General features: G+C 38.9%; 49 protein-coding genes, 5 tRNA genes and 1 pseudogene (2 of these 55 only partly in view). 35 read left to right on the forward strand and 20 right to left on the reverse strand.

Going from position 1 to position 57,671, the window contains the following annotated elements:
* The 4 genes from CXF85_RS18795 to CXF85_RS18810 form a co-directional block, all read right to left on the reverse strand.
* Positions 1 to 465 carry the 5' portion of a DNA topoisomerase III gene (locus CXF85_RS18795; protein WP_101230172.1) on the reverse strand. 1,485 nt of this gene lie to the left of the window's left edge, so 465 of the gene's 1,950 nt are visible here — the first part of the coding sequence; its start codon is at positions 463 to 465; its stop codon lies beyond the left edge, outside the window.
* Between the two features lie 203 nt (positions 466 to 668).
* Entirely contained in the window at positions 669 to 3,617 is a 2,949-nt protein-coding gene (locus CXF85_RS18800; RefSeq protein WP_101230173.1) for a TonB-dependent receptor, read from the reverse strand.
* A 558-nt stretch (positions 3,618 to 4,175) separates the two neighbouring features.
* Positions 4,176 to 5,051 carry a DMT family transporter gene (locus CXF85_RS18805; RefSeq protein ID WP_101230174.1) on the reverse strand — a complete coding sequence of 292 codons (876 nt, stop codon included), beginning with the start codon at positions 5,049 to 5,051 and terminating at the stop codon, positions 4,176 to 4,178.
* A 132-nt stretch (positions 5,052 to 5,183) separates the two neighbouring features.
* Positions 5,184 to 7,079: a beta-ketoacyl synthase gene (locus CXF85_RS18810; protein ID WP_101230175.1), complete on the reverse strand. Its 1,896-nt coding sequence runs from the start codon at positions 7,077 to 7,079 to the stop codon at positions 5,184 to 5,186.
* 150 nt (positions 7,080 to 7,229) lie between these two features.
* On the opposite strand from CXF85_RS18810, the gene CXF85_RS18815 reads away from it, so the two are divergent.
* On the forward strand, positions 7,230 to 8,264 hold the full coding sequence (locus CXF85_RS18815) for a GlxA family transcriptional regulator (RefSeq protein WP_101230176.1): 1,035 nt from the start codon (positions 7,230 to 7,232) through the stop codon (positions 8,262 to 8,264).
* A 43-nt stretch (positions 8,265 to 8,307) separates the two neighbouring features.
* Here the strand turns inward: CXF85_RS18815 and CXF85_RS18820 are convergent, their stop codons facing one another.
* On the reverse strand, positions 8,308 to 9,192 hold the full coding sequence (locus CXF85_RS18820; RefSeq protein WP_101230177.1) for a sensor domain-containing diguanylate cyclase: 885 nt from the start codon (positions 9,190 to 9,192) through the stop codon (positions 8,308 to 8,310).
* Between the two features lie 184 nt (positions 9,193 to 9,376).
* Between CXF85_RS18820 and CXF85_RS18825 the strand changes: the two genes are divergently transcribed.
* The 11 genes and pseudogenes from CXF85_RS18825 to CXF85_RS18875 all read left to right on the forward strand — a co-directional run.
* A complete protein-coding gene (locus CXF85_RS18825; RefSeq protein ID WP_101230294.1) occupies positions 9,377 to 10,021 on the forward strand; it encodes a dUTP diphosphatase in 645 nt (214 codons plus the stop codon).
* Between the two features lie 238 nt (positions 10,022 to 10,259).
* The gene (locus CXF85_RS18830) at positions 10,260 to 10,943 is read left to right on the forward strand and encodes a DUF2726 domain-containing protein (RefSeq protein ID WP_101230178.1); all 684 of its coding nucleotides are present in this window, start codon (positions 10,260 to 10,262) and stop codon (positions 10,941 to 10,943) included.
* Positions 10,944 to 11,219: 276 nt separating this feature from the next.
* Positions 11,220 to 11,295, forward strand: a tRNA-Thr gene (locus CXF85_RS18835).
* 59 nt (positions 11,296 to 11,354) lie between these two features.
* Positions 11,355 to 11,439, forward strand: a tRNA-Tyr gene (locus CXF85_RS18840).
* A 64-nt stretch (positions 11,440 to 11,503) separates the two neighbouring features.
* Positions 11,504 to 11,577, forward strand: a tRNA-Gly gene (locus tag CXF85_RS18845).
* A 16-nt stretch (positions 11,578 to 11,593) separates the two neighbouring features.
* Positions 11,594 to 11,669: transfer RNA gene (locus tag CXF85_RS18850), tRNA-Thr, on the forward strand.
* Between the two features lie 80 nt (positions 11,670 to 11,749).
* Positions 11,750 to 12,934, forward strand: a complete 1,185-nt coding sequence (gene tuf / locus CXF85_RS18855) for an elongation factor Tu (RefSeq protein WP_101230179.1) — start codon at positions 11,750 to 11,752, stop codon at positions 12,932 to 12,934.
* A gap of 410 nt (positions 12,935 to 13,344) precedes the next feature.
* A tRNA-Trp gene (locus tag CXF85_RS18860) sits at positions 13,345 to 13,421 on the forward strand.
* A 93-nt stretch (positions 13,422 to 13,514) separates the two neighbouring features.
* Positions 13,515 to 13,895 carry a preprotein translocase subunit SecE gene (secE, locus tag CXF85_RS18865; RefSeq protein ID WP_101230180.1) on the forward strand — a complete coding sequence of 127 codons (381 nt, stop codon included), beginning with the start codon at positions 13,515 to 13,517 and terminating at the stop codon, positions 13,893 to 13,895.
* A gap of 17 nt (positions 13,896 to 13,912) precedes the next feature.
* Positions 13,913 to 14,500, forward strand: a complete 588-nt coding sequence (gene nusG, locus CXF85_RS18870; RefSeq protein ID WP_101230295.1) for a transcription termination/antitermination protein NusG — start codon at positions 13,913 to 13,915, stop codon at positions 14,498 to 14,500.
* Positions 14,501 to 14,624: 124 nt separating this feature from the next.
* A pseudogene (locus CXF85_RS18875) lies at positions 14,625 to 14,807 on the forward strand (helix-turn-helix domain-containing protein); the annotation flags it as partial.
* Between the two features lie 580 nt (positions 14,808 to 15,387).
* Here the strand turns inward: CXF85_RS18875 and CXF85_RS18880 are convergent.
* Positions 15,388 to 16,206, reverse strand: a complete 819-nt coding sequence (locus CXF85_RS18880) for an ion transporter (RefSeq protein WP_101230182.1) — start codon at positions 16,204 to 16,206, stop codon at positions 15,388 to 15,390.
* A gap of 140 nt (positions 16,207 to 16,346) precedes the next feature.
* On the opposite strand from CXF85_RS18880, the gene CXF85_RS18885 reads away from it, so the two are divergent.
* The 12 genes from CXF85_RS18885 to epmA all read left to right on the forward strand — a co-directional run bounded on the left by CXF85_RS18885 (position 16,347) and on the right by epmA (position 34,889).
* A complete protein-coding gene (locus CXF85_RS18885; protein WP_101230183.1) occupies positions 16,347 to 17,309 on the forward strand; it encodes an ABC transporter substrate-binding protein in 963 nt (320 codons plus the stop codon).
* Positions 17,310 to 17,661: 352 nt separating this feature from the next.
* Positions 17,662 to 18,090, forward strand: coding sequence for a 50S ribosomal protein L11 (gene rplK, locus CXF85_RS18890; RefSeq protein ID WP_033092461.1), 429 nt, complete (start codon positions 17,662 to 17,664; stop codon positions 18,088 to 18,090).
* Between the two features lie 3 nt (positions 18,091 to 18,093).
* The gene (gene rplA, locus CXF85_RS18895; protein WP_101230184.1) at positions 18,094 to 18,792 is read left to right on the forward strand and encodes a 50S ribosomal protein L1; all 699 of its coding nucleotides are present in this window, start codon (positions 18,094 to 18,096) and stop codon (positions 18,790 to 18,792) included.
* Between the two features lie 367 nt (positions 18,793 to 19,159).
* The gene (rplJ, locus tag CXF85_RS18900) at positions 19,160 to 19,654 is read left to right on the forward strand and encodes a 50S ribosomal protein L10 (RefSeq protein ID WP_101230296.1); all 495 of its coding nucleotides are present in this window, start codon (positions 19,160 to 19,162) and stop codon (positions 19,652 to 19,654) included.
* A 117-nt stretch (positions 19,655 to 19,771) separates the two neighbouring features.
* On the forward strand, positions 19,772 to 20,134 hold the full coding sequence (gene rplL, locus CXF85_RS18905; RefSeq protein ID WP_101230185.1) for a 50S ribosomal protein L7/L12: 363 nt from the start codon (positions 19,772 to 19,774) through the stop codon (positions 20,132 to 20,134).
* A 253-nt stretch (positions 20,135 to 20,387) separates the two neighbouring features.
* On the forward strand, positions 20,388 to 24,416 hold the full coding sequence (gene rpoB / locus CXF85_RS18910) for a DNA-directed RNA polymerase subunit beta (RefSeq protein ID WP_101230186.1): 4,029 nt from the start codon (positions 20,388 to 20,390) through the stop codon (positions 24,414 to 24,416).
* Between the two features lie 108 nt (positions 24,417 to 24,524).
* Positions 24,525 to 28,742, forward strand: coding sequence for a DNA-directed RNA polymerase subunit beta' (gene rpoC, locus CXF85_RS18915; protein ID WP_101230187.1), 4,218 nt, complete (start codon positions 24,525 to 24,527; stop codon positions 28,740 to 28,742).
* A 334-nt stretch (positions 28,743 to 29,076) separates the two neighbouring features.
* Positions 29,077 to 29,451 (forward strand): 30S ribosomal protein S12, encoded by a 375-nt coding sequence (gene rpsL, locus CXF85_RS18920; RefSeq protein WP_011045492.1) that lies wholly within the window; start codon positions 29,077 to 29,079, stop codon positions 29,449 to 29,451.
* 117 nt (positions 29,452 to 29,568) lie between these two features.
* Entirely contained in the window at positions 29,569 to 30,039 is a 471-nt protein-coding gene (rpsG, locus tag CXF85_RS18925; protein WP_101230188.1) for a 30S ribosomal protein S7, read from the forward strand.
* A gap of 252 nt (positions 30,040 to 30,291) precedes the next feature.
* On the forward strand, positions 30,292 to 32,391 hold the full coding sequence (gene fusA, locus CXF85_RS18930; protein ID WP_101230189.1) for an elongation factor G: 2,100 nt from the start codon (positions 30,292 to 30,294) through the stop codon (positions 32,389 to 32,391).
* 99 nt (positions 32,392 to 32,490) lie between these two features.
* Positions 32,491 to 33,675 (forward strand): elongation factor Tu, encoded by a 1,185-nt coding sequence (gene tuf / locus CXF85_RS18935; RefSeq protein WP_101230190.1) that lies wholly within the window; start codon positions 32,491 to 32,493, stop codon positions 33,673 to 33,675.
* A gap of 236 nt (positions 33,676 to 33,911) precedes the next feature.
* Positions 33,912 to 34,889, forward strand: a complete 978-nt coding sequence (epmA, locus tag CXF85_RS18940) for an elongation factor P--(R)-beta-lysine ligase (RefSeq protein ID WP_101230191.1) — start codon at positions 33,912 to 33,914, stop codon at positions 34,887 to 34,889.
* 98 nt (positions 34,890 to 34,987) lie between these two features.
* Here the strand turns inward: epmA and CXF85_RS18945 are convergent, their stop codons facing one another.
* The 4 genes from CXF85_RS18945 to CXF85_RS18960 all read right to left on the reverse strand — a co-directional run bounded on the left by CXF85_RS18945 (position 34,988) and on the right by CXF85_RS18960 (position 41,079).
* Positions 34,988 to 35,911, reverse strand: a complete 924-nt coding sequence (locus CXF85_RS18945) for a hypothetical protein (RefSeq protein ID WP_101230192.1) — start codon at positions 35,909 to 35,911, stop codon at positions 34,988 to 34,990.
* A gap of 812 nt (positions 35,912 to 36,723) precedes the next feature.
* Complete coding sequence (locus CXF85_RS18950; RefSeq protein WP_101230193.1) at positions 36,724 to 37,485, reverse strand: phosphoadenylyl-sulfate reductase; 762 nt, start codon at positions 37,483 to 37,485, stop codon at positions 36,724 to 36,726.
* On the reverse strand, positions 37,478 to 39,232 hold the full coding sequence (gene cysI / locus CXF85_RS18955; protein ID WP_101230194.1) for an assimilatory sulfite reductase (NADPH) hemoprotein subunit: 1,755 nt from the start codon (positions 39,230 to 39,232) through the stop codon (positions 37,478 to 37,480). The genes CXF85_RS18950 and cysI overlap by 8 nt, the downstream gene beginning before the upstream one ends.
* Positions 39,232 to 41,079 (reverse strand): assimilatory sulfite reductase (NADPH) flavoprotein subunit, encoded by a 1,848-nt coding sequence (locus tag CXF85_RS18960; protein WP_101230297.1) that lies wholly within the window; start codon positions 41,077 to 41,079, stop codon positions 39,232 to 39,234. The genes cysI and CXF85_RS18960 overlap by 1 nt, the downstream gene beginning before the upstream one ends.
* 150 nt (positions 41,080 to 41,229) lie before the next feature.
* Between CXF85_RS18960 and CXF85_RS18965 the strand changes: the two genes are divergently transcribed.
* Positions 41,230 to 41,883 (forward strand): lytic transglycosylase domain-containing protein, encoded by a 654-nt coding sequence (locus CXF85_RS18965; protein ID WP_101230195.1) that lies wholly within the window; start codon positions 41,230 to 41,232, stop codon positions 41,881 to 41,883.
* 92 nt (positions 41,884 to 41,975) lie between these two features.
* Here the strand turns inward: CXF85_RS18965 and CXF85_RS18970 are convergent, their stop codons facing one another.
* The 4 genes from CXF85_RS18970 to CXF85_RS18990 all read right to left on the reverse strand — a co-directional run bounded on the left by CXF85_RS18970 (position 41,976) and on the right by CXF85_RS18990 (position 45,352).
* Positions 41,976 to 42,542, reverse strand: a complete 567-nt coding sequence (locus CXF85_RS18970; protein ID WP_101230196.1) for a PEP-CTERM sorting domain-containing protein — start codon at positions 42,540 to 42,542, stop codon at positions 41,976 to 41,978.
* 269 nt (positions 42,543 to 42,811) lie between these two features.
* Positions 42,812 to 43,561: a TIGR04219 family outer membrane beta-barrel protein gene (locus tag CXF85_RS18975; RefSeq protein WP_101230197.1), complete on the reverse strand. Its 750-nt coding sequence runs from the start codon at positions 43,559 to 43,561 to the stop codon at positions 42,812 to 42,814.
* 4 nt (positions 43,562 to 43,565) lie between these two features.
* Positions 43,566 to 44,561 (reverse strand): DUF2333 family protein, encoded by a 996-nt coding sequence (locus CXF85_RS18980; RefSeq protein WP_101230198.1) that lies wholly within the window; start codon positions 44,559 to 44,561, stop codon positions 43,566 to 43,568.
* Positions 44,562 to 44,911: 350 nt separating this feature from the next.
* On the reverse strand, positions 44,912 to 45,352 hold the full coding sequence (locus tag CXF85_RS18990) for a copper chaperone PCu(A)C (protein WP_101230200.1): 441 nt from the start codon (positions 45,350 to 45,352) through the stop codon (positions 44,912 to 44,914).
* Positions 45,353 to 45,435: 83 nt separating this feature from the next.
* Between CXF85_RS18990 and CXF85_RS18995 the strand changes: the two genes are divergently transcribed.
* A complete protein-coding gene (locus CXF85_RS18995) occupies positions 45,436 to 46,173 on the forward strand; it encodes an enoyl-CoA hydratase-related protein (RefSeq protein ID WP_101230201.1) in 738 nt (245 codons plus the stop codon).
* A 64-nt stretch (positions 46,174 to 46,237) separates the two neighbouring features.
* Here the strand turns inward: CXF85_RS18995 and CXF85_RS19000 are convergent, their stop codons facing one another.
* The 4 genes from CXF85_RS19000 to CXF85_RS19015 all read right to left on the reverse strand — a co-directional run bounded on the left by CXF85_RS19000 (position 46,238) and on the right by CXF85_RS19015 (position 47,968).
* Positions 46,238 to 46,579 carry a hypothetical protein gene (locus CXF85_RS19000; RefSeq protein ID WP_101230202.1) on the reverse strand — a complete coding sequence of 114 codons (342 nt, stop codon included), beginning with the start codon at positions 46,577 to 46,579 and terminating at the stop codon, positions 46,238 to 46,240.
* Between the two features lie 28 nt (positions 46,580 to 46,607).
* Positions 46,608 to 46,838 carry a PspC domain-containing protein gene (locus CXF85_RS19005; RefSeq protein WP_101230203.1) on the reverse strand — a complete coding sequence of 77 codons (231 nt, stop codon included), beginning with the start codon at positions 46,836 to 46,838 and terminating at the stop codon, positions 46,608 to 46,610.
* Positions 46,839 to 46,934: 96 nt separating this feature from the next.
* Positions 46,935 to 47,597: a phage shock protein PspA gene (pspA, locus tag CXF85_RS19010; RefSeq protein ID WP_101230204.1), complete on the reverse strand. Its 663-nt coding sequence runs from the start codon at positions 47,595 to 47,597 to the stop codon at positions 46,935 to 46,937.
* A gap of 14 nt (positions 47,598 to 47,611) precedes the next feature.
* Entirely contained in the window at positions 47,612 to 47,968 is a 357-nt protein-coding gene (locus CXF85_RS19015; protein WP_101230205.1) for a hypothetical protein, read from the reverse strand.
* Between the two features lie 312 nt (positions 47,969 to 48,280).
* On the opposite strand from CXF85_RS19015, the gene acuR reads away from it, so the two are divergent.
* The 9 genes from acuR (at position 48,281) to CXF85_RS19060 (ending at position 56,210) form a co-directional block, all read left to right on the forward strand.
* On the forward strand, positions 48,281 to 48,904 hold the full coding sequence (gene acuR, locus CXF85_RS19020; RefSeq protein ID WP_101230206.1) for an acrylate utilization transcriptional regulator AcuR: 624 nt from the start codon (positions 48,281 to 48,283) through the stop codon (positions 48,902 to 48,904).
* 47 nt (positions 48,905 to 48,951) lie between these two features.
* Positions 48,952 to 49,935, forward strand: a complete 984-nt coding sequence (acuI, locus tag CXF85_RS19025) for an acrylyl-CoA reductase (NADPH) (RefSeq protein ID WP_101230207.1) — start codon at positions 48,952 to 48,954, stop codon at positions 49,933 to 49,935.
* 102 nt (positions 49,936 to 50,037) lie between these two features.
* On the forward strand, positions 50,038 to 50,694 hold the full coding sequence (locus tag CXF85_RS19030) for a nitroreductase family protein (RefSeq protein WP_101230208.1): 657 nt from the start codon (positions 50,038 to 50,040) through the stop codon (positions 50,692 to 50,694).
* A 124-nt stretch (positions 50,695 to 50,818) separates the two neighbouring features.
* Positions 50,819 to 51,925 carry a UDP-N-acetylmuramate dehydrogenase gene (gene murB / locus CXF85_RS19035; RefSeq protein WP_232771263.1) on the forward strand — a complete coding sequence of 369 codons (1,107 nt, stop codon included), beginning with the start codon at positions 50,819 to 50,821 and terminating at the stop codon, positions 51,923 to 51,925.
* Entirely contained in the window at positions 51,918 to 52,919 is a 1,002-nt protein-coding gene (gene birA, locus CXF85_RS19040; protein ID WP_101230209.1) for a bifunctional biotin--[acetyl-CoA-carboxylase] ligase/biotin operon repressor BirA, read from the forward strand. Before murB ends, birA begins: the two co-directional genes overlap by 8 nt.
* Positions 52,916 to 53,665 carry a pantothenate kinase gene (locus tag CXF85_RS19045; protein ID WP_101230210.1) on the forward strand — a complete coding sequence of 250 codons (750 nt, stop codon included), beginning with the start codon at positions 52,916 to 52,918 and terminating at the stop codon, positions 53,663 to 53,665. The genes birA and CXF85_RS19045 overlap by 4 nt, the downstream gene beginning before the upstream one ends.
* 77 nt (positions 53,666 to 53,742) lie before the next feature.
* Positions 53,743 to 54,489, forward strand: coding sequence for a 5'-methylthioadenosine/adenosylhomocysteine nucleosidase (locus tag CXF85_RS19050; RefSeq protein ID WP_101230211.1), 747 nt, complete (start codon positions 53,743 to 53,745; stop codon positions 54,487 to 54,489).
* A gap of 33 nt (positions 54,490 to 54,522) precedes the next feature.
* Positions 54,523 to 55,488 carry a cobalamin biosynthesis protein CobD/CbiB gene (locus CXF85_RS19055; RefSeq protein WP_101230212.1) on the forward strand — a complete coding sequence of 322 codons (966 nt, stop codon included), beginning with the start codon at positions 54,523 to 54,525 and terminating at the stop codon, positions 55,486 to 55,488.
* Positions 55,489 to 55,547: 59 nt separating this feature from the next.
* Positions 55,548 to 56,210, forward strand: coding sequence for a trimeric intracellular cation channel family protein (locus CXF85_RS19060; protein WP_101230213.1), 663 nt, complete (start codon positions 55,548 to 55,550; stop codon positions 56,208 to 56,210).
* Positions 56,211 to 56,250: 40 nt separating this feature from the next.
* Here CXF85_RS19060 and CXF85_RS19065 read toward each other — a convergent pair whose 3' ends face one another.
* Together CXF85_RS19065 and CXF85_RS19070 are read right to left on the reverse strand one after the other, a co-directional pair.
* Positions 56,251 to 56,847 (reverse strand): outer membrane beta-barrel protein, encoded by a 597-nt coding sequence (locus tag CXF85_RS19065; RefSeq protein ID WP_157829137.1) that lies wholly within the window; start codon positions 56,845 to 56,847, stop codon positions 56,251 to 56,253.
* A 207-nt stretch (positions 56,848 to 57,054) separates the two neighbouring features.
* On the reverse strand, positions 57,055 to 57,671 hold the 3' portion of the coding sequence (locus CXF85_RS19070; RefSeq protein WP_232771264.1) for a lysophospholipid acyltransferase family protein. It continues 10 nt past the right edge of the window; 617 of the gene's 627 nt are visible here — the last part of the coding sequence; its start codon lies beyond the right edge, outside the window — the gene reads right to left on this strand; the stop codon is at positions 57,055 to 57,057.

Raw genomic sequence — 57,671 nt, forward strand, 5'->3', positions numbered from 1 at the left:
AAAGTCACTATTGGGTTTTAGTGAGTTAAGTGCTCGTTTAACGGCAGGTAAGTTTAAATCACTAATCAGCAATCGTTGAATATTAGCTTTTTTGGTTTTCGATAATTTAAAGTAATCAATCACTTCATCAACAAGTAACTGTCCTTCTCGGTCAGGATCGCCGGCGTGAATAATTTCATCAGCCTGTTTTACTAGTTTTCTCAATACTGTCAATTGTGCGCGGGTACGAGGGATTGGTTTTAATTGCCATTGCTCAGGGACTATTGGCAGACTTTCCATGCGCCATTTTTTTAATTCAGCGTCATAATCTTCAGGGTCTGCTTGCGCTAGAATATGGCCGATACACCAACTGACCACATCACCATTAGCAAGTTCTATATGGGTTTTATGGTTTTTTTGTGGCTTAGGTAATGCAGCTGCAATAGCGCGACCTAAACTGGGTTTTTCGGCAATATAGAGTTTCAATAGTATTTAAACAGCATGCTAAGTTTTGATGTCTTTGATTATAGAATGCGCACTGTCTTTATGTACAGCTTTGTTTTGATTTGAGGTAAAGTTTGATATAAAAAAACCAGTTTAACTATTACTCAATTATTGAGTGCAGTTAAACTGGTTTTGAATCGTTTACTTTCGTTAACTAACTATAAATTCTGTATAATTAGTTAATTTTAGAAACGGTAACTTGCTTCAAAGCTCATGTAACGAGCGCCTACACGACCTGTAGTATTACCCCAGTCCGCTCCGGCAACTTCTTCAACAGAAAGTTGGTCATCAGAGTTAAGTACATTATAAGCTGTTGCTTTTAGCAATAAATCACCGCCACCAACTTCAACGTTATAAGATAGACTTAAATCAAGCTCTTTAGTCCAGTCTGTAGTACCTGCTGTACCACGAGGTACAGGAGTTCCGTCTTCATCATAGAAAGATGCATCACCATACCATTGAGAACCACACCAACTAGCCCATACATTACCAGCAGCACAGCTATCTACACCATCAGGATGCATGCTAAACTTACTCATTGGAGCACCAGAAACGATGCGTGCATTAAAACCAAGTGTTAGTGCTTCAGTAATTTCGTAGTAACCATTAAACTTAAAGGCATGACGACGATCATTTGGTAAGTTACCATTTGAATGATCCATTAAATCAGCATAATCATAAGAGGTAGTCCAACCTGGATCGGCCTGACCATTATCGGTTCTAACTAAACCTTCAGTGTTACCCCAACCATGTGACCATGTATAAGATGCATTATAGTGGAAACTATCACCGGCAATGCCGCCTAATGTTGTTTCTAAAGCGCCATATTGGCGTTCAGCCTCTGGTAATTGAAGTTCACTTTTAGGGATACTTAATGTTTCTTTTACACCGTCGCCATCCATATCAAACTGCATTTCAAAGTCTTGACCTGGGTTAGCTAATACATAACCTGGAGTAACGTCAGAGACAATGCCATTTTTTTCAAAATAGGCAGCAATAGGTTGACCATAATCAGTATCTTCGATAGAGCGACCTAGGTCACGGTAGATAGCACGCATGCCAAGTACCATATCACCGTCCATTAACTCTTGCTCAAAACCAAAAGTAATTTCATCTGTGTACATAGATTCTAAGTTAGATGCTACGATTAGGTCCGGTTCTTGATATGCAGGAACAGTATATGAACCTATATTGTCACCTGTAGATGGTGAACCGTCAGCAAGTAAAACAACTTCGCCATTGGCATCCACTTGACCAACATTGTAGTATTCATGATGATCGTTACGGCTACCACCTTGAGTGATGTTCATATTAGCTGATACTGGTTGGAAGTAACGACCGTAAGTAGCAAACAACTTGGTTCCACCATCGCCAAATAAGTCATAGTTTACTTGGGCGCGAGGGGCGATTTGTCCTTTTACATCAACGTATTTTCTACCATCAGAAATAGTGTTAGATACATTAGAATAACGTACACCAACATTTAACACTAACTGGTCGGTTACAGTCCAAACATCTTGGATATAAAATGCAGTTGATGTTACGTCAGAATCTGTATAATCAGTACGAATACGTTGATCAACATATGGTGTGCCTTCAGGTAAACCATCATGGCCAGCTCCTGTTGCTTTCCTAGCCTCCCACCAGCCTTCACGACCAGGAACACCGTTTGGCCATTCCGTAAAATCGACATCAATATTGGTATAATCAACACCCATTTTTATGTCATGATCTTCAAGTGTCCAGTTAAAATCTAAACGAACTTGATCACGAACAAACTCACTTTCGGTGACATTATTTGCTGTCTCTGATGAAAGTTTATGCCATGTATCAGTTAATTTTGACCATACTAATGGATCGGTGTTAACAACAACATTGTTTGTTTCATCGGTAGTACGACCAGCAACCAATTCAATCGACATATCATCGTTTAATAGACCAGTATATTTTAAACCGTAAACATCACCACCGGTACTAGATGCATATGCACCTTTCGACTTGCCAACGGTTTGAGTCATAGGATCATTTTCGAAACTTTCACCACTACCTTTTTCGTCAAAACCTATAGCAGTGAATTCAACAGAGTGATTATCATTGATGTACCAATCTAACTTACCAAAATAGCGATCAGAGGTTGTTTCACCGTTATCTAAAGTTGTGGTTTTAGCCGCTTTATAATCCTTTTTTTGTGGCTCATACAAAGCGTAGAAGAATAAACTGTCTTCAATTAATGCACCACTTGCCCAGATATTAAAACGAGTAAACGTTGATTCATCTTGGGCGGTATTGACGTCCATACTACCGTCGTTTTTGTAAAGGTTGTTATGATGTGAGCGAGTTGCTTCTGGGTCTACACGTGCATAACCACCAAATTCAAATTCATTTGAACCTGATTTAGATATCGCGTTTACAATACCACCTAATGCACCACCAAATTCTGGATCAATACCGCCAGTTTTTATTTCTGTTTGCGCAATAGCTTCCCACGGCATCGAGATTGAACCAATACCTGTTTTGATAGAAGTAATATTAATACCGTTTAGGTAGTAACCATTTTCTGCAGAAGAAGAACCACCAATACTAGCGCCGCCAAATTCAGAGTTGCTGGTAGTACCCGGTGCTAATAAAGCCATGGCTTCAAAGCCAGACTCAACCGGCATTTTGTCTAATTCGCCAGCGGTAATGATAAGTCCGCCCGTTGATGATTCTAAATTAACACGACTGATTCTTGAACCAACTACTGAAATGCGCTCTACATCTGCATCAGTATTTGAACTTGAAAGCATCATGCCGTTAAAGGTAATAGCACCACCAACAGTTACCGTTAAGTCGTGCTTTTCAATAGTGTTATAACCATCTTTTACGATAGTCATCTCGTATTCACCAATAGGAAGTTTTCTTAAAGAATACTCACCCTTTTCATTGGTCTTAATGGTACGAGTAATGCCTTTACCTTTATGGACGAGAGTAATCACCGCCCCTTGGGTTACTTGATTATCAGTGTTAGTTACAACACCTTTTACTGAGCCGTTAAAAGCATCAGCTGCCATTACGCTAGGGGCAGATAGCATTAATGCGGTACCAACAGCAATTGCAGCTAGTGATCTACGTGCCTTGAAATTTGATTTAATCATTTTGTTATACCTGTATTGTTTTTTGTTTTATTTTTATAATATTTTTTATAATTTTTTGGTTTTATTTATTCCCTTACCTGACTAGCTCCCTTGTACTTTTCACTTGTCAGTAGTGGTGTTTCTCAAGCTAACAACACAGTAGTACAATTACATTTATATACGTTATATTGTATATTATCTACAATTAATTACTTTAATAGTAATATAAATAACATAAGAGTGAGTCAAGAAAGTTACTTTCTATTAGTAGAAAGACAGCAGTAGCATATGCTGGCGTAGGGAGAGTGAAAAATATTTAAAGCATACAGAACTCTTAGAATATAATACTCTTAGCTTATAACTTTTTTGGATATAGTACGGGTTGAGTTATGTTTTCGAAATTAAATACAGCGACATTAGCGTGGAATATACTTGCTATGTTTTTCTGATTGTTTTTTGAACGTACAAAAATATAATGATTACTCGGTGATTTTTAGTAATCGTAGGAAAAGCAGTGCAATAATGAGGGTGAATTAACTGTGTTGCTATTTATCAGTGCCACTTTCTTTCTGTAATAGGCTACAGTTTGATAGGTTTTTGTTTGTTTTTCTTGAAAGTTAGCACCAATACTGTGCCTAATAATATAGCAGCTGAAGCGAATACGACACGCAGGGTAATAGTTTCATTAAGCAGTAGAGCACCCGATAAAGTGACTAATAAGGGGACGCTTAATTGTACAATCGCGGCTTGAGTCGCTTTTAGTTCAGGTAAGACACTATACCAAATAATGTAACCAATGCCTGAGGTGAAAATACCTGACAACAGTGCATAGATAACACCGTCGCTTGCTAAATTGATGATGTTGTTTGTTGATAGATAAATTATTACCCATAGCAGTATTGCCATGGGTGCCGCTTTTATGAAGTTTCCAGCTGTGCTTGCGGCTGGGCTACTAGCACCTCTTCCTTGTAAGGTATAAATACTCCAAGCAACCCCCGATATACACATTAACAATGCTCCCATAATAGAAGGCGAACTTATGCCAGGTAGCATTAATATTACTAGTCCAATAAGCGCAAGAACGAAGCCCGTTATTTGTATCACATTAAGTCGTTCACCTTCACGATAACCTGCAATGGTCATAGTGATTTGTACCGAGCCGAAGAGTAATAAAGCGCCCGTTCCAGCCGCAATCAATCCGTAACCGTAAGTAAAACTAACGGCATATATAAACAAGGAAAAAGCGGCTAACCATGTTCCAGCCTTGTATGCCCTGTTATTTTTCTTACAGCTTAAATATAACCACAAAAATAATGCCCCAGATACGACTCTCAACATAATAAAGCTCGCTTCATCAATAGATGTTTCTTGTAAAGCAAAGCGAGTTATCAGTGAATTAGCGGCAAAGGCTAGTAGTGATAGAAACGTAATTAGGATTATGCGTAGTCGAGTCATCTATTGCCTTATCTTTGTTTGAGGAAGTTATAGCGTGAGGAGAAGTGATTTGATTGTGCATTTAAAATTAATGAAGGGGTAAATAAGATGAGAGCTCACCGAATTGGCAAGCTCACAACTTACTCGATGTGGTTAGACCATATCATCGAAAGGGTTTTTACTCGGTAGCGCAATACTATTTTTGAATTCAGCGAAAGTTAAGCTATCACTGGTTAACTCAATATCAGCCTCATTAATAAGACCTTCACCAAACTTGTAAATCAAATCAAATTGACCCTTGTTAGCGTTATCACGATAAACCTGCTGCGCTTGCTCTACTGAAACTAATTTTTGCTGATACGTTTCCATTGCTTCAGTGCCATAACGTTTTGCCATCATAGTTAACGTGACTTTTGGAGAAAACACGGTAGCTGTTGCGTTATTGCCACCAAAGCCTTTTGAATTGATAAAAGCAATATCCATATCAGGACAATGCCAATGTTCAGTAGCAATGTTTAGGTGTTCGTTATGAACATCTGTCGCAACTTCATCAATGGTGGTAATACCTGGCATAATATTATCGCTGAAAATGCCTAATGCCATCGCCATTTGATCGCCACTTGCGGGACCTAATGTATGACCCACATAAGCTTTAGGTGCAGCTACAGGCCAGTTTTTGATATCAAAACACTCAGCTACTTTGTGATAAATTAATGACTCAGTAACGCGATTTTGAGGGGTACTTGAACCATGCGCCAAAATAAAACTACGTTCTTGCAGTGCTTCTTTACCTAATACTTGTTCAGCTAAAGCGACAGATTTAGCCATGGTAATATAGTTACCTGGGCCTGGCGCGGTAATTGATTTTTTATAACCATCAGCATTAATAAATACATCGGCAACAGAGCCAAGTATTTTTGCGCCCATTTCTAAGGCAAGTGCATCATCCATCAAGACGATAAACTGTGCGCCTTCGCCCATGGTAAACCCACAATTCTCACCAAAAGGACGACTGGTTCGGCGATGATCAGCAGTATCAGTACCATCAAGTCTCTTTAAGCCTTCTTCATTGGCTAGTGCACTCATGTTGCCAAAGCCTTCAATCATTTCTGGTGTGATTGCTGCTTCACTACTGCCAACAATAGCGACACGAGTACGGCCAGCTTCTATGTCATGTACCGCTGCGCGTAGGTTATACAAAAATGTTGCACAAGCACCCGAGCTAGTAAACGTTGTACCGACATTGCCGGTAACATAAGCATTGATAAAATCGGTCGACATAGTATTTAAGCCCAGTGCTAATTGCTTAGTACTAACACGAGAACCAGCTAAGCGGCTCTTAATTAAGCCACCAAAACCTTCGTCATGCATCTGTCCCGCAATGGAAGCTGAATAGGTACCGACTTCATCAGGACTAATTTTAGCTAAAATTGCATCCCACGCTAATCCGGTTGAGTGAATAGCATCGGTTGCAGCAAATATTGTTGCTTGTAAGCCGCGAGGATGGTTTCGACTACTGTAGAGATCGGCAGGATCAAATCCTGTTGGAAACTGTCCCGCTGCTTTAATAGGGTTGTCACGATACGAGTCATGAGTAATGGTTAATTGCTCTGGGATTTCAACAGAAACTCTTTTGTCGCCTAAGTCGGTAACAATCCATGAATTGGGTACTGGCTGAGGTAATTCCTTAGCACGTAATTCAAAGGTAATATGTTTATCGGTAGGGCTGATATTCATTTTTTGATGCCAGTGAGTCGCATCAGGATCAAAATGATTCTTTTCAATTTTACGAATTAATGTCCCAGCAAGAATTTGTTGACCAAATTTAGCTTCTATCTCAGTAGCTAGAACAGTATTACCTTCAACATCAACTAAAGAGCCATCTTGACTGCTGACTAGTTTCATTAAGCTGGCTAGGCCAACAAAAGTTTCTTGGCGTGCTTGTGCATTTAATTTGTCGATAACTATACGGCGGAAGCCTTGATGAAACGAAGTACGACCTGAAGCATTAATACCGCCCATGCCAATTATTAAAGGTAAACGTGTCATGTAATAATCCACTTAAAGAATTTGAATAGCTGCAAAATGGTAATAATGCATCAGATGCTATCTATTCTAATGACTCCTTAAAATAATAATAAGCTAAAATGGCCTTATGATGTGTAATAATGGCCAAAAGTGACGCGTAAAGAGGAAGTGATGCCAAATAAGTTAATAAAAAAATATAATTCAGTCGATAAGCTAACGGTGAACTTACTGATTTATCCTCACGTTTTGGCTACAGGTGTTACCTTACCGGTAGAAATGTTACTCGCGGGAGAGGCATTTGCTAGGCGTTATGATAAATCAGTATTGAGGCTGAACACGCAATTTCTGAGTGAATCTTCGGACAGTATAAAATCTCGAGCAGGCATTACTATGGTTGCTGATATCACCCTTGATAGTGAATCATCTGTTAGCTCGATACTCCCTGATATCATTATTGTCCCGAGTTTGTGGCGTAATCCTCGACCGGTGCTTAAAAGTCATCAAAAACTAGTCGCTTGGCTAAAACATTGCTGGCAGCAGGGCAGTACCTTAATAGGTGTTGGTACCGGAGTATGCTTTTTAGCAGAGTCGGGTTTGTTAGATAACCATTCAGCGACAACGCATTGGCATTACGTCGAACAATTCAAAAGAGATTATCCTAAAGTTGATTTAAAACCCGATTTTTTTATTACCCAATCTGAGCGTATATATTGCGCTGCTAGTTTGAATGCCTTGGCCGATATTATTGTTCATCTTATAGCCCAGCATTATGGTAAAGCAGCAGCACAAAATGTAGAGCGAAATTTTTCCCATGAAATTCGTAAGCCTTATGAAGAACAGCGTTATTTAGAAGGTGCGGGCGATAGGCATGCTGATGAATTGATTGCTGAAATCCAGTTTTGGTTACGCACGCATTTAAATACGGAATTAACACTAACTGAGATTGCTAAGCAATTTGGGATGAGTCAACGTTCCTTTACTCGTCGATTCAAAGCCGCGACGGGTGTTAGGGCAACGCAATATTGGCAACAGTTAAGAATAGAGACCGCAAAGGAGTTACTGGCATCAAGTAACTTAACCATTCAAGAAATAGCTGATCAGGTGGGTTATCAAGACCAAGGACACTTAACGCGCCTTTTTAAAAAGGATTTGAGTTTAACACCGAAAGCTTATCGCGCTATGGTGAGGAAAAAGTTGTTTAGTTAAAGTAGAGAGCATTAAGAGCAGGCTTGATTATAAAAAGGACATGTTATGCTTGTATTAATGAATGATAAGTCACAATATTTTTTCCATGTGTTTTTGCCTCATAAAGCAAAGTATCAACTCGTTTAGCAAGAGAGTTGGGGCAATCGCCTTGGGTTACTTCACAAATCCCTAAACTAATGGTGATATTAATATCTGCAACTAATGTCTTACTTGCAACGGTCAATCTTAATTTTTCAGCCAACTTAATCGCATCAACTTTAGTTTTTGATTCCGATAAAATGACAAACTCTTCCCCACCAATTCTAAATAGATGATCTGTTTCTCTAATATTATTTTCGAGTAATGCACCAAAATTACGCAATACAGTATCGCCAACATCATGGCCAAAACTGTCATTGATTTTTTTAAAGTCATCAATATCTATGCTGATAATAGAGAAGGGCGTTTGGTAGCGATTAAAAACAGCAAGTAAGGATTTGATTTTAAGATTATAGGCTTTTCTATTTTTTACTCGTGTTAGTTCATCGAGTAACGTTTGTTCCTGTAATTTTTGATTGGCTTTTTCTAATGAGGTGATATCCCGACTGATACCTAAAATACCGGTGTTAGTGCCATCATAAACGAAAGGTATTTTTTTAGTTAAAAGATAGACCTCATTGTTATCAGGATAGGTTACCCACTCTTCGTTAGTTCTGACGTCACCTTCAGCGAGCATGAGTTTGTCGTTTTGTCTGAATAGGTTGGCCGTATCATGACTAAAAATTTCATAATCATCTAGACCAATGAGTTCATCATAGGTTTTATCAATAAAATTTAGGAAGGCAGTATTACAGCCAATATATTTAAAATTTTTATCTTTGTAAAAAATTAAGTCATCAATTAGGTTGATGACGGAGGTGAGTAATAAGTTATTATCCAAATTTTTCATGTAACCGTCCCTGATTCTATTCGTTTGATTATTTTGTTAGGATAAACGAACTAAAAATAAAACTATTTTTATCCCACTAATATACCCATAAACTTGCTCTTTAAGCAAAACAAACAGCTATTACTTGTCACAAGCTATCAGCTACGGCAAAATAACGGTTCTAACATTATTATTTGAGAAAAACATGAGCGAAAAACTATCAACCGCACTCTCTATAGCCGAAAAACAAATTAGCCAAATGCTAATCATGCAAGATGCGATGAACAGTCGTGTTAGCGATACATGGCGTGACAATGGTTATGAGTGGTATCGTGCAATTTGGGTTGAATGTGCAGAGATGTTAGATCATCACGGTTGGAAGTGGTGGAAACATCAAGAGATTGACATCGCTCAAGTACAATTAGAACTGGTTGATATTTTTCATTTTGGTTTGAGTTTACGTTTAATGTCAGGTGATAGCGCTGACTCAATCGCCAGTGTACTTGCTAAAGAATTACACCAAGGTACAGCAGAAAGCGACTTTAAAATAGCGCTAGAAAATTTAGCGTCTGCAGCTGTTACAGGCAAAGCTTTTGATGCTAAAGCGTTAGCAGATTGTATGTCGTTAATGAATATGGATCTGGATGAACTATTCAGACAATATGTTGGCAAAAACACACTAAACTTTTTCCGTCAAGATCATGGCTATAAAGAAGGTAGTTATATTAAAGAATGGCACGGTGAAGAAGATAACGAAGTGTTAGCAAAACTTGTCACTACTTTAGATACCGGTGCAGATGACTTTCAACAGCAATTGTATAAAGCGTTAGAAGAAAAATACCCGGCTTAAATAGTTATACTATATATAAGTAAATAATATGGGTGCAGTATTAAGATGCTGTACCTATATCTTAAATCCGCATTACGGTTAATCTCAACTCAACATAAGTAAAGCCAATAAACCCCCGCTCCACAAATATCCTCATAATAACGATCATTGGCACACATTCTGCTTAATTCAAGTTAACTAGTACGTTTATTCTCTGAGATAGAGAAAGCGTCAAGAATTTGAATCGTCGGAGAAGTATATGGAACTGATATTATTTACATTGATCACCTTAGTGGTAATTGTTGCCGTGTTAGCAAGTCGTTTAAACGATAATAGCTTTCCTTTTCCTTTTGATAGTAAGAAGGCCATTTTTACTCCCGCAGAAAAAAACTTTCAAAATCTTGTTGAACAAGCACTAGGTGCAAAATATCGTGTGTTAAATCGTGTCAGACTAAGTGATGTGGTTACTATACGTAATGGTGTATCAAGTCGTGCAAGTCAAACCGCTGCAAAAAGTGCTGAAACCAAATATCTGGATTTTGTCATTTGCGATCGTAGTAGCATGAAGTTACTTGGCGCCATTGATTTAGTTGATACACAGGGCCGAGGTTATAAAATTAAGAAAGATTGGTTTGTTAGTGGTAGCTTGGAAGCTGCTTCAATTCCTCATCTTCGTATTAAAGTAAAAGCCAATTACACCTTAGAAGAAATTAGATCTTGTATTCATACTCGTCTCTTAGGTAAATCAGCGGCTAACTTTGCTCCTCAACCGAAAGTGAAAGGGCGGATCATTCCAGCCCCTATGGTCAGAGCAAGAAATAAATCAGTTGGCGCAATGACTGCCGCGGCAGCTAGAGCGCAAGTTGAGCAACAAACACCTATAATGCCACAAATGTCAGCAGGGCAATTAGGCGGCATGCCAGCAACATCGTTATCTCACTAGGCAATAACACTAGTATTCAAAGAAAAATAGAATAAATGAGCTAACGTCGCATGCCTTAATCCTGAAATAACAGAATGAAATTAAAAATCCGACATTGTTTAATGTCGGATTTTTTACTTTAGGTAAGAGTAATATGCAGCTGAGCCGTAAAAACAACCATCCCTTGAATAAAAAACCATCAAACAAACAATAAAGATGAAAAAAGTGCAAAATATTTGAATTTAGCTATTGCAAGGGGCAAAACATTACACTAGAATTCGCACCACTTAATGTAGTGCCGACTTAGCTCAGTTGGTAGAGCAACTGACTTGTAATCAGTAGGTCGCCAGTTCGATTCCGGCAGTCGGCACCATTAATACTTATTTAAGCATAGCTTTTATAAGGTACCTTGGAAAAGGTATAGGCTTAAGTGGAGGGGTTCCCGAGTGGCCAAAGGGATCAGACTGTAAATCTGACGGCTCAGCCTTCGGTGGTTCGAATCCACCTCCCTCCACCATCTTTCGATTAATACTTATTGTGAAATAAGCATAAATCAAAAAAAGAGATATCTGATAGAAAACGCGGGCGTCGTATAGTGGTAATACCTTAGCCTTCCAAGCTAAAGCTGCGAGTTCGATTCTCGCCGCCCGCTCCAATCTTTGTATATGAATGCTGATATGGCTCAGTTGGTAGAGCGCACCCTTGGTAAGGGTGAGGTCGGCAGTTCGAATCTGCCTATCAGCACCATTCCTAGATTATCTATCCTATCTCAAATTAAATATCAAACTTAAACAGTAAATAATTACTATACCCAGAGGTATCTTACAATGGCTAAAGAAAAATTTGAACGTAATAAACCACATGTAAATGTTGGTACTATTGGACACGTTGATCACGGTAAAACTACTTTAACAGCCGCTATCTCTGCGGTATTAACTAAAGTTCACGGTGGTGAAGTTAAAGATTTCGCACAAATCGATAACGCTCCTGAAGAACGTGAACGTGGTATTACAATCAATACTTCTCACATCGAATACGATACAGCTGCACGTCACTATGCACACGTAGATTGTCCTGGTCACGCCGATTATATCAAAAATATGATCACTGGTGCTGCACAAATGGATGGCGCTATCTTAGTAGTTGCTGCTACAGATGGTCCTATGCCACAAACACGTGAGCACATCTTATTGTCTCGCCAAGTTGGTGTTCCTTTCATTATCGTTTTCATGAACAAATGTGATGTTGTTGATGATGAAGAATTGTTAGAGCTAGTAGAAATGGAAGTTCGTGAACTTCTTTCTGAATATGATTTCCCTGGTGATGATTTACCAGTAATTCAAGGTTCAGCTTTAGGCGCTCTTCAAGGCAATGAAGCATGGGAAGCGAAAATCATTGAGCTTGCTGATGCATTAGATACTTACATTCCAGAGCCAGAGCGTGCAATCGACGGAGCATTCATCATGCCTATCGAAGATGTATTCTCAATCTCAGGTCGTGGTACTGTTGTTACTGGTCGTGTTGAACGTGGTATCATCAGAATTGGTGAAGAAGTAGAAGTTGTTGGTATCCGTGATACACAAAAATCAACTTGTACTGGTGTTGAAATGTTCCGTAAGCTTCTTGACGAAGGTCGTGCTGGCGAGAACTGTGGTGTTCTTCTACGTGGTCTTAAGCGTGAAGATGTTGAACGTGGTCAAGTACTATGTGCTCCTGGTTCAATTTTACCACACACTAAATTCGAATCTGAAGTTTATGTTCTTTCGAAAGATGAAGGTGGTCGTCATACTCCATTCTTCAAAGGATACCGTCCACAGTTTTACTTCCGTACAACAGATATCACAGGTGCTGTAGAGCTTCCTGAAGGTGTTGAAATGGTAATGCCTGGCGACAACCTTAAGTTTGTTGTTGAGCTAATCAACCCAGTAGCGATGGATGAAGGTTTACGCTTCGCTATCCGTGAAGGTGGTCGTACTGTTGGTGCTGGTGTTGTTTCTAAAATTATGTCTTAATTTGTCTTTAACATCGATTTAGTTATTTACTAAATCATCGGTTAAAACACAAATTCATATTAGAAATAATACTGAATAAAGAAGGTCGCTAACGCGGCCTTTTTTGTGTCTGAAATTTAACAATGATGGTGCTAAGTAAGTGAAAGTCGGAGTGACTTGTGAGGTAACTGTGCTTTATTGGTTATTCCGAAGCTACCTGAACCGGCATCAACTGTTTTTATATTAACCGCTTTATCTTTATTACTTGCTATGTATAACAATAAGTAGCTAATCTTGCGCAATATCACAAATACTTCTTGAGTAAAACACTGGGCTGAGTATAATAACGCCTCACTTCTCGAGTATCTCTTATTTCCCTAAAAACTAAGATTCACCTGATGAGTGTAACTGTTGCTTTATATGCAACCTGTAGGGGTGTAGTTCCAATTGGTAGAACAGCGGTCTCCAAAACCGATGGTTGGGAGTTCGAGTCTCTCCACCCCTGCCATTTTGAGTAAACATAGGTAAATTTACGTATGTTGTAGCGGCTTGTTATACACAAGTCGTGTTATTAGAAAGTATATAAATACGGAATAGAATTATGAATGCAAGTACAGAAGAGCAACCAAGCAGTTCTTTCGATACAGTAAAGTGGGGAGTTATATTCTTACTTTTAGCTGGTGCTGTTGCGGGTAATTACGTTTACGGTGAAGAATCAGTATTAATTAGAGCCGTTGCAGTTGTAGTAATGGTTGGTGTTGCTGGTTTAATCGCATTACAAACTGAAAAAGGTCGTAATGCCGCTATATTTGCAAAAGAAGCGCGTACTGAAGTACGTAAAGTTGTTTGGCCAACACGTCAAGAAGCCGTACAAACAACAGGTATTGTGTTAGTAGTGACTTTATTGATGTCATTACTACTTTGGGGATTAGACTCCGTTCTTTTCTGGTTAGTTGGTTTAGTTACAGGTATGCAGGTTTAGTTATGTCTGAAGAAAATATGTCAGAAGAAAGTATCTCTCCTGAAGGCGAAGAAAAGAAAGTAAATTTAAATCCGAAATTGCGTTGGTACGTAGTACAAGCATTTTCAGGTTATGAAGGTCGCGTTCAAAAAACATTACTTGAGCATATTGGAATTCACGGCTTAGAAGATAAGTTTGGTGAGATTTTAGTTCCTACTGAAGAAGTAATAGAAATGCGCGCTGGTCAAAAGCGTAAAAGTTCACGTAAGTTCTTTCCTGGGTACGTTTTAGTGCAAATGGAAATGGATGTTGATGCTTGGCATTTAGTGAAAAGCGTACCGCGTGTTCTTGGTTTTATTGGTGGTACGAGTGATCGTCCTGCACCAATTACCCAAAAAGAAGCGGATCGTATTTTACAGCGTCTTGAAGAAACAGATAAGCCTAAGCCTAAGACATTATTTGAGCCAGGTGAAGTTATCCGTGTTATTGACGGACCGTTTGTTGACTTTAGTGGTGTGGTTGAAGAGCTTGATTACGAGAAAAACCGTATCAAGGTATCAGTACTTATCTTCGGTCGTTCAACGCCAGTTGATTTAGAATTTGGTCAAGTTGAAAAGGGTAGCTAATTAGCCACCACTATTCATTTGATATAAAACGCTTGCCTTGTGCAGGCGTTTTTTGTTTCTGTCGTTCTATATTCATTGTGATTAGCGGATCTTTGTTTTCAAAGCAGAGTAAAATGATAGGAAAATATTACAATCACGTATTGGTAAAGCCTGTAAGTTGTTAATACATACTAATGCTTTAATTTCGGTTATTAGTGATCAGTGTGGCTTTAATAATATCTCTAACTTCAACAGACGCTTTCTCATGATAAAAGGCAATACGCCCAAACAATTTAGAAAAAGTATTAAGGCGCCTTCGCCCCTTTAATAGGGGGATCTTTATCCTTATGGTTTCGTTAAAAAAAGTGACGGACTAAATTATAAGGCTTAGACCGTGGAGGGAAATTATTCAGACATTGCTGTCATGGCTAATAAATACCCGTTGGAATTTTATAGCCATTGATCAACTCAGCGGTTATTGTTTTCGTCAGGTCCTTGAGCTCAAGTGATATTGCGTCCCTCTGGACTTATGTTGCGCTGATATACCGTTTGAAATATCCCCGTTTAACATAGTCCCTGCACTTATAGCATGAGGTGGGTTATTAACACCAAAACCGTATAACATGCTCACTTGGTAAGTATTTTATCCACTCCGAATCGCCGCTGCTGATAATGGAGTTATACGTGTTACTTTGAAGCGGAATTTTACTACTACAAGCTGAGATAAGTGCAATTTTAACAAGCAGTATTATCTTAATGAAATGATATAAAACGGGGTAAATGTCGTGCTTTTTACCGTGATGTTAAAGTTATAATTTTAACATCAACTATTGGTTAATTGTGACCATATGCTAATACTTGGCAGATGAGAGTAATCTCATCAGTAAGTGAACAGTTCATTCATAAAATTATTGAGTATCATCAGCTTTACTCTGTAGTAACTGATTAAGCTTATCTATTTTTGCTTCAAGTATTAGCATATCTTCTTTAGTCGCTATGACTTGCTTAGGCTTACCTTCTTCTTCATGCATCACTTGCATTGCATCAACGATGATACCAATAAATAAATTAAGCACTGCGAAGCTAGTAATGATAATAAATGGGAGAAAGAAAATCCAAGAGAGTGGAAATAACTCCATCGTTGGACGGACTATGCCCATGGACCAACTTTCTAATGTCATTACCTGAAATAAAGTATAAGCCGAGGCACCAATGCTACCAAACCATTCTTGCATATTAGCGTCGCTATGACTGCCAAATATTTTAGTGGTAAGTACTGCTGAGACATAAAATATAATACTTAATACACCTACTACTGAAGCCATGCCGGGCAGTGAATGGCCCAGTGCGCCAATTACACGACGCATTTGCGGCACCACAGAAAGTAATCGTAATACCCGTAGTATTCTAAAAGCTCGTAATACTGATAAAGCACCGCTTGTTGGTACCCAAGAAATGGCAACAATGATGAAGTCGAACCAATTCCAGCCTGAGCGGAAAAAATCTTTCTGATAAACGACTAATTTTAAAAGTAGTTCTATAGAGAAAAACACCAAAATTGTGATGTCGATTATATGAAGAGTATCGGCGTTGGCTTTACCAAACTGAGTAGTTTCCAAGCCAAGAGTCACTGCATTAAAAAGAATAAGAAAAATAAGAAAGTTTTGAAATACCTTACTTTCAATGAATTTTTGTAATGGAGAGTCCTGCTTACTAATAGACGACAATGTGATCACCAATGTTGATAAAACCAAAGTATAAAATATGGGTTGTCCCGCTAGATTCAAGAGAAAAACTGCTACTATTATGTATATAAGTGTAACCAGAAAGAGGTGGGTATGTATAAAACCAATGGGCGTTATTGTCTATGCATATTCTATTTACTGTGATGATGCCTTTTGTTGCGAACGGTGAAAACATTTTTATCATTGAAAGCTATCACGAAAATTTTCAGTGGGATATTGAATATAAGAAAGGCATTACGGAGAATCTATCGGGAACCCATAACTTCAGCTATTTTCAAATGGATACTAAACGCCTACCAAAAGATAAACATGCACAAATGGCCGATCATGCATGGCAGAAATATTTATCGATCAAGCCTGACATTGTAGTGTTAGGTGATGACAATGCACTGAAATATTTAGGACCTAGGTTAAAGCATACCAATACACCTGTAGTGTATTTAGGTATTAACAATAACCCGCGGAATTATGAGCTATATCAAGCGAACAATATTACCGGGGTACTAGAAAGGCCCTTACTCAAACGTTCAATCATATACCTGAATAAATTATTTGAACATGTTGATAAAGTGTTGGTGTTATTTGACGCTAGTCCATCCTCAAGTGCGGCAGTCAGTATGGAATTTAAAACAAGCAATGTCATGAAGCTTGGGGGAATATCTATAGAAGTTGATCAGATCACTCAATATTCACTATGGCAACAGAAGGTTAGGAAAGCCAAGAATAATGAAATTGATTTTATTATTCTTGGCTTGTATCAGACTATGCTTGATGAGCAAGGTAACATCGTCAGTGCAAGCCAAGTGATAGAGTGGACAAGTGCACATAGTTTAGTACCAGTTTTTGGTTTTTGGGATTTTTCTATCGGTGAAAATAAAGCCATTGGTGGTTTAGTGATAGAAGGTTACCAGCAAGGGTATTCTGCAGCACAAATACTTAATCAAATCATTGCCGGTAAAAAGGTTATAAATATACGGCCACAAGTAGCCAAAAAAGGTCGCTTTATCTTCAGCAAAACAGAATTAGCAAAACACAAGTTAGTTATCCCCAATGAGCTGAAGAAAACAATCAATTGGGTAAAGTGACAGATAAAATTTAAGCTGCGATTAGCGGTTCTTATATCAAACGGATTAATTCTCACAAAGTGCGTAATCAAATAGTCCGATAGTATTGCTCATAGCTAGCATCAAATATTATCGGGCTTCTGCTTTAAATTCCCTCAATAGAATAAAGATCTTGTAATGAATTGGCTGGTTAATATATAATCCGCTGCCGCTTATTTTTAGCGCGCACGAAATAAGCTCTAATAGGTTGTGAAAACAACTGTTTTTAAAGTGAATTTTGTAAACAGGGAAGCAAAAAGTTTGCGATAAGTGGTGAATTCCACCTTGGCGTTAAATGATTTGCGTTAATTACCCAAACACAAGGTATTTTAAAATGGCTAAGAAAGTCCAAGCTTTAATCAAGCTACAAGTAGCTGCTGGTGCAGCTAACCCGTCACCACCAGTTGGTCCTGCATTAGGTCAACATGGTGTTAACATCATGGAATTCTGTAAAGCGTTCAACGCGAAAACAGATTCTTTAGAAAAAGGCGCTCCGGTTCCAGTAGTAATTACTGTATATAGTGACCGTTCGTTTACTTTCGAAACAAAAACTCCACCTGCTTCTTTCTTATTGAAAAAAGCAGCTGGCATAAAAAGCGGCTCTGGCCGTCCTAACACTGAAAAAGTTGGCACTGTTACTACAGCTCAACTTGAAGAAATTGTTAAGACAAAAGAACCTGATTTAACTGCTGGTTCTCTTGAAGCTGCAGTGCGTACCATTGCGGGCTCTGCTCGTTCAATGGGTTTAGTGGTAGAGGACTAATCAATGGCTAAATTATCAAAACGCGCTCGTCTTATCCGTGAAAAAGTAGACGTAACAAAAGAATATGATATCAATGAAGCAGTTTCTTTATTAAAAGAATTTGCTACAGCTAACTTCCGTGAAAGCGTAGATGTTGCTGTAAATCTTGGTATTGATGCACGTAAATCAGATCAAAACGTTCGTGGTGCTACGGTATTACCAAACGGTACTGGTCGTGAAGTACGTGTTGCAGTATTTACGCAAGGCGAAAACGCAGAGAAAGCTAAAGCAGCTGGTGCTGACATCGTTGGTATGGAAGATTTAGCTGCGCTTGTAAAAGCTGGCGAAATGAACTTCGACGTTGTTATTGCTTCTCCAGATGCAATGCGTGTTGTTGGTCAACTAGGTCAAATCTTAGGCCCTCGTGGTTTAATGCCTAACCCTAAAGTTGGTACAGTAACTCCTGACGTAGCTGGCGCTGTTAAAAACGCTAAGTCTGGTCAGATCCGTTACCGCAACGACAAGAACGGTATCATCCATACTACTATTGGTAAGGCTGATTTCGAACCTGCACACTTGCAAGAAAACTTAGAGTCTTTGCTAGAAGCGCTTAAAAAAGCAAAACCAGCAAATGCTAAAGGTCAATACTTGAAGAAAGTTTCTCTTTCTACAACTATGGGTGCCGGCGTTGTCGTCAACCAAGCAACGCTAACTCAAGCTTAATATTACTGGTAATTTATTACCTGTAAATATTGTTGAGTAAAGTTTTGTGTATTGAATCTTTACAAGGGCAAAATTATAATCTATAATTTCGCCCCTTAAATTTTGGTAGGAGTTGTGCTGTTTTTAGACCTATTCATTCGAGTAAAATTGAGTGAAGTCTGATAAATACACAACCCCCGTCCAAGACCGTAGGTGCAGTTATGTCTTCTGATATAATTGCTTAATTTATCCTACGTAGATGGTGATTACCCAGATATTTCCTAGATTTTTCTGGTCCTCGCCGTTATGGCTTAGCTAGTAAGTAATTAGTAGCTAAGGATTGTAAATGCCGGTACTTTTTACCGGTCTGAACCAGGAGTTAAAGCCAATGGCTATCAATCTTGATGACAAAAAAGCAATTGTTGCTGAAGTTCAAGAAGCTGCTAATGGCGCTCACTCAGTTGTAATCGCGGATGCCCGTGGTGTTACAGTTGAAGCAATTACTGTATTGCGTAAGCAAGCACGTGAAAATGGCGTATGGATGAAAGTTGTCCGTAACACATTAGCACGTCGTGCAGTAGAAGGTACTGAATTTGAATGCGTTGCTGACGTATTCAAAGGACCTTCATTAATTGCTTTTTCAAGTGATCACCCAGGTGCTGCTGCACGTTTATTCACAGATTTCGCTAAAGCTAACGAAAAATTTGAATTAAAAGCAGCTGCATTTGAAGGTAACGCAGTAGACGTAAATATGTTAGCGAAGCTACCTACTTACGACGAAGCGATTTCACGTTTGATGAGCGTTATGAAAGAAGCATCTGCAGGCAAATTAGCCCGCACGTTTGCTGCTATACGCGATCAGAAAGAACAAGAAGCAGCTTAATTTATTTTTTGTTTACCCAGGTAAACGCAATAAAAGCACTTTTTGTAATTATAGTTATTCAAAACAGCATATTATATCTTTATATAAGGCTGTTTATTAAAAAACAGGAAATTTAAAATGTCTATTTCTAAAGACGATATCTTAAACGCAGTTGCTGAAATGTCAGTAATGGACGTTGTTGCTTTAATCGAAGCAATGGAAGAAAAATTTGGCGTATCTGCTTCTGCAGCAGTTGCTGCAGCTGGTCCAGCTGAAGCTGCTGAAGAACAAACTGAATTTGACGTTGTTATGACTAGCTTCGGTGAGAAGAAAGTTGCAGTAATCAAAGCAGTTCGTGGCGCTACAGGTTTAGGCCTTAAAGAAGCTAAAGATTTAGTTGAATCTGCTCCTAAAGCAATCAAAGAAGCTGTAGATAAAGCTGAAGCTGAAGCGCTTAAGACACTTCTTGAAGAAGCTGGTGCTTCTGTTGAGATCAAATAATCTGTTTTTAAACAGATTATTTGCCTGAAAAGGCATGGCTGGTGATTTAAACGTCACCGGCCTTTTTGCGCTTTTGTTGTTAAGAAATAAATGTTTTTATTTCTTAACAAAGCATTATTAAGCGTTTAGGTAATTTTCTAATTATTAGAAAATAATCTAGTAATATTTAGACGTAAATATTACAGCATAACCTGTCTAACTGAGCTTTGCTCAGTAGGCAGATTTGGCCATAACCAGCAAGCTGAGGAACCCCATGGCTTACTCATACTTTGAGAAAAAGCGAATTAGAAAGGACTTTGGTAAAAGTGCACAAGTAATGGAATATCCATTCTTGTTGTCCATTCAACTCGATTCTTTCCGCAAGTTTATTGATATTGACGCAACAGGTGAAACCGGTCTAGAGGCTGCTTTTCGTTCTATTTTCCCGATTAAAGCTTATTCAGGTAGCTCAGAATTACAATATGTTAGCTATCGTTTAGGTGAACCATTATTTGACGTTAAAGAATGTCAAATTCGTGGTGTGACTTATTCTGCACCATTACGCGTAAAATTACGCTTAGTGGTTTACGATAAAGAAGCCGCAGCAGGTACTGTTAAAGATATCAAAGAGCAAGAAGTGTACATGGGCGAAATCCCGTTGATGACAGATAACGGTACTTTCGTAATCAATGGTACTGAGCGTGTTATCGTTTCACAATTACACCGTTCACCTGGTGTATTCTTTGATCACGATAAAGGTAAAACTCACTCATCGGGTAAAGTATTATATAACGCACGCGTTATTCCTTACCGCGGTTCATGGTTAGACTTTGAATTTGATCCAAAAGATAACTTATTTGTACGTATAGATAGACGCCGTAAATTACCAGCGTCAATCATTTTACGCGCACTAGAATATTCTACTGAAGAAATTCTGGCGATGTTCTATGACACAACTGAATACACCATTAAAGGTGATAAGTTAGTCATGGATCTTATCCCTGAACGTCTTCGTGGTGAAACAGCTATTTTTGATATTTCTATCAAAAAAGGTGAAGTATTAGTTGAATCTGGTCGTCGTATTACGGCACGTCATATTCGCGCTTTATCTAAAGCTAAAATTGAGAAACTAGACGTACCAGCAGAGTACATTGTTGGTCGTGTTTTATCAAAAGCTTACATCGACAAATCTACGGGTGAAGTAATTGCTGAAGCAAATGCCGAAATCACGTTAGAATTATTAGCCGAGCTTAGCCAAGCGGGCCATAAAGTATTATCTACTTTATACATGAACGAATTCGATGTTGGTTCATACATGTCTGACACTCTTCGTGTAGATGGTTCAACTAACAAGTTAGAAGCGTTAGTTGAAGTATACCGCATGATGCGTCCAGGCGAGCCACCAACAAAAGATGCGGCAGAAACGTTGTTTAACAACTTATTCTTCGCATCAGAGCGTTACGACTTATCTAAAGTAGGTCGTATGAAGTTCAACCGTCGTGTTGGCAACGCAGATGATGTTGGTACTGGTATCTTGTCTAAAGAAGACATTATTTCAGTAATGAAAACCTTAATCGGCATTCGTGACGGTAAAGGCGAAGTTGATGATATCGATCACTTAGGTAACCGTCGTATTCGCTCTGTTGGCGAAATGGCTGAAAACCAATTCCGTGTTGGTCTTGTTCGTGTTGAACGTGCGGTACGTGAACGTTTAAGTCTTGGTGACTTAGATGCAATCATGCCACAAGATCTAATCAACGCTAAGCCAATTTCTGCGGCAGTGAAAGAGTTCTTTGGCTCATCACAATTGTCACAGTTTATGGATCAGAACAACCCGTTATCAGAAGTAACACATAAACGTCGTATCTCAGCCTTAGGGCCGGGTGGTTTGACACGTGAACGTGCTGGTTTTGAAGTACGAGATGTACATCCAACGCATTACGGTCGTGTTTGTCCAATCGAAACGCCAGAGGGTCCAAACATTGGTTTGATCAACTCGCTTTCATGTTACGCACGTACCAATGATTACGGTTTCTTAGAAACACCTTACCGCAAAGTTATTGACGGTTTGGTTACTGATGACATCGATTATCTTTCAGCAATTGAAGAGGGTAACTTTGTTATCGCTCAGGCAAATGCTCAAAGTGATGATAAAAATATGTTAACTGAAGAGTTAGTTAACTGTCGTCACAGAAATGAATTTACGTTGAAATCTTCTGCTGAAGTTCAATATATGGATGTTTCTCCACAACAAATTATTTCTGTTGCGGCGTCACTTATTCCATTCCTTGAACACGATGATGCTAACAGAGCCTTGATGGGTTCTAACATGCAACGTCAAGCTGTACCTACTTTACGAGTTGATAAACCGCTTGTTGGTACGGGTATGGAAAAAGTAGTAGCTGTTGATTCAGGTGTTACTGCAGTTGCCAAACGTGGCGGCGTAGTAAGCTATGTTGATGCATCACGCATTGTTGTAAAAGTTAACGAAAATGAAATGCATGCTGGTGAAGCCGGTATTGATATTTATAACTTAACTAAATACACGCGTTCTAACCAAAATACTTGTATCAACCAACGTCCAGTGTGTCGTATGGGTGAACCTGTTGTACGTGGTGATGTATTAGCCGATGGTCCTTCAACAGATATGGGTGAGTTGGCTTTAGGTCAAAACATGCGTATCGCATTTATGCCGTGGAATGGTTACAACTTCGAAGATTCAATGTTGTTATCTGAACGTGTTGCTATTGAAGATAGATTTACTACTATTCATATCCAAGAGTTAACGTGTATTGCACGTGATACTAAATTGGGTAGTGAAGAAATTACTGCAGATATTCCAAACGTAGGTGAATCAGCATTATCTAAATTAGATGAAGCTGGTGTTGTTTATATTGGTGCTGAAGTAAATGGTGGAGATATCTTAGTTGGTAAAGTCACACCTAAAGGTGAAACACAACTTACACCAGAAGAAAAACTACTACGAGCAATTTTCGGTGAGAAAGCTGCTGACGTTAAAGATAGTTCATTACGTGTACCTAACTCTGTTAAAGGTACTATCATCGATGTTCAAATATTTACACGCGACGGTGTTGAAAAAGATGCTCGTGCTGTAGAAATTGAACAAATGCAACTTAAAGAAGTTAAGAAAGATCTTGGCGATGAATTAAGCATTTTAGAAGATGGTATTTACGCACGTACTAAGAAATTGTTGTTATCTACTGGTCTTAATGAGTCTGACTTAATGTCTATGTCTCGTGACAAGTGGTTAACACAAAACTTATCTGATGAAGGTCAACAAGCTGAACTTGAGCAAATTGCTGAGCAATTTGACAATATCAAGCAAGACTTTGATAAGAAGTTTGAAGTTAAACGTCGTAAGATCACTCAAGGTGATGACTTACAACCAGGCGTATTAAAGATTGTTAAGGTTTACTTAGCCGTTAAACGTCACATACAGCCAGGTGATAAAATGGCTGGTCGTCATGGTAACAAGGGTGTTATTTCAAACGTAGTACCTGTTGAAGATATGCCATACGATGAGCACGGTGTACCAGTTGATATCGTATTGAACCCGTTAGGTGTTCCGTCACGTATGAACATTGGTCAGATCTTAGAAACTCACTTAGGTATGGCGTGTCGCGGTATCGGTGAAAAGATCAACCGTATGCTAGAAGCACAACAAGAAATTCATAAACTACGTAACTTCATTCAAGATGTTTACAATGTAGGTGAGTCTCGTCAAGTCGTTGATGTTGCTAGTTTCTCTGATGACGAAGTTATGCGCTTAGCGGGTAATTTACGTGCCGGTTTACCAATTGCTACACCAGCATTTGATGGCGCTGCAGAGAAAGAAATCAAAGAGCTATTTACACTTGCAGATATGCCACAAAGTGGTCAGTTCGTACTTACAGATGGCCGTACCGGTCGTGAGTTTGAGCGTCCTGTTACTGTTGGTTATATGTATATGTTAAAACTGAACCATTTAGTTGATGACAAGATGCATGCTCGTTCAACTGGTTCTTACTCACTAGTAACTCAGCAACCACTAGGTGGTAAAGCTCAGTTCGGTGGTCAGCGTTTCGGTGAGATGGAAGTTTGGGCATTAGAAGCATACGGTGCTGCTTATACCCTACAAGAAATGCTTACAGTTAAGTCTGATGATGTTAACGGTCGTACTAAGATGTATAAAAACTTAGTTGATGGTGATCATCGCATGGAACCGGGCATTCCTGAGTCATTCAACGTATTGTTGAAAGAAATCCGCTCGTTAGGTATTAACATCGAGTTGGACAAAGACTAGGTATTAAGCCATAAGTCAGCTGAGCTTATCCTGATGGATAAGCCGGTCAGCGAAGAAGGCAAATGATTTTGCCTTCTTCTCAAAGTTTAACTCCGACAGGAGAAGTGTGTGAAAGATTTACTTAAGTTTCTTAAGCAACAGAATCAAACCGAAGATTTCGATGGTATTCGCATCGGCTTAGCATCACCAGATTTGATGCGTTCTTGGTCATTTGGTGAAGTTAAAAAGCCAGAAACCATTAACTACCGTACTTTTAAGCCAGAACGTGACGGTTTATTCTGTGCACGTATTTTTGGTCCAGTAAAAGACTATGAATGTCTTTGTGGCAAATACAAGCGCTTAAAGCATCGTGGTGTTATCTGTGAAAAATGTGGCGTTGAAGTTACATTGACTAAAGTTCGTCGTGACCGTATGGGTCATATCGAATTAGCAAGTCCAGTGGCTCACATTTGGTTCTTAAAATCATTACCATCACGTATTGGTTTATTACTTGATATGACGTTACGTGATATCGAGCGAGTGCTTTATTTTGAATCATATGTTGTAACTGAACCTGGTTTAACAACATTAGAAAAAAGCCAAATTCTAACGGAAGAAGAATATCTTGACGCGTTAGAAGAGCACGGTGATGAATTCGACGCCCTAATGGGTGCTGAAGCTGTATTAGCTTTACTACAACAAATCGATCTTGATGGTGAAGTAGCGCAAATGCGTGAAGAATTACCAGAAATCGGTAGTGAAACTAAACGTAAAAAAATCACTAAGCGTTTAAAATTAATGGAAGCATTCGCTGCTTCAGGCAACAAGCCTGAGTGGATGATTATGAATGTTCTACCAATTTTACCGCCAGATTTACGTCCATTAGTACCACTAGATGGTGGTCGTTTCGCGACTTCAGATCTTAACGATCTATACCGTCGTGTTATTAACCGTAACAACCGTCTAAAACGTCTTCTAGACTTAGTTGCTCCAGATATTATCGTACGTAACGAAAAACGTATGTTACAAGAATCTGTTGATGCACTTTTAGATAACGGTCGTCGTGGTCGCGCTATTACTGGTTCTAACAAACGTCCTCTTAAATCTCTTGCCGATATGATTAAAGGTAAGCAAGGTCGTTTCCGTCAGAATTTACTAGGTAAGCGAGTTGATTATTCTGGTCGTTCTGTAATCACGGTTGGTCCAACGCTTAAACTACATCAGTGTGGTTTACCTAAGAAAATGGCACTTGAGTTATTCAAACCATTTATCTACGGTCTTTTAGAGCGTCGTGGTTTAGCTACTACAATTAAAGCGGCTAAGAAATTAGTTGAACGTGAAGGCGCTGAAGTTTGGGATGTACTTGATGAAGTAATCCGTGAACATCCAGTAATGCTTAACCGTGCACCAACACTTCATAGATTGGGTATCCAAGCTTTTGAACCTGTGTTGATTGAAGGTAAAGCAATTCACCTTCATCCACTAGTTTGTGCGGCATACAATGCCGATTTCGATGGTGACCAAATGGCGGTACACGTACCGTTGACAATCGAAGCACAAATGGAAGCACGTACGTTGATGATGTCAACGAATAACGTACTAGCACCAGCTAACGGTGAACCAATCATCGTACCATCACAGGATGTTGTATTAGGTTTATATTACCTAACAAGATTCCGTATCAATGGTTTAGGTGAAGGCATGTACTTCACTGACGAGAAAGAAGTAGAAAAGGCTTACCGTACTGGTGTAGCTGAACTTCATGCTCGCATTAAGGTTCGTATTACTGAGCACGTTAAAAATGCTGACGGTGAATGGGAACCAGTAACTAAATTACGTGATACTACCGTTGGTCGCGCAATTATGTGGCAAGTATGTCCTAAGGGCTTACCTTATGACTTAATTGACAAACCACTTGGTAAAAAGCCAATTTCTAAATTGATTAACCATTCTTACCGTAATTTAGGTTTGAAAGAAACGGTTATCTTTGCTGACCAAATCATGTACACAGGCTTCCATTATGCAATGATTGCAGGTTGTTCTGTTGGTATTGATGATATGGTTATTCCAGAAGCTAAGTACACGATTGTAGAAGAATCAGAAGCTGAAGTAGCTGAAATTCAAGCACAGTTTGAGCAAGGCCTAGTAACTGCCGGTGAAAAATACAACAAAGTAATCGATATTTGGTCGTCTGCGAACGAAAAAGTTTCGAAAGCAATGATGGATAACTTATCGAAAGAAATGGTTATGAACAAAGATGGTGTATTAGAAGAGCAAGACTCTTTTAACTCTATCTTTATGATGGCTGATTCAGGTGCTCGTGGTAGTGCTGCACAGATTCGTCAATTAGCTGGTATGCGTGGTTTGATGGCTAAACCAGATGGTTCAATCATCGAAACACCAATCAAAGCTAACTTCCGTGAAGGTCTGACTGTATTACAATACTTCATCTCAACTCATGGTGCGCGTAAAGGTCTTGCCGATACAGCACTTAAAACAGCTAACTCGGGTTACTTAACGCGTCGTTTAGTTGATGTTGCACAAGATTTAGTGGTAACAAACCATGACTGTGGTACACATGACGGTTTACTAATGACACCATTGATTGAAGGTGGTGATGTTGTTGAACCTTTACGTGAACGAGTTCTTGGCCGTGTTGTTTGTGATGATGTACTTATCCCAGGCACAGAAACAGTACTTCTTCCACGTAATACACTGATTGATGAAGCACTTTGTGATGTAATTGAAGAAAATTCAGTTGATCAAATTAAAGTACGCTCAATCATTACCTGTAAAACTGACTTTGGTATTTGTGCTAACTGTTACGGTCGTGATTTGGCCCGTGGTCATATGATCAACCAAGGTGAAGCTATTGGTGTAGTTGCTGCACAATCAATCGGTGAACCTGGTACACAGCTTACAATGCGTACGTTCCATATCGGTGGTGCTGCATCTCGTGCTACTGCTGAAAACAGCGTACAAGTTAAAAATACAGGTACTTTGAAATTACAAAACGCTAAGTTTGTAACAAATTCAGAGAAGCATCTTGTAATTACGTCACGTTCATCAGAGTTAACTATCATTGATGAAATGGGTCGTGAGAAAGAACGTTATAAAGTACCTTACGGTTCTGTACTTTCTAAAAATGACGGTCAAGCAGTTACCTCTGGCGATACTATCGCTAATTGGGACCCGCATACTCACCCTATTATCACAGAAGTTGCTGGTAAGGTTCAATTCGTTGATCTTGCAGATGGCATAACTATGGTTCGCCAAACTGATGAGTTAACAGGTTTATCAAGTATCGTTATTACTGATGCTGCACAACGTAATACTACCGGTAAAGAAATGCGTCCAGCATTGAAACTTGTAGATGCGAAAGGCAATGAAGTAATGATTGCTGGTACTGAAATACCAGCACTTTATTACTTACCAGGTAATGCGATTGTTAATCTTGAAGATGGCGCGGATGTTGGCGTTGGTGATGCACTAGCTCGTATACCACAAGCAAGTTCAAAGACTCGTGATATTACCGGTGGTCTTCCACGTGTAGCTGATTTATTTGAAGCGCGTAAACCTAAACTTCCTGCGATTCTTGCAGAGAAAACAGGTGTTGTTGCTTTCGGTAAAGAAACCAAAGGTAAAGTACGCTTATTGATTACTCAGCCTAGCGGTGAAGTTTACGAAGAGATGATCCCGAAAACGCGTTTATTGAATATCTATGAAGGTGAGCCAGTAATCAAAGGTGAAGTTATTGCCGATGGTCCTGAATCTCCACATGATATCTTGCGTTTACGTGGTGTTGCTCCAGTAGCTAACTACATTGTTAACGAAGTACAAGAAGTTTACCGTCTACAGGGTGTTAAGATTAACGATAAGCACATTGAAGTTATCGTACGTCAAATGATCCGTAAGTGTGAAATTCTTGATGCAGGTGATTCTACCTTCCTTAAAGGCGAGCAAGTTGAAGTGGCGCGAGTTAATATCTCAAACCGTGAACTTGAAGCTGAAGGTAAGCAACCAGCTGAATATGAAATGCAGATGATGGGTATTACTAAAGCATCTCTTGCAACTGAATCATTCATCTCAGCAGCCTCTTTCCAAGAAACTACACGTGTGCTTACAGAAGCCGCAGTAGCTGGTAAGAAAGATGGTCTTCGTGGCTTGAAAGAAAACGTTATCGTTGGTCGTTTAATACCAGCAGGTACCGGTTATTCTTACCATCAAGAACGTGCTAAAGCGAAAGCTAAAGCGAAAGAAAAAGTAGACACTACTGTATCAGCTGATGATGCAGAAAAGGCCCTTATGGATGCCTTAAACGGTGATTTACTGTCAGGTAATAATTAGTAACCCGTTATAGGGAATAGCCCGCTATTCCCTATAGTAAAGCGTTATTATAAAACCGTGCCTTGTAAAGGGCGCGGTTTTTTGCTTTTAAGGCAAGATCATTCGGCCTAAAGCAGTTAAACCTTGACAGCTCAATGATTGACCTATAGAATTTCGCGACCTTGTATTCTGTACTCAATGTGCGTAATGCAAAAGGTGTGATGAAATTCATGCTTTTATTGAGTCAGAATAAGGTAAAAATATTACGAGCGGGTAAACTTTTCCCATTGATTTAAAGTTTACGCAATTATTTATCAAGGCTACTTTCCTTGGTAACAACTAATCAGGAGCTATAATGGCAACTATTAACCAACTAGTACGCAAACCACGTGTTAGACAAGTAACAAAAAGTAACGTTCCAGCGTTACAAGCTTGTCCACAACGTCGTGGCGTTTGTACTCGTGTGTATACTACTACACCAAAAAAACCTAACTCAGCTTTACGTAAAGTAGCTCGTGTTCGTTTAACTAACGGCTTCGAAGTAACTTCATACATCGGTGGTGAAGGTCACAACTTACAAGAGCATAGCGTGATTTTAATCCGTGGTGGTCGTGTTAAAGATTTACCAGGTGTGCGTTATCACACTGTTCGTGGCGCACTAGATTGTTCTGGTGTAAGCGATAGAAGACAAGGCCGTTCTAAATACGGTGCTAAACGACCTAAATCTTAAGTTTCCATCCTTTATCTACTTGATAGATAAAAGATAAAAACGTTAAGTAAGGCCAAATTAAGAAATTTTTAAAATTTATATATTTTGGATTTATCCTGAATACTACGGAGAATTAAGATGCCAAGAAGACGCGTCGTTGGGCAACGTAAAATATTGCCAGATCCTAAGTTCCATAACGAACTTTTAGCAAAATTCATCAACATCCTTATGGTTGATGGTAAGAAATCTACTGCCGAAAAAATTGTTTACGGTGCATTAGATATTTTAGCTGACAAATCTGAAAAGCCTCAGTTAGAGCTTTTCGAAGAAGCTTTAGATAACATCCGCCCATCTGTCGAAGTTAAATCTCGTCGTGTTGGTGGTTCTACTTATCAAGTTCCAGTTGAAGTACGTCCAGTGCGTCGTAATGCTCTAGCCATGCGTTGGTTAGTTGAAGCAGCTCGTAAACGTGGTGAAAAATCAATGGCTCAGCGCCTAGCTAACGAAATGTTAGATGCGTCTGACAGCAAAGGTTCAGCGGTTAAGAAACGTGAAGACGTTCACCGTATGGCTGACGCTAACAAAGCATTCGCTCACTACCGCTGGTAAACTAGCAGTATTGACTGATTGTATTATCTACTTTTGGGTTTTACTCAAAGGTAGATACATGGCTAGCAAGAGTTTCTCTTGCTAGCCATACTCATTTTTACGGACTTGTACTTTTATCGGTTCGGATAATTAATAAAAGTCTTATTAATTAAGTGTTTGGGTTTTAATCTAACTCACTAATAAATACTTACTTAATAACATTTAACATATATTGTTTGTTGTATTGACCAGCAATAGTAAGAGGATTTCATCTTGGCCCGTATCACCCCTATAGAGCGCTACCGTAATATTGGTATCTGTGCGCATGTTGATGCAGGTAAGACGACGACTACAGAGCGCGTACTATTCTATACAGGTCTATCTCATAAAATTGGTGAAGTGCATGATGGCGCGGCCACTATGGACTGGATGGAACAAGAGCAAGAACGCGGTATTACCATAACTTCAGCAGCAACAACTTGTTTCTGGAAAGGTATGGAAGGTCAATTTGATGATCATCGTATCAATATCATTGATACGCCAGGTCACGTTGATTTTACTATTGAAGTTGAACGTTCTTTACGTGTTCTTGATGGTGCTGTACTTGTGCTATGTGGTTCGTCAGGTGTTCAGCCGCAAACTGAAACAGTTTGGCGTCAAATGGAAAAATATGCAGTGCCTCGCATCGTTTTTGTCAATAAAATGGACAGAACCGGCGCAGACTTCTTGTATGTTGTTGAGCAGCTTAAAACTCGTCTAGGTGCAAATGCAGTACCTATTCATTTAGCTATCGGTGCAGAAGACGAGTTTGAAGGTGTTGTTGACCTGATTAAAATGAAGGCCATTAACTGGAACGAAAGTGATCAGGGCATGACGTTCAGCTATGAAGAGATTCCTGCAAATATGCAAGAGATGGCTGAAGAATGGCGTGAAAATTTAATTTCAGAAGCGGCAGAAGCCAATGAAGAATTAATGGATAAGTACCTTGAAGAAGGTGATTTAACCGAAGAAGAGATTAAACTAGGTTTACGTGCACGTACACTGGCTAATGAAATTATCTTGTGTAGTTGTGGTAGTGCCTTTAAAAATAAGGGTGTACAAGCAGTGCTTGATGCCGTTGTTGAATACCTACCTTCGCCGACAGAAGTTGCCGCGATTACTGGTATTAATGATGATAAAGATGAAACCGAAGGTACTCGCTCTGCTGATGATGATGAACCTTTTGCAGCGCTTGCTTTCAAAATAGCAACAGACCCATTTGTTGGTACCCTGACATTCTTCCGTGTATATTCCGGTGTAGTGCAAACAGGTGATAGTGTTTACAACCCAGTAAAGGGTAAAAAAGAGCGCTTTGGCCGCATTGTACAAATGCATGCCAACGACAGACAAGAGATTAAAGAAGTTCGCGCGGGTGATATAGCCGCAGCAATTGGTTTGAAAGATGTCACTACGGGTGATACTTTATGTGATATCAAAAATGTTATCACACTAGAGCGAATGGAATTTCCTGAACCGGTAATTTCAGTTGCGGTAGAGCCAAGAACGCTAGCAGCACAAGAGAAAATGGGTGTTGCTTTAGGTAAACTTGCCGCAGAAGATCCTTCGTTCAGAGTGGCAACTGACGACGAAACTGGACAGACCATCATCTCGGGTATGGGTGAACTACACTTAGATATCCTTGTTGAACGTATGAAGCGTGAATTTGGTGTTGAGTGTAACGTTGGTAATCCGCAAGTATCTTACCGAGAAACTATTCGTGGTACGGTTGAAGTTGAAGGTAAATTTATACGTCAATCAGGCGGTAAAGGTCAATTTGGCCATGTTTGGTTGAAAATGGAACCAAATGAAGAAGGCGCTGGTTTTGAGTTCTTTAACGAAATCGTTGGCGGTACAGTACCAAAAGAATTTATACCTGCAGTAGAAAAAGGCTGTAGAGATCAAATGGACAGCGGTGTTTTAGCCGGTTATCCATTATTAGATATTAAAGTCACCTTGTATGACGGCTCTTTCCATGATGTTGACTCTAACGAGATAGCATTTAAAGTAGCTGCTTCAATGGGCTTTAGAAAAGGTGCGCTAGAAGCGAACCCTGTTATTTTAGAACCGATGATGAAAGTTGAAGTTACTACACCAGATGCCAATATGGGTGATGTTGTAGGTGACTTAAATCGTCGACGCGGAATGATTGATGGTATGGATGAAGGTCCTGCCGGATTGAAAATTGTAAATGCATTGGTACCATTAGCCGAAATGTTCGGTTATGCTACCGACTTGCGTAGTGCTACTCAAGGCCGTGCATCTTACTCTATGGAGTTTCAGCAGTATAATGAAGCGCCGAAAATGGTAGCACAAAAAATTATGGAAACTCGTTAGAGCATCCATTAAAAGAATATTTTATTTTACATCTGGCAAGGTCATTTTGACTGCGCCTTTTAATTTATATTGTTTACTAAACTTTAAGGTAATTGAAAAATGGCTAAAGAAAAATTTGAACGTCTAAAACCACATGTTAACGTTGGTACTATCGGTCACGTAGATCACGGTAAAACAACATTAACTGCTGCTATCTCTGCAGTATTAACTAAAGTTCACGGTGGTGAAGTTAAAGATTTCGCACAAATCGATAACGCTCCTGAAGAACGTGAACGTGGTATTACAATCAATACTTCTCACATCGAATACGATACAGCTGCACGTCACTATGCACACGTAGATTGTCCTGGTCACGCCGATTATATCAAAAATATGATCACTGGTGCTGCACAAATGGATGGCGCTATCTTAGTAGTTGCTGCTACAGATGGTCCTATGCCACAAACACGTGAGCACATCTTATTGTCTCGCCAAGTTGGTGTTCCTTTCATTATCGTTTTCATGAACAAATGTGATGTTGTTGATGATGAAGAATTGTTAGAGCTAGTAGAAATGGAAGTTCGTGAACTTCTTTCTGAATATGATTTCCCTGGTGATGATTTACCAGTAATTCAAGGTTCAGCTTTAGGCGCTCTTCAAGGCAATGAAGCATGGGAAGCGAAAATCATTGAGCTTGCTGATGCATTAGATACTTACATTCCAGAGCCAGAGCGTGCAATCGACGGAGCATTCATCATGCCTATCGAAGATGTATTCTCAATCTCAGGTCGTGGTACTGTTGTTACTGGTCGTGTTGAACGTGGTATCATCAGAATTGGTGAAGAAGTAGAAGTTGTTGGTATCCGTGATACACAAAAATCAACTTGTACTGGTGTTGAAATGTTCCGTAAGCTTCTTGACGAAGGTCGTGCTGGCGAGAACTGTGGTGTTCTTCTACGTGGTCTTAAGCGTGAAGATGTTGAACGTGGTCAAGTACTATGTGCTCCTGGTTCAATTTTACCACACACTAAATTCGAATCTGAAGTTTATGTTCTTTCGAAAGATGAAGGTGGTCGTCATACTCCATTCTTCAAAGGATACCGTCCACAGTTTTACTTCCGTACAACAGATATCACAGGTGCTGTAGAGCTTCCTGAAGGTGTTGAAATGGTAATGCCTGGCGACAACCTTAAGTTTGTTGTTGAGCTAATCAACCCAGTAGCGATGGACGAAGGTTTACGCTTCGCTATCCGTGAAGGTGGTCGTACTGTTGGTGCTGGTGTTGTTTCTAAGATTATGGCTTAATTGATAACTAATTTTCGCTAGAATTCGTGTTAGCGGCATTGGAAGTACTCATTGACTCACGTCAACTCCGTGCTTCCGCTTTGCTAACACTTCATCTAGCAGTAAATTAATTTATCAATCCATATTAGAAATAATATTGAATAAAGAAGGTCGCTAACGCGGCCTTTTTTGATCCTGCTTATTAGAGAATGCAGGACGCACATTCTCCTGTTCGCGCTGATTAACGAGGAAATAACATGACTTGGCAAAGTACACTCACTTGGCAAAATGCTCAAAAAAGAGCCCTGATACTCCAACAAATAAGACAGTTCTTTGCTGAGCGTCAAGTTATAGAGGTGGAAACACCTGCCTTATCTCAAGGTACCGTGACAGATGTCTATTTGGATGCCATCTCCTGCAAGTATAATTTTTTAGCGGATAGCCCTGCGGATCATTCGACAGAGTTGTTTTTACAAACCTCACCAGAATTTCATATGAAGCGACTACTTGCCTCAGGCTATGGTTGTATTTATCAAATAGCAAAGGCCTTTCGTCACGAAGAGTCAGGAAGTCATCACAATCCTGAGTTTACGATGCTTGAATGGTACCGTATTGGCTTTGACCAGTTTGCTCTGATGTCTGAGGTGGCAGAACTACTTAAAGTCGTTTTAGGTGGTAATAAGGCGGTATTTAGTACCTATCAGAATATATTTATTGAGACAGTTACTGTAGATCCTTTAACCGCAACTTTCGAGGAGCTTGTCGAGCTATTAAATAAGCATGAGAAGTCAGCTGATTGGCTAATTGAAATGAACGATCCTGACTTATTATTGCAATTTATTTTCACTGAAATTATTGAACCAACCGTTGGTATCAACCAACCGCAATTTATTTATGACTTTCCGATAGCGCAAGCATCATTGGCACAAAGATCAATTGACGATCCTCGGGTTGCACAACGATTTGAATGTTATTTCAAAGGTATTGAATTGGTTAATGGTTTTAATGAATTAACCGATGCTAATGAACAGGTGTTACGTTTTGAAGAAGATAATGCCAAAAGAAAGAATCAAGGTTTGCCAGTTAAAGCTATTGATGGAAACTTTATCGCAGCATTAAATCATGGATTACCACCGTGTTCAGGAGTCGCTTTAGGAATTGATAGGTTGGTGATGTTAGCGCTTGATATCAAAAATATCAGTGAAGTGCAGAGCTTCTCAATAGAACGAGCTTAGAGGTAAATAAACAAAATCGAGATACGTGCTTGTTGTGCATACACCTTTTGTACCTCTATAAAGAAGTTAAGCTCTAATTAGCTCTTCGTTCTATGAATTTATTTAGTACTATTTTGACTCTTTAGTAAGGATTTTAACCATTTGGGTTGTTTATAGTCCTCGGAATGTTTAACACGGTATAGTCTAAAATTACCATGACCTAACAAACGTTCAGGATAACGTTCAAAGCGTTGCTCAAAGTCTCCGTCTATCATATCTCTACTTTGGTACCTTAAAGTAATCTGACTCGCAAAATGAAAACCTTTCAGCTTTGTTTTTAATTCACCATTACTTTGTTGTAACCACTCAGGGTTAAAAGTCATAGTTATTGGATAAGATGAACCAGGAGAATAAACAGTTAAGGTAGCCATCTGTTCTGGTTGGTACACCAATGTAGCGAAATTTAATTCATCTTCATTTGAATGCTCTAATATTCCAGACCAGTAACCAAACCTCTCTTTTTTATGTTTTAAAACTATAGCTTTTAATTTTTTAGATTCTTGCGCAATAAATCGTTCAGGTGTTGTTTTAGATTTTGTTGCTTTAAGTTTATAACTTGAGCTGTAAATACTTGCTGATGATAGCCTAACGGTTTCTGTCACCAAGTAATCTTGACCTATGAACTTTGTAAGAGAAATTTTTAATGGTAAATTCTCATCAGCCGTTACAGTAAAAATATGACAGTTAAATTCATCACATTCTATGTCTTCATTTTGAAACGAAACACTTTCATGGAATTGCATACCAGATGCAATATTGAAGGAGGTGAGACTGTGCTGGTTATCGGGCATTATTTTTAATACTTTAAATTCAGCCCCTGAACGGCTAATCCCTTCCCAAATGCCAATGGGTAGCGTTTTTTTTGAGCGTTGTGCATGACTACTCTTTGTTTTAGTCTCTAATACTTTTTTTTGGTAATTATTGTTTGGTTGTGAACTGCAACTAATAACATTCATTAGTAAAATAATAATGAATATTTTCATCATACTTCCTTTTTTAGCTTTCTTAGAAAACATTATATTAATTCATCGTGGGAGTGTTTTAAATATTTATATAATAAATGGGATTAGAGTAAATTTAAAGTCACGACAGCATCAAGAAGAAGCCCTCATACTTTTCTCCCTTTGGAATCCCTCAGTGCTGCTACATTAATCGTAATCCACCATCCAGTGCAATATCTTCGACGCACAGCAATGAAGGCACATCAGAACAATATGCTCCTGCATTGTCTAATAAGATACATATTGACCATCATATCCACATTGCTTTTGCCATCATCCCTGATGAACATACGTGAACACTTTCATTCATTTCAGCGTTTGTTCAAGTAGATTGGTTGCTTGTTTCATCTATGGTCATATCTAACAGTTCAAAAGCTTTTTCTCGTTATTACACTTTGCTGCTGCCAAACCCTCCAAATCCCATCTCAGCAATTCAACCACCAACTAGCAAAGGTAGACCTCGACCCGAGACAGGACGTCGAGGGCTGCCGTTGTTCAGGGAAGATAAATCGGCAGGAATCGTGGTTTACGCTAGTTGAAATTGAAGGCTGAATGTTCTGCGGAGTAGGGGCGAAGGGGTTCCAAGGTACGCCGCCCCTTGGGTGTTGTCGCCACCACGACGTCAAACAGAGAAACAAAGCTGCAAGCGATCAATTAATCACCAGAAAGATAAACTAGCTGTTATTCGTGCCTATTTTGGATGAATACGTCAGTTAACAGGCACAAAAAAAGCTAAAAGAGTTTTCTCTTTTAGCTTTTTATTTTACTGCTGAGATATTAAATTAACAAAGTAACTAAATACCATCACCATCAGTATGCAAGCCACATTCACGTTGACCAGCACCAAAGCGTGTTTCTTCTTCAGTCATACCAAGTGTTAGTGGACGAGTACTGTGCACATCACCCACTGAGACATAACCTTCTTCCCATAGAGGGTGATACGGTAAGTTGTGCTTAGTTAGGTACTCATACACATCTTTATTAGTCCAATCAATAATAGGATGAACTTTATAACGACCACGTAATGTGCTCACAACACCTAAGCTCTCGCGATGCTCTGATTGCTGACGACGCACGCCAGAAAACCAAGTATTTGCTTCAAGCTCAGACAAACCACGTTCTAACGGTTCAACTTTATTACGGCGATTATAAGCTTTCAAAGTATCATCACTTTGCGCCCATTCTTCACCATATTTAGCAAGTTGCCATGCCGCGCTTTCTTTGGCTTGGTAAACTTGTAAGTTCAAACCTAAACGGTCAGTTAACTGCTCAATGAAACGATAAGTCTCAGGGAACAAATGGCCAGTATCAGTAACTAAAACCGGAATATTGCTATTTACTTGGGTAAGTAAGTGCAACATTACCGCTGATTGAATACCAAAGCTTGATGATAAAACAAAATTACCAGGTAAATGGTCCATTGCCCATTCTGTACGAGCAAGTGCACCTTTAGTTTCTAATGTTTCATTCCATCCGCTTAAAGCAGGATTAGGAAAGGCTGCTTCAAAAGGGCTCGTAAGCACTTTCTCAGCGACACTTGCACTTGAATTAGGCATGATGAAAGTCCTTAAAGCTGACAATAACTTGTTCTACGATGCCAGCACGAATAACAAAATCACCGAAGGCTTCATTATCATTACGTTCTGCAGACCAACGGGCACTTAATGCATCAATTTCGCTTAATACACCTGCTTCATCAACGTTTTCTTTATAAAGCTTAGGTACACGAGAGCCGGCTAAATCACTGCCTAAATACATATTGTATTTACCAGGACCTTTACCCACTAAACCAATTTCAGCAAGCATTGCACGGCCACAACCATTTGGGCAGCCAGTAACGCGTAAAATGATGCTTTCGTCTTTTAAGTTATTCTTTTCAAGAATTGCTTCAACATCGTCTACTAAAGTCGGTAAATAACGTTCTGCTTCAGCCATTGCTAATGGACAAGTAGGGAAAGCCACACAAGCCATTGATGCTTTACGCTGATTAGAAACACCATCATTTAATAAACCATTGTCACGAGCCAGTTGCTCAATAACTGCTTTATCAGCTTCTGCAACACCAGCAACAATTAAGTTTTGGTTTGCAGTTAAGCGGAAATCACCTTGATGAATTTTGGCGATTTCTCGCATACCCGTTTTTAATGTTTTACCATCAAAATCAGCTCTTTCTGAATCAAGTATGCGGCCATTTTCAATGAATAATGTAAGGTGATGTTTACCATCAATACCTTCAACCCAACCAAAGCTATCGCCACGGTGAGTAAATTCATATGAACGAGACTCTGAGAATTCAACACCAGCACGTTTCTCAACTTCAGCTTTAAAGGTATCAACACCAACTCGGTCTAATGTGTATTTAGTTTTAGCATTTTTACGGTTAACACGGTTACCCCAATCACGCTGAACTGTTACAACAGCAGCAGCAATTGCTAAAGTGTCTTCTTTTGCAATAAAACCAAAGTCGTCAGCACAGCGAGGATAAGTACCTTTATCACCATGAGTCATGGCTAAACCGCCACCAACAAGTACGTTAAAACCAATCAGCTTGCCACCTTCGCTAATCGCAACAAAGTTCAAATCATTGGCGTGAACATCAATGTCATTATTTGGTGGAATAACTACGGTCGTTTTAAATTTACGTGGTAAATAATTACTACCTAAAATAGGCTCAATTTCATCAGCTTCAGTGGTTTCAACTTTTTCTTCATCTAACCAAATTTCAGCATAAGCACGAGTTTTTGGTAATAAATGTTCACTTAACTTAGTTGCCCACTCGTAAGCTTCTTGATGTAATGTAGATTCAACCGGATTAGAAGTACAAAGTACGTTACGGTTAACATCACCAGCAGTGGCGATTGAATCTAAACCAACACTGTTAAGTGTTTGGTGCATCAATTTGATATTTGGCTTTAAAACACCGTGAAACTGAAAAGTTTGACGTGTAGTTAAGCGGATACTACCGTAAGAGGTATAATCATCGGCAAATTTATCAATAGCCAACCATTGTGTTGGGTTGATAATACCACCGGGTAAACGTGCTCTAAGCATAACGTTATGTAGTGGTTCAAGCTTTTGCTTTTGACGCTCAGCACGAATATCACGGTCATCTTGTTGGTACATGCCATGAGTACGGATCAACTGGAAATTATCGCTTGTAAAGCCACCTGTCATTCTATCTTGCAGGTCTTCTTTGATTGTACCGCGCAGGTAATCACTTTCCGCTTTTAAACGCTCATTATCGGCCTGTTTACCTTCAACAACCAATACTGGATTTTCAACTTTTGTGAAATTGTTGCTCATTAGTAAACATCCTTCTGGTAACGCTTATTAGATCGTAGTGACTTTAAATAGTCTTCTGCTTGCTCGGCGCTTAATTTGCCGTGCTCTTGAATGATTTCCACCAATGTTTGATGAACATCTTTAGCCATGCGATTAGCATCACCACAAATATATAAGTGAGCTCCACGCTCTAACCAAGAAAAAACTTCACTTGCTTGTTCTTTTAAGCGATCTTGTACATAGATTTTTTCTGCTTGGTCACGAGAAAATGCTACGTCCATGCGTGTTAACAAACCTGATTTTAAATAGTTTTGCCATTCAACTTGGTATAAGAAATCTTGTGTGAATGTTTGATCACCAAAGAACATCCAGTTATCACCACTTGCTTCGCGTGCTTCACGTTCTTGCATGAATGCTCTAAATGGCGCAACACCCGTACCTGGTCCAATCATGATCACTGGCGTATCGTCTGATTGTGGTAAACGGAAGTTATCGTTATGTTCAACAAAAACACGTACTTTTTGGCCTTCTTCTAAACGCTGTGTTAAGAAACCTGAAGCACCGCCAGTGCGAGTATCGCCGTTAGCATCATAGCTAACTACACCAACGGTTAAGTGAACTTCTTCTTCTACTTCAGATTGAGCAGAAGCAATTGAATATAAACGTGGTGTTATTTTACGTAATGCATTTACAAAACTTTGTGCATCAACGTCAGCCTTAGCTAAGTTCACTACATCAATAATTTGATGTTCACCAGCAAACTCACGCGCTGCATTTTTATCTTTTGCTACGGCAAGTAATTTACCGTTTTGAGAGTGTTGTGCCCAAAACTCAATAAATGCTGGCGCTGTTTGGGTAATCTCTAATTGACTGATTAACGCTTCTTGTAATGAAAGTTCTTGTACTTCACCAGACACTTTTAAAGTAATTTTTTCATCACCAGAAAAGTTAAGTTCAGTAAGTAATTTAGCAACAAGTGTTTCGTCATTTTCAAACCAAACGCCTAATGCATCACCTACTTGGTAAGTTAAACCAGACTCAGCTAAATCTATTTCAATGTGACGAACATCCTTTGCTGAATCACGACCAGTGATTTTTTGACTTAATGAGAATTCAGCAGCAAATGGATTTTGCTTTGAATACTGACTAGTAGCGCCTGCTGTTGGTAAATCGCCTATATAACTAACTGGCGTTAAAGCGGCATCAGCTTGAGTTAATTCATCTTTAAGTGATTCAACAATACTTAAGGTCCAGCTTTCGCATTCGCTGTCATAATCAACATCGCAATCTAGGCGTGGCGCAACTTGTTTTGCCCCTAATGCTTGTAGACGTTCGTCAAAGTCTTTACCTGTTTGGCAGAAAAACTCATAACTGCTGTCACCTAGCGCTAATACGCTGTAACTTAAGTTAGGTAATTTAGGGGCTTTTTTACCGAGTAAAAACTCATGAAACTCAATCGCGTCATCAGGCGCTTCGCCTTCACCATTAGTACTGGCTACAATGAGTAGATGACTTTCATTTTTTAATGACTTGGCTTTATAATCGGCAATGTTTTTAAGAACTACAGTAATGCCTGCTGCTTTTACGCTTTTCTCAAGCTGGCTAGCAACACCTTTAGCATTACCTGTTTGCGACGCATATAATATAGTTAACGTTTTGGCAGCAACCGGTGTTGCAACCGGAGCTAGCTGGGCATGGTGACCTTGTTCGCTTTTCGCCGCTAAATAACCACTTGCCCAAGCAAGTTGCAGTGAAGAGTAATCAGCAACGCTTTGCTGTAGTGAAGCTAGTTGACTAGCATCTAAGGCACTACTATTGTTTGCTGAATTTGATGTATTTTGATTTAATAAGCGCTGCTCTGGCAACATAACTATTTCACCCATGTTAATTGATGGGTGAAGAATAGACAAATTCCAGTCAGATCAAAAGGAATAGATAGCGATTTTTTATTCCAAAATGGAATATAGGATTATGAAATAATTTAATTAATGTTATGTGCACTGTCTTAGAGGGACTGTATGAGGATAATTTCAAAGAATAAAGTGCAATATTACTGCTTTAGTTTGCTCTTTATTTTGGCTACGTTTGTTGGTTTGAGTCACGCTTCAGAAAAAAAGACAGCAAATATTTACACGTATAAGTCAACTTCAGGGGTTACCTCCTTTTCTGATATTGAACCATTGGATGTTAATTTCAGTCGTTATCGGTTTGATTGTTATGCCTGCGAAGTTGACTCATTGATTAATTGGCGTAAAGCAAAGCTGTATCTACAGCCTTATAAGAATGATATAAACCAAGCAGCACTAAAATACGGTGTTGACCCTGCTTTTGTACGGGCCGTTATTCATGCGGAATCTCACTTCAATGCTCAAGCCGTATCTAAACAAGGTGCGCAAGGATTAATGCAATTAATGCCCGCTACAGCCAAAGAATTAGGTGTGAAAAATTCGTTAAGTGCTGAGCAAAATATTAAAGGTGGCGTTAAACATTTAGCGCGCTTACTCAGAAAATACAAAGGTGATAATGAGTTAGTTTCTGCAGCCTATAATGCTGGCGAGGGTGCTGTTAAAAAGCACGGTGGTATTCCGCCTTATAAAGAAACCCAAGTATATGTAGAGCGGGTGGGCATTTTACATAAACGTTATGGTCGTTTTTCTCATGTGACAAACTAGCACTGATAGTACAGTGTAGAGATTTTATCAGTAATAAAAAAGCCGTACGTATCAATGATACTTACGGCTTTTTCTGTTTACCAGTAAATCGATTAAAGGCGGCGGTTACGTCTTGTTAAAGCTAACAAAGCGATAGCAAATAACGATATTGTCATAGGTTCCGGAATAGGAGTGCTTTGAGACTGGCTTGGGTTAGCGCTGAATTCAGTTACATGACTGATGCGGCCAATAGTAAAGTTATCAATTACACCCGCTGATTTTAGGTCGATAACGGCAAATGATAAATAACCACTGTTTTTAAATAACAAGTGTGATTGTATGTTGCTATCTGTGCTATCTTTTTTTCCATTTCCATGGCCAATTTTTAATAAAAAATAAGCTGGAGTATTATCCCCTAAATCCATAAAAAAAACATTATCTTCATCTGTTAGAGACGACCATGTAAATTCTCTTTCCTCGTACTTTTTATCAAAAGTGATTGATTCATTGTCTAGGATATCAATCACCCAGTCTAGTTCGCTTTGTTGGCTACTGTTTTTGTCGAATAATTTACTCGCAATAAATTTATCAACACCACCAACATCTTTCAGCAGAGTGGCTGAGGTATTAGTAGAAACAAAAAATGAAATGGCAAAAACTACGATTGAACAAAACTTCATGAAATATCCTTTTAAATCATTATGATGTTCAGTTAAGCAAAAATCGAGCCGTAAATATAAAGTGATATTTTACAATGTGTTGCATTAAAGTTGGTAGTTTGTACTAATTTAGCGTAAAAAAATCTGACACTATTGCCGGTCTCGCTGTTCCTGCTTTGTAAGTGTTATGGGAGATGGTAGGTATAAATTGAGTTATAAAAAAGTAAAAAGGCCGTGGATATTTGCATATGCACGACCTTAATTATATTTTTTCTTGAACGGATTACTTCTTAGAAATGAACAACAGCACCGGCAAAGAAACCGTCATAAGTTAAATCACTGTAGAAGTCATCTATGTCATTTATTTCCATTTTCACGGAGCGATAACCTAACGTTACGTCAAAATCTACTGCAAGGTTATCTAATATCGCATAGCTCACACCAATTTGGGCGTCATAAATAGTTTGGTCGTCATAGCTAATGAAGTTAGCTTCAGCAAATACGTTTAAACCAGTAAAAGGTAGACCAATAATCGTTGAAACATAAGCCATTGGGATGATACCTGATACATTGGTATCACTGCTTGTACTTGTATCTGATACTTTAATATGGGCATCTAGATCACGTGCGGTTAAACCAAAGTCAAAGGTTAGCAGGTCATTATCAAATACTTCATAATATAAAGTGTAATCAACAAAGCTAGCATCAAGTGTGGTATCTAAAGTCTCATTAGCGCTAAACGATTCACCACCGAAAGAGAAGTTACTTGTGATTTGAGTACCACCAACCGTATCAAGGCTTGTTGAAGCGATTTTTATGTTTGGAATTAATGGAATTGGGTGTTCAAGGGCAACATAGAAGCTACCTTGGTTTTCATCATCAAAGTCAAAAACTGATTGGTTATCAGTGCCTTCACCAAAGCTACCACTAGCTTCGTTAGCCCAAACTTGGCCACCGATATACAAACCTAATAAAGTATCGGCCTGAGCGCTGCCACACATTAAAGCTGCTACGCTGGCAGCTAATAAAGTTTTTTTCATGTTGTTATCCTTTGGTTAAAAGTTCATTTAAATCGATTAATGCTGCATTAGCGCGAGAGATATAGTTAGCCATTACCAATGAGTGATTGGCAACAAGACCAAAGCCACTGCCGTTTAATATCATTGGGCTCCATAAGGATTCTTGGCTTGCTTCTAGCTCACGAATAATTTGTTGTAAGCTGATTTTGGCATTCTTGTTTTCTAACACACTATTAAAATCTATTTCAATTGCTCTCAGTAATTGCAGTAAGGCCCAAGTTGCACCTCTGGCTTCATAGAAAACATCATCAATTTTCCACCAATCGGTTTGTAATTGTAAATGAGAAACACCTTGGCTTGATTGCTCTGCAGTTCTATCACCCGCTAAGTCAGTGTTAACTTGCTCACGACCAACACTCATACTTAAACGATGTGAGTAACTACCTAAACGTTTTTGCACTTCTTCTATATAAGCACGTAAATTATCAGCACGGGCGTAAAATTGTGCTTTTTGATTGCCGTTAGTACTTACCAAAGCAGAACGATAGGCATAAAGCTGTTTAATTGCTTCACTATATTCAGACTCAGCACTAGGTACTGCCCAGTTTTTACTATCGATATTAAAACGAGGCTGTGCTTCCTGTAAGTGCTTGTTCACTAATGATTGTGATTGTGATCGGCTAAAATCTTTACGCATAACCAACGCCATATCACGAACCATTTCTAATACACCAAACTCCCAAGCAGGCATATTATCTAAAAATAATGAAGGTGGCAGAATGTCATTTGATAAATAGCCGCCAGGTTTATGCAATAACGCTTCGCTAACTTTTATTAACGCTGTTGTGGTGGTGTAACCAACGACTGGTGCGACATTTTCAGCTTTAGCTGCTTGGGTTACTTCAGCGTGAATATTGATGGATGCTGGCTCACTACTCCAATAAACACCAATGCCGTATAAAAGAAAAAATATGCCGGTAAAAATCCAGACAATTAATTTTGTAGAAAACATTGTTTTCATATCCACTCCAAGGATGAGGTTGTTGATATTGTACTTTTATACTCGTTCTACTACAAGATGTTGGTTTCAGCAAGTAGAGAAATGGTTAGCTACAAGGCCTTGATTAAAGAGAATAGTTATTCAGGAGAATATGCTCCTGCATTCTCTAATAAGCTACATCCATGTAGCGTTATTGTCAAAATCAATAACGCAGGAGATGACCATTTATCGGCTTGTCCTGTGGGAGTCAAACTAGAAAATCAATTCTGCGTTGCAATACTTGATAAGGGATAACCATTATCTTTGTATCGCGCCTTGACTTGATGTCCTATTTTGGCTCTGAAATAACATATTGAAGTGGAGCGAGTATATTAATAACGATAAACAGGTAATTGAATATTAATTTTAGTTTCATTTGAAAAATATAAGGTTAAAGGGATTACATCCTTTTCAGTCACTTGCTGTTTTAATGAGAATATCATCAGGTGCAAGCCCGAGGGTTGAAGAACCACTTCACTGTTCGCGTCGATGGTGATTTCCCCAACTTCACGCATACGCATCATACCATCAGTCATACTGTGTTCGTGAATTTCAATACGATCAGATATTGTGCTAGTAATCTTTTGTAAGGTTATCGCTTTATTAGCGGTATTACTTATTGTCATATAAGCGGCGGTAATGTCACTGCCAGGTATACTTGCTTTGATGTATCCTTCCGCAACCGTAATGTCGTTAGATGCATCGCCATTCTTTACCATACCGAACAACAAAAGAAACAAGATAAAGCATTTACCATAATGAATATTTTTCATTGTAACTATACATCCCTGATAACAAATATTAAGGTTTGACTATACATTATATCCGTAAACCTATGTAACTAAACTGGTGGCAAATGAGTAACTTGATTTTAACGACAGAAAAACAAGGTGTTTTCACAATTACCTTGAATCGTATTGATAAAAAAAATGCGCTAACTAACGATATGTATAAGCAACTTTGTCAGCATTTTTCTTATGCAGAACAAACTGAAAGTATTCATTGTGTGGTCATTCAAGGAAACGAAAATTGCTTTTGTGCGGGTAATGACCTAAATGACTTTATCCAGTGTTCAGTCAATGATGAACTAGCAGCGCTTGAATTTGTTAAAGTACTGTCAGAGTTTACTAAACCACTTGTTGCTGGTGTTGCTGGCGTTGCGGTTGGTATTGGCACCACACTATTATTACATTGTGATATGGTGATTGCGGCCAATAACAGTAAATTTAAACTGCCTTTTACTCAACTTGGTTTATGCCCTGAAGCTGGCTCTAGTTTGTTATTAACTCAAAAAGTGGGTCCCAATAAAGCCTTTGAATTAATGGTGTTAGGTAATACTTTTAATGCAGAGCAAGCATTAAGTTATGGCATTACTAATCAAACCTGTCAGCCAAATGAGCTATTAGCTTTGACAGCAGTTGTTGCCCAAGCAATTGCTAATTTACCTGTTGAATCGGTAATGACTAGCCGACGATTAATTCGTCAAGGAAACAAATTAGCATTAAGCCAGGTTATTAGTGATGAAAGCCAAGCGTTTTCTCATCTAGTTAATTCACAAGCATGTAAAGATATTCTTGCTAAGTTTTTTAAGTAAAGCCCAGTAGTATTATTTAAATCTAAGTGGCTAATCTTTACAAACCTGTAGTAAGAGCTAAACACTAAGCATATTGCTTAGTGTTTTTATTTCGACTAAACAACCAAATGACCATGGCTATTAATAAAATTGGCCAAAACACACCGACCGCCACCATGGCAATACTACCGAATAACAGTAAACCAAGAAAAATTAAACTACCAAAAACACTTAATACGATCGCTAAGGCAATGACAACTAAGAGTACAACCACTAAAGCCGAAACACCGATGGCTTTTAATGGCTCAATAACTTCTCCATCCATCATCACATTCAAGTTCATTAGCTCTAACATACCAACACCAAAAACATAGGTTAAGAAAATGGTTGCTAAAATTGCTAAGATTAAGGATTTAAAAAAACTCATTATGTCCTCACTTTACTCAATATATTAATTAATAATATTTGCTATTAGGTAACAACATACTTGCTACTACGTAAGCTACACCAGTGACTACAGGTAACATGATCAGTGCGGCAATAGCGGCAATACGTACAGCCCAGCGAGGAAAATCATAATGTTTGGCAATACCAGCACATACACCGGTCAATTTTTTATTTACTACGTCTTTACATAATGTTTGACGAACATTTTTAATCGTTGAATATTCTCTGTCGTATCTCATGGGAACTCCTTGGTTATACAATTACTTTTACATCGGTACTTTTAAAATAGCTGCCCTCGGTTAAACGAGGGACTTACTAAAACATACTTCGATATATTAACCGTTAACTACTTTCTTCTTCATTTCGGCTAATTCAGCTTCAACACTGTCGTCTTGTTCAAGCTCAGATATCTGCGCTGATAAATCTTTATTTTCTGTTAAATCATACGATTCAACTTGCGCTTCTAAACGGTCAATTTTTTGTTGATAACGTTCAAATTTCGCCATGGCTTCATCAATATTATGAATAACGGCTTTTTCTCGCACTTTTAACCGAACTTCAGCTGACTCTTGACGAAGCAGTAATGCTTCTTGACGACGTTTAGCTTCATTAAGTTTATCTTGTAAACGCTGAGCATCTTCTTGGATTGCTGATAACAAGTCAGTTAATTGCGCATTTTCATTATCGAGCTGCGTTAATTCAGCTTGGCATTTCTGTTTTTGTGCTAACGCTGATTTAGCGAGATCTTCGCGACCTTTACTTAAAGCAAGCTCTGCTTTGTCATGCCAGTGAGCTACGCCTTCATGAGCAGCTTTAACTTTTCTTGCTAAGGTTTTTTGTTCAGCAATATTTTTGGCAGCAGTTGAACGCACTTCAACTAATGTTTCTTCCATTTCGCCAATGATCAAACGAATCATTTTTTCTGGATGCTCGGCTTTGTCTAACATGCTGTTTAAGTTTGCATTAACAATGTCGGTAAAACGGCTGAATAATCCCATAATTTATTTCCTACTTAGTTTGATGTTAGTTGTAATGAATTGATGTTTGTTTTGTTTAGTGACAGCTTTGTTTCTTTTACTTTTGGTTCTGTTACTAACCAAGTCGTCTTATTATTAAGTGAGAAATTGGCAGTAAATGTTTTGATTTCTTTATCAATTGATTGCTGCAATTGCGTATTAAGTTCACTAATTATTTGCTCTCCTTGGGCAACAACAAAGTTGCTTACGGCTTTTTCAACACTCTCTAAAGGTGCAGCAGTAACACTGGTACTTACAGTTAATGCACCTATTAAAGATCCGATAAGTACTAACGCAAGGCTTACATCTTTAATGTTGCTGTTAGTCTGTTTAGTCATGTTAAATATGCTCATAATAAATTCCTTCTTGTTTTAGTGACTGCTGGTTAGTTTTTGATGCTGTGTTCAACATCGTCTGCTTGAACTTAGTATTACAAGTGTTGTGCCAAGGTGAATAAATAAATTAACTAACTGATATATATAGAATATTTATTGCCGTCATCTTTCAATGAAAATATTGTTTTTTAGACCATTTTAACTTTTTAGTCAAATTGACTAACTAAATAGTATATTTGACTAGGTGGTTTTTATCTGTTGCTTAACTTGTTTATTCGCTATACAAATTAGCTATTGCAATTAAATAGACGATCGGTCTAATATTGAGCTATGAAAATAGATAATGATATAAAACGTAGAGGTAGACCTGCAAAGTCTGGCCGAGATACCACCCAAACCAAAGCTGAACTAATAAGTAGCGGTGTTGAACACTTTACTCAATTTGGTTTTGCTTCTTCAGGTTTAGATCAGATCTTAAAAAAAGTATCGGTACCTAAGGGCTCTTTCTATTATTATTTTGCCAATAAAGAAGTCTTTGGTTTAGCGGTAATTTCCCATTACGATGGTTATTTCTGCCGTAAACTTGATTCACATTTGAAAAATGATCAGCTAATGCCGGAGCAAAGATTGCTGAATTTTGTTGATGATGCAAAAGCGGGTATCGAAAAATATAATTTTAATCGTGGCTGCTTAGTTGGCAACCTAGAACAAGAAATTGCCGTATTACCCGACAGTCACCGTGAGAAGTTAGTGATGGTGATGCAGGGTTGGCAAAGTAAAATATCTGATCATCTCAATGTGCTTTGCCCAGATGTTACACAGCAAGAGTGTCAGTCACTCGCTGAGTTCTTTTGGATTGGTTGGGAAGGGGCGGTAAGTCGCTGCAAATTAGTGCAATCTACACAACCGGTTGATCTTTTTATAAATCATTTTTTAAAGTTAATCGCTAGATAATATTTATTTATTAATTAATAGACGGTCAGTCTATATTGGAGGTTCATATGTTTAAGTGTTTACTAATAGATAAAGATGAAAACGGTTACAGAACATCGATTGCTGAATTACCTGAGGAAAAATTAGCTCAGGGTAATGTTTTAGTGAATGTCCTATATAGCACGTTGAATTATAAAGATGCGTTAGCTATTACTGGTAAAGCCCCGGTAATAAGAAGTTTCCCGATGATCCCAGGTATAGATTTTAGTGGCATCGTCGAACACAGTGAAAGTGATGAATTTAAAGTAGGCGATAAAGTGCTACTAAACGGCTTTGGTGTTGGTGAAAAGCATATGGGCGGCTTATCACAAAAAGCAAAAGTAAATAGTGATTGGTTAATACCTCTACCTGAAAGCATTTCGCCACTGCAGGCAATGTCCATTGGTACTGCCGGTTATACCGCTATGTTGTGTATTTTGGCATTAGAAAAAAATGGTATTACTCCACAAAGCGGAAAAATTCTTGTTACCGGTGCCACCGGTGGTGTGGGTAGTTTTGCGGTAAAACTGCTTTCCTTAATGGGTTATACGGTTGTGGCCTCAACAGGTAGCAGTGATCAACATGACTATTTAACTGATTTAGGCGCGACTGAAATTATTGATAGAACCGAATTATCAGAACCCGGTAAACCCTTAATGAAAGAAAAATGGGCTGGCGCAGTCGATTCGATAGGCAGCCATACCTTGGCCAATGTGTGTGCGAGTATCCAATATGGTGGTGCAGTTGCCGCGTGTGGTCTAGCACAAGGCATGGATTTACCCGCTTCAGTAGCTCCATTCATTTTACGCGGCGTTTCTTTATTAGGTATTGATAGCGTGATGCGCCCTAGAGCAGATAGAGTGGCAGCATGGAAAAAATTATCGGAAATTTTACCGGAAAAGGAAATGCAATCGATAGCTGAAGTGATTAGCTTAGAGGAATCCATTGATATAGCGACTAAGTTACTCAATGGCGATGTCACTGGCCGTGTTGTGGTTGATGTGAATAAATAACTATATAATGGTAAAGCTACATATTAATCTCTTTGGTAATAAACCGAGTTGTGGTTATGTAGCTTTACCTTATTTTATATATATAACTTAGATGGATTTGCCATGACTCACCCAATTATCGAAGATCTTACCAGTCGTCACACAGTAAAAAAGTACGACGCTACCCGAAAAATTCCTGCGGCAGACCTGGATATTTTATTTGAAGCAATGCGTCTTTCAGCTTCATCTATTAATTCACAGCCATGGAAGTTTATAGTGCTAGAAAGTGATGAAGCGAAAACGCGTATGAGCAAAACATTCGCCAATATGCATCATTATAATCAACCGCATATATTTGATAGCTCGCAGATTATTTTATTTTCTTACAACCCTAAATATAATCGTGATGATTATGCCAAAGTGGTTGATAAAGGTATTATCGATAAACGTACTGCACCAGAAAAACGTGAAGCAGCATTTGGTGGTTTCCTCTTTGCTGAGCTTAATACCAGTAAATCTGGTGATACCAGTACTTGGACCAAAGCACAAACTTACTTAGCTTTAGGTAATACTCTTCATATACTCGCTAGACTTAAAATTGATTCCACACCAATGGAAGGTATTGATATTGAGCTAGTGAATAAAGAATTTAGCGTTGAGCTTGATGGTTATCAATGTGATGTAGCATTAGCTATCGGTTATCATCACCCTGAAGCTGATTTTAACGCCAAGTTACCAAAATCTCGCTTAGCCCTTAATGATGTTTTAGTGCGTATTTAACTTAAATCTAGCTAATAAATAAAATGAGCCATTAACGGCGATGCTGCACCAAGATATTTTTTGATGCTGTATCTTCGTTAATAGTAGTGAATAATTGGTGTTCAGCCGATTTTTCAGTACAATAATGATTCTTTTATTTTTCATTCTCATGGCTATGCACTCAAACCAAAATTACGCCCTAAAAAGTAGTAACAGCTTTAATATTAAGGCAAGTTGCTCACGCATCTATTTCCCAAGCTCCCTGGCAGAATTACAGCAGTTACCTGATTTATCAGCGGAAAGTTTCTATATACTAGGTGATGGTAGTAATACATTGTTTGTAGAAGCTCAAACACCAATTATCATCCAGCCGAAATTTACCGGCATTGAAATTGATGAACAAGATGATCACTTTGTCGTCACGGCGGGCGCAGCAGAAAATTGGCATGATCTCGTGTGTTTTTGTTTAGCACAAGGTATTTATGGCTTAGAAAATTTAGCCTTGATTCCTGGCAGTATTGGCGCAGCACCCGTACAAAATATTGGCGCTTACGGTGTTGAATTTGCGGACTATTGTCAAGAAGTACAGTGGTATGAGTTTGCCAGTAAAACCATGCACTCGCTAACAAAAAAAGCGTGTAACTTTGCCTATCGTGATAGTATTTTTAAGCAAGAACACTATAACAAAGGTCTCATTACTCAGGTGACTTTTAATTTCCCAAAAGCATGGCACGCCAATCTTTCCTATGCGGGATTAGACATGCTAGCAAAAGATAGTACTGCTAAGCAGGTGATGACCCAAGTTATTAAATTACGTAGTAGCAAGTTGCCAGATCCTAAACAGTTACCTAATGCTGGCAGCTTCTTTAAAAATCCTGTTATTAATAAAGAAGACTTTACTCAGTTACAGCAGAAATACCCTAAAATCCCACATTATCCACAGCAAAATGGTGAGATAAAACTGGCCGCTGGTTGGCTAATAGACCAAGCAGGATTAAAAGGCTTTCGCCATGAATACGTTGGCGTTCATCAACAACAAGCCTTAGTTCTAGTTAATTATGGTAGTGATTTAGGTGCTGATATTATTAGTTTGGCTAAATATGTCCAACGAAAAGTATTCGAGAAATTCTTAGTGTCTTTAACGCCAGAAGTACGCATGGTTACGGAGCAAGGCGAAAGATCATTTTCATCGCTGACGGATACTAATCCCATCGAAAAGACTAATGTTACTGGAGATAATTGCAATGACTAAAGCCTTCAAAGAACATTTAGTTAAGTCATTAGCTTCAGGCCAATTTGTTTCAGGACAATTGCTTGGTGAGCAGCTAGGTATAAGCCGTACTGCTATTGCTAAACATATTAAAGCATTAACTGAAATTGGCTTAGATATCTACAGTGTCACCGGCAAAGGTTATAAGCTGGCGCAACCAATGTACTTATTAGAGAAAGACAAAATCCTCTGTTTATTAGTTAATGAAGCGAGTAAACAAACTGAAAAGCAAAGCGACTTGCCGTTGGTTGAAGTGCATAGCTTAATTGACTCGACCAATGACTACTTAATGAGGCGCTTGCCCAATCAAGTATCGCCAGGGCAAGTTTGTTTAGCAGAATATCAAAGCGCTGGCCGAGGACGTCGTGGTAGGCAGTGGATTTCACCTTTTGGTTCGCAAATTTACTTGTCTATGTACTGGTACTTGGAGCAAGGTTTATCCGCGGCCATGGGCTTAAGTTTAGTTACCGCATTAGCAGTAAGTGATGCAGTAAAAGCCCATAGTGATATACAAGTTCAGCTGAAATGGCCGAACGATATTTACCTAGATGGGGTAAAACTTGCGGGTATTTTAATTGATCTCGAAGGACAGGCATTAGAGCCAAGCCACTGTGTCATTGGCATTGGTTTAAATCTGCATATGCCAGAAGAAGCAGGTAAGTTAATTGAACAAAAATGGACAGATTTACAATCACACAGTAAAGTAAAAATTGATAGAAACGCACTCAGTGCTCAATTAATCAGTTGCTTACGACAACGACTGCATCAGCACCAGCAAGAAGGTTTAGTGCCTATGTTGGATGAGTGGCATGCGCATGATGCCTTTTTAAATAAACGAGTAAAATTGATTACTGGTGAGCGAGTAACTCACGGCATATGTCGAGGTGTTAATAACCAAGGTGCTTTGCTGTTAGAGGTAGATGGTCAAGTTAAGCCCGTTTATGGCGGTGAAGTAAGTCTTAGGATGGACGAATGATTTTATTAATAGATATTGGCAATAGCCGAACAAAATACGTACAACTCATTGATGGTAAATTATCAGCGACCATACAGCTAAATAATAACGATTTTACTGCTGCATATTTTGAGCGAAACTTCAGTCAAGCTAGCCGAATTATTATCGCCAATGTGGCTAAATCGGCATTAGCCAATGAACTTGATAACTGGTGTGTAGCGCAGAAAATCAGTTTCAAACAAGTATATAGTGAACAACAAAAAAATTCGTTGATTTCCGCTTATCAAAAACCAACAACCTTAGGCATTGATCGTTGGTTGGCATTATTGGCCACGATAAGACTTTACCCAAAAGAAAACGTTTTAATTATAGATGCCGGCACTGCGACCACGGTGGATTTCCTAAAAAATAATGGTCAGCACCAAGGTGGCTGGATATTAGCGGGCGTTAAAGCGCTATTTAACAGTATTTTGAGCCACAGCACTTTAGTACATGCCGAAAGTAAAACCGTGGCCAATTTAGCCTTTGGAACTAACACGAGCGATAATGTTAATAACGCTTGTTGGGCAGCTACTCTGGGTATGATTGAACAAGCGATTGAACAAGCACAGCAATTAGATGACGTTGATCGCATTATCCTAACGGGTGGTGATGGTAAGACGTTAACCAAATTATTGGTAGAGCAAACAAGCTCAAATAGCCTGTCGGTAGACAGCATTCAATTTATCGATAACCTTATTTTTTTCGGTCTACAAGAATACGCATAAAACAAGCTATGATCTTGTCATAGTGAAATGAGCAGTTATCATCTGCTTAATTAAATTAAACACAGTTAGGAATTATTATGAAAGCAGGAATTATTGGCGCAATGGAGCCAGAAGTTGCCATTTTAAAAGCAAAATTAACCGATGCTAAAAGCACTGAACATGCAGGTTACACTTTTCATCAAGGGCAATTAGATGGCAGTGATGTTGTTATTGTTCAATCAGGTATCGGTAAAGTTGCAGCTGCACTGGCAACAGCGATATTAATCGATCGTTTTCAGGTTGATTACGTTGTCAATACCGGCTCTGCTGGCGGTTTTGATGCGGCATTAAAAGTAGGCGATATTGTAGTGAGTTCAGAAGTTCGTTATCACGATGTTGATCTTACGGCATTTGGCTATGAAGTAGGGCAATTACCCGCTAATCCAGCGGCATTTATGCCACATAGCGATTTAGTTGCAGCTGCCAAAGAAGGTATTGAACAATTAAGTCAAACAGCTGGCAAGAACATTACCGCACCTAGTATCAAGGCGGTAATAGGTTTGATCACCACTGGTGATACCTTCATGACAAAAGAAGAAGATGTTGCTAAAGCCCGTGCTAACTTCCCAACAATGGCTGCCGTTGAAATGGAAGGCGCTGCTATAGCTCAAGCTTGCTTACAGCTTAAAACTCCGTTTGTTATTATTCGTTCACTTTCTGATATTGCTGGTAAAGAATCACCACATACGTTTGAAGAGTATTTAGAAACAGCAGCGGTTAACTCATCGCAACTGGTACTGAATATGTTAGAGCAACTTAAAGGCAAAACACTTAGCGTTGCTTAAGTCTTTAGAACAAAAAATGAAAAGGGATAATCAATGACAGTACTCACCGAGTTAACGCCTTTTACCTATCATGTGTTAATCCTCATGGTAGTGCTGTTCATTAAGTCCTTAGTTAGTCACTTTATTGCTCATGAGCCGTTACGATTTTTTAAATTTTATTGCTTACAGCTCGGTAATAAAGTGAATAACAGTAAAAATAGTACATCGCATCAAACTATCGCGGGCTTATTAGCGCTGTTAGTCACGTTAATACCAATAGCTATTATTTTATGGTTATTCGCTGACTTTGTTGCGGTTGATTATATCTGGCAAGGGCTATTACTTTATTTAGCGCTAGGCAGTCTGAACCTAGGACAAATTAACAAAAGCATTGCTCAAGCGTTGGTTGCTAAACAAAATTATCTTGCTAAGCAAACACTCAAGCCATTGTTGTTAAGAGAAACAGAGCAGTTATCACAAGTAGGCTTAAGTAAAGCGGCTATTGAAATGCAGCTTCTTCGAAGTGTGCAGCAAATTTATGTGGTTAGTTTTCTCTTTGTTAGCTTTGGTCCATTAGCAGCACTAAGCTACCGATTACTGTTAGAAATGCATTATTGTTGGAATACCAAGTTAGCGCAATATAAGCACTTTGGCTTTTATAGCCAGCTGTTTATTCAGCTTATACAATGGTTGCCTAGCCGTTTCATGGCATTACTGATATTACTGAGTACCGTCGGGCAGGGCAGTGTATTATTTTGGCGATTAACAAGAGTGCATTTATTTAAACTCAATAATGATTTTGTTATGGCTATTTTTGCTTTTTCGCTGGCGGTTAGATTAGGTGGGGTCGCTATGTATCAACAGGAAAAATTGCGTAAACTGGCCTTTAATGATCTTGGCAAGCAACCAGAGCCACGGGATATTATTAAAGCGACGAAAAAAATGAATCTTGCCATTTATAGCAGTTTATTGTTACTCGCTTTGTTAGCCGTAGGGTGGCAGTTAGCCTTTAATGCTTAATCGGTATCGCTTAACAGGTATCGCGCTACAACTAACCAATTTAGTAGACTGGACTTTCCATGAATGAGTTTTTATTTTATTTAGATATTTTTGGTATTATTGTTTTCGCCTTATCAGGTGCGCTTATGGCTGGGCGTTATCAGCTTGATCCTTTTGGGGTGGTAGTACTCGCTTCTGTGACAGCAGTAGGTGGAGGCACTATTCGCGATGTTATTTTACAAACGCCGGTATTCTGGGTAGTAAAACCTTATTACCTCTATGTAATTTTAGCGACAGCGGTGCTCACTATTGTGCTCATCAGACAGCCTAAAAGAATTCCTAAACGCTTTTTACTTATCGCGGATGCACTTGGTTTAGCTTTATTTGCCGTTTTAGGTACGCAAAAAGCACTTTACTTAGGAGCACCAATCCCCGTCGCTGTTGTGCTAGGCACTATTACGGGTGTGGCTGGTGGTATGATTCGAGATGTATTGTGTAACGTAATACCAATGATTTTACGTGAAGAAATTTATGCGCTGGCAGCAATGTTAGGGGGCAGTTTATTTATTCTATTACATTGGTTAGGTTGGAGCGATAACCACGCTATGATTGCTTCTATCTCTGCAGCATTGATCTTACGTTTGGCGGCTATTTATTGGCATGTTTCTTTACCGGCTTTTCATATTGTTGAAAAGCCCAGTAAAGAAAAACCCAGCAAAGAAAAGGGTATAGAGAAAATATAATAGTCTCTATTAACGTTTTAAACCTTTGGAGTAGGGGAGTTTAAAACGAGTAGCTAATACCAACATTGGGTGATTTTAGTGTTAATTCACCCATGTCTTGGTATCGTAGACCAGCATTCATGCCGATGCCACAATCCCATTGATACTGCCATCCAGCTTCAAAGAAAACACCTGTTCCATGTTCTCCTTCAACAAAATTATCATTGCGAGTAAATTTATAATCGTAATGTTGAGCACCTAATTTTGCATATACACTATTCCGCTTAGAAATAGGTGCTTCGCCTTTAATAGCCACAACAAAGCCATCTAATTCCATTTCATCCGCACGTAAACCGAACATAGGTTTATTGTTGGTACCACAAGTCCATTTATCATCGCTTGTTTCATTACATTCCCAGCTATCGAGCTCTGCAGCTGAATTGTAGGCTAATTCGACAGAGAAATTTTCAAATACTTGGTAGTTATAAAAAAGGTAGGCTTGGGCAAAGCCATCACCATCTTGGCTTGAGTTTTTATATTCGCCACTCGCAGCGCCAGTAACAAGTCCAACACTATGTGGGCGATCTTGGGCACTTGCATAGCTACTGAGTAATGAAAGTGAGAGTAATGAAATGGCTACTAAGCTAGGTAATTTCATAATTGGCATCCTTTGCAAAAAATTAATAATTGATAAACCCAAGTACCTTCAAGTGGCTTGGGTCTGAACTAGGATCATTATCTATAGTTGAGTGCAATAATACTGTTTGGCAATTGTAGTAACAATGTAAGATAGTGTAAAACGCATGAGTGCGCTATTTATGCACTTTATTAGCAGCTAACTTGCTGATTAGCCAATGCTGAAAAGCTATTGGCTAAATGTTTTATTCATTTGTTGATGGGTTTGCTCGTACCAACCATCGGTAATGGTAATCGCGGGTAAGGCTTCTATTTCAATGGTGCCTGAAGTAGCCGTTTTATCTGACTCGTTATAAATATCTAATATATTTTTAATAACAACGGGCTGAGCTTTAAGTTTTAGCTTTTCAACTAATAACTTGGCGCCGGCTTCAAAGGGTTCAATCTGTCCTGACTGTGAGCGAGTCCCTTCAGGAAAGATAACTACTTTTTTACCTTTGCAAACTTTTACGTCTTTTAATAGTTGAATAATAGCGCGGCGATCTTTTTGATCAACGGTAATATGGCCAACTCTATCGACAATACGAGAAACGGGCCACTTATCCATAATACCCGTTCTTCCGACAAAACGAGTATCTAAGCCTACTGCTTCTTCAAGTGAGAATATATCAAACATACTTTGATGATTAACAATTAAAATATCAGTATCGGCATCGATAGTACCGGTAAGATTTACACGTGCGCCAACACTTCTCACAATTCTAATGACAAAAAACTTGCGAAAACGGTTGAACATCACCCCATGACGCTTACACAAAGAAAGTGCGACAGACTCGGCTGCTATGA

This window comes from Colwellia sp. 75C3, from assembly GCF_002836255.1.
In the GTDB taxonomy this organism is placed as follows: domain Bacteria; phylum Pseudomonadota; class Gammaproteobacteria; order Enterobacterales; family Alteromonadaceae; genus Colwellia.

Coding starts and splice junctions, on each gene's coding strand:
- CXF85_RS18800 (WP_101230173.1), bottom strand. CDS start 3,617: ATGATTAAATCAAATTTCAAGGCACGTAGATCACTAGCTGCAATTGCT.
- CXF85_RS18805 (WP_101230174.1), bottom strand. CDS start 5,051: ATGACTCGACTACGCATAATCCTAATTACGTTTCTATCACTACTAGCC.
- CXF85_RS18810 (WP_101230175.1), bottom strand. CDS start 7,079: ATGACACGTTTACCTTTAATAATTGGCATGGGCGGTATTAATGCTTCA.
- CXF85_RS18815 (WP_101230176.1), top strand. CDS start 7,230: ATGCCAAATAAGTTAATAAAAAAATATAATTCAGTCGATAAGCTAACG.
- CXF85_RS18820 (WP_101230177.1), bottom strand. CDS start 9,192: ATGAAAAATTTGGATAATAACTTATTACTCACCTCCGTCATCAACCTA.
- CXF85_RS18825 (WP_101230294.1), top strand. CDS start 9,377: ATGAGCGAAAAACTATCAACCGCACTCTCTATAGCCGAAAAACAAATT.
- CXF85_RS18830 (WP_101230178.1), top strand. CDS start 10,260: ATGGAACTGATATTATTTACATTGATCACCTTAGTGGTAATTGTTGCC.
- tuf (WP_101230179.1), top strand. CDS start 11,750: ATGGCTAAAGAAAAATTTGAACGTAATAAACCACATGTAAATGTTGGT.
- secE (WP_101230180.1), top strand. CDS start 13,515: ATGAATGCAAGTACAGAAGAGCAACCAAGCAGTTCTTTCGATACAGTA.
- nusG (WP_101230295.1), top strand. CDS start 13,913: ATGTCAGAAGAAAGTATCTCTCCTGAAGGCGAAGAAAAGAAAGTAAAT.
- CXF85_RS18885 (WP_101230183.1), top strand. CDS start 16,347: ATGCATATTCTATTTACTGTGATGATGCCTTTTGTTGCGAACGGTGAA.
- rplK (WP_033092461.1), top strand. CDS start 17,662: ATGGCTAAGAAAGTCCAAGCTTTAATCAAGCTACAAGTAGCTGCTGGT.
- rplA (WP_101230184.1), top strand. CDS start 18,094: ATGGCTAAATTATCAAAACGCGCTCGTCTTATCCGTGAAAAAGTAGAC.
- rplJ (WP_101230296.1), top strand. CDS start 19,160: ATGGCTATCAATCTTGATGACAAAAAAGCAATTGTTGCTGAAGTTCAA.
- rplL (WP_101230185.1), top strand. CDS start 19,772: ATGTCTATTTCTAAAGACGATATCTTAAACGCAGTTGCTGAAATGTCA.
- rpoB (WP_101230186.1), top strand. CDS start 20,388: ATGGCTTACTCATACTTTGAGAAAAAGCGAATTAGAAAGGACTTTGGT.
- rpsL (WP_011045492.1), top strand. CDS start 29,077: ATGGCAACTATTAACCAACTAGTACGCAAACCACGTGTTAGACAAGTA.
- rpsG (WP_101230188.1), top strand. CDS start 29,569: ATGCCAAGAAGACGCGTCGTTGGGCAACGTAAAATATTGCCAGATCCT.
- tuf (WP_101230190.1), top strand. CDS start 32,491: ATGGCTAAAGAAAAATTTGAACGTCTAAAACCACATGTTAACGTTGGT.
- epmA (WP_101230191.1), top strand. CDS start 33,912: ATGACTTGGCAAAGTACACTCACTTGGCAAAATGCTCAAAAAAGAGCC.
- CXF85_RS18945 (WP_101230192.1), bottom strand. CDS start 35,911: ATGAAAATATTCATTATTATTTTACTAATGAATGTTATTAGTTGCAGT.
- CXF85_RS18950 (WP_101230193.1), bottom strand. CDS start 37,485: ATGCCTAATTCAAGTGCAAGTGTCGCTGAGAAAGTGCTTACGAGCCCT.
- cysI (WP_101230194.1), bottom strand. CDS start 39,232: ATGAGCAACAATTTCACAAAAGTTGAAAATCCAGTATTGGTTGTTGAA.
- CXF85_RS18960 (WP_101230297.1), bottom strand. CDS start 41,079: ATGTTGCCAGAGCAGCGCTTATTAAATCAAAATACATCAAATTCAGCA.
- CXF85_RS18965 (WP_101230195.1), top strand. CDS start 41,230: ATGAGGATAATTTCAAAGAATAAAGTGCAATATTACTGCTTTAGTTTG.
- CXF85_RS18970 (WP_101230196.1), bottom strand. CDS start 42,542: ATGAAGTTTTGTTCAATCGTAGTTTTTGCCATTTCATTTTTTGTTTCT.
- CXF85_RS18975 (WP_101230197.1), bottom strand. CDS start 43,561: ATGAAAAAAACTTTATTAGCTGCCAGCGTAGCAGCTTTAATGTGTGGC.
- CXF85_RS18980 (WP_101230198.1), bottom strand. CDS start 44,561: ATGAAAACAATGTTTTCTACAAAATTAATTGTCTGGATTTTTACCGGC.
- CXF85_RS18990 (WP_101230200.1), bottom strand. CDS start 45,352: ATGAAAAATATTCATTATGGTAAATGCTTTATCTTGTTTCTTTTGTTG.
- CXF85_RS18995 (WP_101230201.1), top strand. CDS start 45,436: ATGAGTAACTTGATTTTAACGACAGAAAAACAAGGTGTTTTCACAATT.
- CXF85_RS19000 (WP_101230202.1), bottom strand. CDS start 46,579: ATGAGTTTTTTTAAATCCTTAATCTTAGCAATTTTAGCAACCATTTTC.
- CXF85_RS19005 (WP_101230203.1), bottom strand. CDS start 46,838: ATGAGATACGACAGAGAATATTCAACGATTAAAAATGTTCGTCAAACA.
- pspA (WP_101230204.1), bottom strand. CDS start 47,597: ATGGGATTATTCAGCCGTTTTACCGACATTGTTAATGCAAACTTAAAC.
- CXF85_RS19015 (WP_101230205.1), bottom strand. CDS start 47,968: ATGAGCATATTTAACATGACTAAACAGACTAACAGCAACATTAAAGAT.
- acuR (WP_101230206.1), top strand. CDS start 48,281: ATGAAAATAGATAATGATATAAAACGTAGAGGTAGACCTGCAAAGTCT.
- acuI (WP_101230207.1), top strand. CDS start 48,952: ATGTTTAAGTGTTTACTAATAGATAAAGATGAAAACGGTTACAGAACA.
- CXF85_RS19030 (WP_101230208.1), top strand. CDS start 50,038: ATGACTCACCCAATTATCGAAGATCTTACCAGTCGTCACACAGTAAAA.
- murB (WP_232771263.1), top strand. CDS start 50,819: ATGATTCTTTTATTTTTCATTCTCATGGCTATGCACTCAAACCAAAAT.
- birA (WP_101230209.1), top strand. CDS start 51,918: ATGACTAAAGCCTTCAAAGAACATTTAGTTAAGTCATTAGCTTCAGGC.
- CXF85_RS19045 (WP_101230210.1), top strand. CDS start 52,916: ATGATTTTATTAATAGATATTGGCAATAGCCGAACAAAATACGTACAA.
- CXF85_RS19050 (WP_101230211.1), top strand. CDS start 53,743: ATGAAAGCAGGAATTATTGGCGCAATGGAGCCAGAAGTTGCCATTTTA.
- CXF85_RS19055 (WP_101230212.1), top strand. CDS start 54,523: ATGACAGTACTCACCGAGTTAACGCCTTTTACCTATCATGTGTTAATC.
- CXF85_RS19060 (WP_101230213.1), top strand. CDS start 55,548: ATGAATGAGTTTTTATTTTATTTAGATATTTTTGGTATTATTGTTTTC.
- CXF85_RS19065 (WP_157829137.1), bottom strand. CDS start 56,847: ATGAAATTACCTAGCTTAGTAGCCATTTCATTACTCTCACTTTCATTA.